The organism is Ignavibacteriales bacterium (genome assembly GCA_015709675.1).
Lineage (GTDB): Bacteria > Bacteroidota > Ignavibacteria > Ignavibacteriales > Ignavibacteriaceae > H2-BAC3.
Map to the genome: position 1 here is coordinate 4,152,341 of CP054182.1, position 57,671 is coordinate 4,210,011.

The following is a 57,671-nucleotide window of genomic DNA, read 5'->3' on the forward strand; positions in this document are numbered from 1 at the left end:
TTTTACTGCTTTAATTCCTTCTTTTATCAAAGGAACTTTCACCACAATATTGTCATGAATTTTTGAGAGCTCTCTTCCCTCTTTTACGATGCTTTCATAATCAGTGGAAATCACTTCAGCGCTTACCGGCCCGTCAACTATTGCCAGAATTTCATCGAGCAGTTTTCTGAAATCCCTTCCTTCTTTGGCAACCAGAGAGGGATTGGTTGTTACACCGTCCAGAATTCCGAGAGCAGCGGCTTCGCGGATTTCATCAATACTTGCGGTATCAATAAATATTTTCATATGGAGCTCCTTTTATTATGTTAATCTCTGCTGAACTGATCTTCAGTAATTTCTTTTTTGGTTGATTTCAGATAAAATCTGAACTGATCCATATTCATCACGGTATCTTCCTGAATTTTTATCAGGCAGAAATATTTCAGCTGAAGCCTGGTAAGGATACTGATATAACCTTCCTTCAGTTTCAGGGAAACATTCGGATGACACTTCAGAATATAGGAACGTTCCTTAAAGTTTTCTCTGATTTTTTTAAGCGTCTTCTCAATATCGTAAAGAATATGGGACTGTTTTGTGAGCAATCCGGTTCCGGAACAGTAAGGACACAAATCATTGGTCACCTGCCGGATATTCTGGCGGATTCTCTGTCTGGTTATCTGAATCAGGCCAAAATCTGACATTGGGAGGATGCTTACCTTAGCACGGTCTTTCCGGAATTCCTTCCTCAGTTCATCAAAAATTTTACGGCGGTTTTTTTCATCTTCCAGATCAATAAAATCCACCACTATCAGTCCGCCGATATCACGCAGGCGGAGCTGGCGGGCTATTTCACGGGCTGCCTCAAGGTCAGTTTTCAGGGAGTTTAGCTCCTGCTCTTTGCTGGCGGCATATTTTCCGCTGTTCACATCAATCACCACCATTGCTTCTGTATGTTCGATGATGATGTAACCGCCGTTTTTGAGCGCTACCTTTCTGCTGAAGAGTGAGTTAATCTGCTCATCAATTCTGAACGCATCAAAAACACTTTCTTTATCGCGGTAGAGTTCAACTTTTTCAGCAAGTTCCGGATGAACAGTCGAGATGTAATCCTTGATCAGTTTATACTGCTTTTTGTTGTCAATATAAACCCGGGTAATATCTTCGGTAAAAAGATCGCGGATAACGCTTGAAGTGGTATTCAAATCCTGGTGAATCAGTGAAGGCGGTTCTTCTGTTTTTGCCTTCATCTCAATAGTTTCCCAGGTTTTTTTCAGGTTCTTCAGATCTTCAAGAAGACTTTCTTCCGCCTGATTTCGGGCAACGGTTCTGATAATCAGTCCGTAGTTTTTGGGAAGTATGCTGCGGGCAATAGAGCGAAGACGGCGGCGTTCCTTAAAATCGGTAATCTTTTTCGATATGCCAATCTTGTTATCAAAAGGAAGCAGCACACAGAACCGGCCTGCAATAGAAATTGAGGATGAGACCCTCACTCCTTTATTGCTGACTGGCTCTTTGGTAATCTGAATGAGAATCGGCTCTCCTTTTTTAAGAACAGGCACGCCATTTATGGTCTGCACCTGTTTAATGAGGCGCTCCTTCTGTTCGGGGCGGTTTTGATTTTCTTCTTCTTCATCATCATCTTCGAGCATGGACTGGAATTCCTTCGTCCGCTCGCCGATGTCGGAAAAATGCAGGAAAGCATCATGCTTCATGCCTATATCAATGAAGGCGGCTTTAATACCCGGAAGTACCCGCGCAACCTTTCCGAGATATATATCCCCCACCATTCTCCTGTTTTCGGGATAATCTACGAAGAAATCAACAAGGGAGCCGTCCTCGGTGATGGCTACCCGGGTCTGTTCTCCGGAAGAGTTGATAATAATTTCTTTTAACATTTTGGGTAAAACTTCTTTTTACGTTAACGTAAATATCATCAGCAAGACACAGGTCTGATAAAACGGAACTGCATAATGCGGCTCCGGGCCGCATGGGCTCTGGAGCAAAGAACAATATATATAATGCCTGTAATAGTATCACTGATGAATGTGTTTAAATTTCAAGGAACAATGAACAAAAAAAGGGAAACGGACATCCCGGAAACGCGGCTCTCCGGTGCTGCCGGATGCTGTTCTGCTGTCCTGAAGATGTTCGCTTCCCTTCATACTAACGTGTTGCCTGATTATGTAACCGGCTTATTCCTGAACTGCGGGCCTGCTTATTCCTGTTCGGCCTTTTCTCCGATGCCTTCCGCAGGCTGTTCAGGTTTTCTGGGCTCTTTTTTAATGAGCTGTTTTCTGCTCAGACTGAATTTGCCCCCCTCCATCTTGGTAAGGATAACGCGCACTTTGTCGCCTTCCTTAAAGAAGTCTCCTACTTTTTCCACTCTCTTGTGGTCAATTTCGGATATATGGAGGAGTCCGGTTTTACCCGGCAGGAATTCAACAATAGCGCCGAAATCCATCAGTCGGGCTACAACGCCGTCATAGACTTCACCGACTTCAGCCGTCTGCATCATTCTCTTGATATGATCCTTGCACTCCTGAACCCACATGTTGTTCGGGGATGCAATGCTTACGGTTCCGTCATCTTCAACGCTGATTTCGCAGTTGAAATCTCTCTGCATTTTCTGAATGGTTTTTCCGCCAGGGCCAATAAGAGCGCCAATCTGATCAGTCGGAATTTTAATGCTAACGATTCTTGGTGCATAGTCAGAAAGATCAGCCCTCGGCTTATCAATCGCCTGATTCATAATACCAAGAATATGCATCCTTCCTTCTTTTGCCTGATGAAGCGCTTCTTCCATAATCTTGAAGGATATACCTTCAATCTTTATATCCATCTGGAAACCAGTGATACCTTTTGAAGTACCGGCAACTTTGAAATCCATATCACCAAGATGATCTTCATTGCCAAGGATATCAGAGAGAACAGCATAGCGTTCACCTTCTTTGATAAGACCCATTGCAATACCTGCAATTCCTTCGCGAACCGGAACACCGCCATCCATCATAGCCAGCGAGCCTGAGCAGACTGAAGCCATTGATGATGAGCCGTTTGATTCAAGGATATCACTGGTAAGACGCATGGTATACGTGAAAACATCTTCAGCCGGAAGCAGTGCCTTAAGTGAACGTTCTGCAAGATTACCGTGGCCGATTTCTCTTCTGCCAACACCTGTCATTCTGCCAACTTCACCAACGCTGAACGGAGGGAAGTTATAGTGAAGGATAAACTTCTTTGTATATTCTTCACCAAGACCGTCAATCAGCTGTTCGTCATTCTTGGTACCAAGGGTAAGAGTGCAAAGACTTTGTGTTTCACCCCGGGTGAAGAGTGCTGAACCGTGCGCTCTCGGAAGAACACCAAGTTCAATAGTGATGGGACGTATCTGACGTGTATTTCTGCCGTCAAGACGGAGTCCGTCTTTCAGGATTCTTTCACGCATCTCTTCTTTTTCTATATCATGAAGCAGTGCAGCGATTGTTTTTTCCTGCTCCGGATATTTTTCAGCAAGAGCTTCTTTCACACTGGTATTCAGCGCTTTATTAGCCGCTGCACGCTCCTCTTTACTGAGAACCTGGGCAACTATTTCGCGGTATTTATCTCTTGCGAGTGCATTAACATCCGCAATCAGTTCGGCTGCAATCTCTTTTGGCTTTACTTCCATTTTAGGAACGCCTGCTTCAGCCATCAGTTCTTTCTGCATCAGAACTAACTTCTGAATAGCTTCATGAGCAACACGGAGAGCGGTGAGCATCTCTTCTTCAGATACTTCTTTTGCATCACCTTCAACCATCATGATTGAATCATGTGTGCCTGCAACAACCAGCTCCATATCGCTTGCTTCAACTTCAGCGAATGTCGGGTTAACAATATACTTGCCATCAACACGTGCAACCCTTACCTCACCGATCGGCCCGATAAAAGGAATATTTGAAATTGAAAGCGCAGCAGATGCACCTAAAGCTCCGAGAACATCAGGATCATTTTCACCATCATATGAAAAAACGGTTGCTACAATCTGTGTTTCGTTTCTGTACGCATCCGAAAAGAGCGGACGAATTGGTCTGTCAATTAATCTGGCGCTTAAGATTTCTTTTTCAGTAGGTTTACCTTCACGCTTAAAGAATCCGCCCGGGAATTTTCCGGCAGCGGAATGCTTTTCGCGATATTCAACCTGCAAAGGGAAAAAATCTATATCTTCCTTTGCTTCCTGAGCAGCAACTGCGGTTACCAGCACCATGGTATCGCCTGAGCGCACCATAACAGCTCCGTTTGCCTGACGGGCATAACGGCCTGTTTCAATGCTTATTTTCTTGCCGTCAATTTCTACTTCTTTGACTACTATCATTTAAAAACCTTTTTTACTTTCTTATGTTCAACGCTTTAATAATTGCTCTGTAACGCTCGATATCGCGTGAGGCCAGATAGTCCAGAAGTCTTCTTCTTTTTCCCACCAGCATCATCAGTCCGCGTCTTGAGTGATGATCTTTCTTGTGTTCCCCGAAATGTGAGGTCAGATCGTTAATCCGCTTGGTAATAAGCGCAATCTGAACTTCAGCTCTTCCTGAGTCCTGCTCGTTAGTTCCGTATTTCTTGATTATCTCAAGTTTTTCTTCTTTGGTCATTGGTATTTCTCCTTTATGATTCGATACTACCCCAGCCGGAGCCGGGATATATTAGTTAGTTATAATTTTTTCAGCAGTTCTGCTGCAGTCTGCCGGTCTGCTTCTATCTGTTTTTTCAGTTCTTCAACTGAAGTAAATTTCTTTTCATCGCGGATCTTGACCAGCGGAAAGACGCAAAGTTCTTCACCGTATATATCAGCATCAAAATCCAGCAGATGCACTTCGGGCACCACCACCGGCTCATCGTTAAATGTCGGCCTGATGCCTATATTCATCACCCCGCCGTGATTTATGTTTCTTCCCTGTACCCGTACAGCATAAACACCGTTTCCGGGAATCATTTTGTTTTTCTCTTTTCCTGCGATATTCGCGGTCGGGAATCCAAGAGTTCTGCCCCGTCTGTTTCCCTCTACCACCTCACCGCAGAACGAGAAGCGGTAACCAAGATACTCATTTGCAAGATCTGTTCTTCCCTGCGAAAGAAATCCGCGGATAAGAGATGAACTCACCGTCACATCATCTTTCTTATACTCAGGAACAGACGCAAATGAAAAACCTTCTGCTGCCGCAAATTCTTTAAGCATTACCGCATCACCCCGCCTGCCTCTGCCAAACCGGAAGTCATAACCGACTACCAATGCTCTGAGCCCTATTCCTTTAAGAATATAGTCCTTCAGGAACTCTTCTGAGCTGACATTTGCGAATTCATGGGTGAAATTAATAACCAGAACAGCATCAATACCAGCTTCATCCAGAAGCCGGAGTTTCTCCTCAGTAGTCGTTAAAGCCGGCAGCTGGTTGTGGGGCACCAAAACTGCTCGGGGGTGAGGGTCAAACGTTATAACAAATGTCCTCAGATTGTCTTTTTTCGCCTGCTGTTTCAGAAGACTGAAAAGCTGCCTGTGGCCGAGATGCACTCCGTCAAAGGTTCCGAGTGTCAGGGCAGTATTAATGTCGTATTCCGCTTCAGTAATATCTCTGTAAACCCGCATACTGCCAAAAGTCAAATTACAAAGATAGGTATTATTACTGTAATATAAAAGAAGAGAGTTGGGTCACTCATCCCCAATTACCTATCTCCTAAGTCTTTGATTTATAAGGGTTTATGGAGAATTTGGGAATTGTCTCACTCCGGAAAGATGGGACACCTGAAACAACAATAATACCCTGGCCTTTTAGGAAAGGATGGGTGAGAATGACCCTGCCAGAAACGAATTTTTCAAGCCGCTTAGCCGGCACTTCCTATCTCCTAAACAACTTCAAATATTCTTCAAACACATACATCCGGTTCCTTTTATTACCAGAGACTTCCTTTATGATGTTTAATCTTATAAAGTCCCTGATCACAGAGTTTGCCGTTGGTATGCTGATCTGCAATTCTTCTGCAAGATAGGCCGCCGTAAAAACCGGATACCGGTAGAGATAATTAAGTGCGGCTTTTGCATTGGTGAGTTTTCTGCCAAGAGATAATAATTTTTTCTCTTCAATTTCATTGCGTAATTGCAATATCTTTTGAAAAACCTCAACTCCATGAGAAGCTGTTTCAATTACTCCAGCCAGAAAAAACTTAATCCACTGCGAGAGATCATTATGCGTTCTCACCAGAGTAAGGTTATCATAATACAACTGTCTGTTCCTCTCAAAAAAATCCGAGAGATACAAAGTCGGTTTTGAAAGCAGTCCGTTAGCCACCAGATAAAGCGTAATAAGCAGCCGTCCAACTCTGCCGTTACCATCTAAAAAAGGATGTATGGTCTCAAACTGATAATGGGCAATTGCTATCTTTATCAAATGAGGAACATGGATTTCCGTGTTATTCAGAAAGTTTTCAAGATCACTCATTAAATCTGATATTTCCTGATGATGAGGCGGAATAAAAACAGCATCATGTAACGTAGCTCCCCCAATCCAGTTTTGACTGCTTCGAAACTCTCCAGGGAGTTTACCTGTGCCTCTTGCTCCTTCAAGCAGCAGCAAGTGCGCCTGCTTAATAAGCCGGGTTGATACCGGAAGAGTCAAGAGTGAAATCATGGCATTATTCATAGCAGAGATATAATTCTGTACTTCTTTCCAGTCATCTCTCTTTTCAGGGTTGATGTCATTTTCCCTTAAAATCGCTTCGTCAATATGGGTCTGAGTCCCTTCAATGCGGGAGGAAGTAGTTGCCTCCTTAACCACATGCATTCTGATGAAAAGATCCACATCCGGGACAATTAGCGAGAAGGCATTCAGCTCCCCAAGCCGTAGGTTTGCCTCCTCCAGCATCTTATTAACCGCCGGGTCGCTTACCTGCCATTCCCGGTTCACCTTTTCCGGGAGGAAGCTCTTATACTGAAACTGAGGCACATATTTGCCAGATCTGAAATTCCGTATGTCCATATCAATTATAATTTTACCCCAAATTTAACTAAAAACTTCCACTAATTAAAGAAAACACATTTTCTTTAACTAAGAATTTCTGTTAGTTAAAGAAAAGCCGTTTTCTTTTACTAAGAATACAAGTAACTAAAGGTTTTAGGGTTGGGTTTAAAAGCAGAGGGTTACGCTTAAAGGAAAGTAAGGACTAAAAAGACAGGAACGACAGCGGGGAATTAAATGAAAGTCAATTCTCATTTTTCAACTTTCAATTTTCCACTAACAACTCAATTCTCTCCATTTTCCGCAGTTCGTGGATGGTAAACGCATCTTCCACGTGGTAGTCTCCGATGGCAGTACGGCGGAGTTCAGAGAGGTAACCCCCGCAGCCGAGCCGCGCTCCCAGGTCATGAGCAAGTACCCGGATATAGGTCCCCTTAGAACACTCCACTTCAAATTTAACTTCGGGGAGGTTAATCTCAGTGATTTCAAATCTCGTGACGGTAACCTTACGCGGTTCGCGGTGGACGGTCTTTCCCTTTCGGGCGATTTCATAAAGCTTCTTTCCGGCATAGTTTACTGCACTATACATCGGCGGCACCTGTTCAATCTCTCCGGTGAACTCAGGCAGTACTGCGCGGATTTTCTCTGCGGTTATTCCATCAAGAGAAAACTCTGCATCCGGCTGAGACTCCGCATCCATGGTGGGGGTGCTTTTGCCTAAGGTTATGGTACCGGTATATACTTTGGGAAGATTCTGAAAGGTGTCAATCTGTTTGGTCATTTTGCCGGTGCATACAATAAGCAGACCAGTGGCCAGCGGGTCAAGGGTGCCAGCGTGCCCCATTTTGCGCAAGCCTGCAACCTTGCGGAACTCATGTATTACCTTAAAGGATGACCAGCGGTAGTCCTTATCAATCAGAATTGCTTCACCGCGCGCGAATGCGTTCTGGTCAAGCTTCTGAGTTGTCTTGCGGTTTATCATCCTTGTGAATCTGGCGGATCAGTGAATCAATCTTCTCAACATAGTCAAGCGTGTCGTCTATAAAAAACTTCAGTTCCGGCACGTACCGCAGACTCACCCGGTGGGCAAGCTCGGTTCTTATGAAGCCGGTTCTGTTTTTTATTTTTTCAAGAACATGTTCACGCTTCGCTTTGTCAAAAACGGATATATATATCTTTGCCTGTTTTATATCCGGTGAAACTTTTACGTTTGTTATGGTTATAAAGCCAAGCTCAGGATCATTCATCCTGGTCAGAAAGATCAGACTGATCTCTTCTTTGATCAGGTTTTCAACCTTTTCAATTCTGTGTGATGGCATAGCTTTCCTTTCGCGGCAAAGAAGTCAGGGCAATTAAGCCCCCAACAAAAACTTCTTAGTCCAGTTTCTTCTTTGTCTCTATCAGTTTATAGGCTTCAATGATATCGCCTATTTTGATATCATTATAATTAGCGATACCCATACCGCACTCAAAGCCGGCATCAACTTCCTTAACGTCATCCTTAAACCGCTTAAGCGAGGTAAGTTCTCCGTTAAAGATTACGATGCCATCGCGAATGAGGCGTACCTTGTTGCTGCGCTGTATCTTTCCTTCAAGAACGTAACAGCCGGCAACGGTTCCCACTTTAGGCACTTTAAAGGTTTCGCGTACCTCAACAGAGGCAGTGATTTCTTCACTGACAATCGGGGCAAGCATTCCTTCAAGTGCTGAACGGATTTCGTTAATCGCATCGTAAATTACGTTATATATCTTTATTTCAACCCCTTCTGCCTCCGCGCTCTTGCGTGCATTCAGATTCGGACGCACGTTAAAGCCGATGATAATCGCGTTAGATGCTGCCGCAAGAATTACGTCACCTTCAGAGATTGCTCCCACTCCGCGGTGGATAACACGTACCACCACTTCTTCGGTTGAGATCTTCATCAGTGAGTCAGCCACTGCTTCAACTGAGCCGTCCACGTCACCTTTAACGATGATCGGAAGCTCTTTAACGCCGCCAATGCTTATCTGACGTGAAATTTCATCAAGCGTTATGTGACGAACCTGACGGTTATCCTGCTCGCGCTTGAGCTGCTGGCGTTTTATAGCCACTTCACGTGCCGCGCGTTCTGATTCAACCACGATAAACTGATCACCTGCCTGAGGGGATGACTCAAGACCAAGCACCAGAACCGGAGTTGAAGGACCTGCTTTAAGCACTTTGTTTCCCCGTTCGTCAAACATGGCACGAACACGGCCGTTATATATACCGGCAACAAACGGATCTCCGATACTGAGCGTTCCCTTCTGAACCAGCACCGTTGCAGTCACGCCGCGGCCTTTGTCCAGTTTGGATTCCACTACAACGCCGCGTGCCATACGATCAGGGTTTGCCTTCAGATCAAGCACTTCGGCTTCAAGCAGAATTTTTTCGAGCAGAAGATCAACGTTCACGCCGGTCTTTGCTGAAAGTTCAACACTCTGATACTTGCCGCCCCATTCTTCAACAAGAACATTACGTTCAGCAAGCTGCTGCTTAATTCTTTCGAGATTCACGCCCGGTTTGTCAATCTTATTTATTGCAACTACAATGGGCACATTAGCCGCTTTTGCGTGGTTGATAGCTTCAACCGTCTGAGGCATAACTGCATCATCCGCCGCGACAACCAGCACCACAATATCCGTCACCTGAGCACCTCTTGCGCGCATTGCGGTAAAAGCTTCGTGACCAGGAGTATCAAGGAAGGTGATGGTTTTGCCGCCGCCTACTTCTACTTTGTATGCACCGATATGCTGCGTAATACCTCCTGCTTCACCGGCAACCACATTGGCGCGGCGTATATAATCAAGCAACGAGGTTTTGCCATGGTCAACGTGACCCATGATGGTGACAATAGGACTGCGGAACAGAAGTGTTTCCTCTTCATCAACCGTATCTTCCAGCTCGGTAGCTGAATACTCTTTTTCGAAATCAACCTGGAATCCGAATTCATCAGCTACCAGAGTAATGGTCTCCATTTCAAGGCGCTGATTAATGGATACCATAAGACCGAGCCCCATACATTTTGCTATTACATCACCAACCTGCACTCCCATCAGATTGGCAAGTTCGCTTACTGCAATAAACTCAGTAACGGTAATTCTGTTGCCCTCGGCCAGTTTAATCTCTTCACGGCGTTCCTCTTCTTCAATGCGCTCTTTTTTCTTTTTCTTGCGCATTTGTGCACGGTTTCCGAGTGCCGAGTCATCCATGTTAAGAAGGGTTTTACGGATATTATCCTTTACTTCCTTCTCATCAATTTCGGTTTTCTTTGCCTTGTGGCGTTTCTTTGAAGGATGTTCTTCTTTTTCTTTTTCCTTGGCTGCCGATACCGGAGCTTCCTCGTAAGGCTTGCTCTTTACTTTAATCTTCTTTTTCTTCGGTTTGCCGTCTGCATCAGTACCCTGGGCAGGAGCAATGCTTACAGTTGATTTAACACCAACACCTTTATCCTGCCTTGGTGCAGGTTTTGGAGGAGTCAGATCAATCGTGCCTTTTACAACCAGACCTCGCGCGGCTCCCTGTCTGCGGGTGCGTTCAAGCGGATCTTCAATGGTCTTTGTTTTAGGTTTCCCCTCTGCTTCCGGTTTTGCCGTTTCAGCAGGTTTAGCAGCTTCGGCAGGTTTAACCGGTTGAGGTTTAACTTCTTCTGCCTTAGGATGTTTAGAAGTTTCTTTGTCTTTGGGTTTTTTATCCGATTTTGCCTTGGCTTTTTCTTCTTCCCGCTGCTCCCGGGTTTTTGGTGCAGTGGTAATTTTCTTATCCGCTGAAGCATCAGCAAAGATTTCAGTCTGAACAACAGGCGCTTCATCAGCGGGCTGTGGTTCTTGCACTGCAGAGGTTTCCGCTGCTTTAGGAGTTTCTTCCGCCATTACCTCCGGCTGAGGTTCCGGTTCTTTTGCAACCTCCTGCTCAAGCCGGGCAGCTTCTTCTGCCTCTTTTGCTTCCTGAGCCAGCCGTGCTTCTTCAGCTTCTTTGGCTAATCTTGCCTCTTCAGCTAAACGTGCCTCCTCGGCTTTTCTTGCCTCTTCAGCTTTTTTGGCTTCTTCAACGGCCGGATCAATATTACCGCGCTGCTCATCAAGCTTCCGCATCTTTTCCCGGTGCTCTTCAAGCTTTTTACGGTCTTTCATATACTGAGCGTAAGCCGTTTCTATCATCTCATCCGTAACGGGCGAGTTGATAGTTTTCACTTCAAATCCCTTATCCTTCAGGAACTTGAGCATCGCATCAGAGGGCTGATTGCACTCTTTTGAGAGGTCGGAAACTCTTTTTTTCTTTTCTTTTACTTCAGACATAGATAGTCTTGCTTATCCTTCACTTTCGGTTAGTTGTTCGGTAAGGATTCTGAAAAGCTCATCAATAGAGTCAGGATCAATACCTTCAATCTGTGCAATTTTTTCCTTGCCGGCGCGGAGAACGTCAAGCGCTGTGTCATATCTGTTTTCGATAAGCAGATTGACCAGCTCCTCGCCGAGTTCTTCACGAAGTTCCGGAAGCTCGATATCCTCATCAAGTTCCAGGATGGATTTTTTCTCTCTGATCAGTTCTATATCATAACCGGTCAGGCGGGATGCAAGATTGATGTTTACAGCACGGAGACCCACAATGGTTCCCGCCTGTTTTTCTTCAGCATATATAATTGCTTTTTTGTTGGCTGTGTCAAGTTCGATATTCTTTATCTTGCCGGGGTTAAGAGCGCGGATAATAAGAGTCTTTATATCATCAGACCAGTTGAATACGTCTATATTTTCGCCGTTCAGTTCTTTAACGATTGAAGTGATGCGCACACCCTTCATGCCGATACAGGCCCCGACTGCATCAACACGTTTATCAGTGCTTTCAACAGCCACTTTGGCGCGCATACCCGGCTGGCGGGCAATTGCTTTAATTTCAATAACGCCGTCAAAGATTTCCGGAATTTCAATTTCAAACAGCCTTCTCAGGAATTCATTATCCGCACGGCTGATAATAACCTGCGGATTCCCTTTATCGCGTCTGATTTCTTTGATTACCGCGCGGAGTATTCTTCCCTTTATATATTTTTCACCCGGAATCTGTTCATTCTTCGGGAGTACCAGTTCATTTTTGTTATGGTTGACCAGTATATCATGCTTGCGGTTCTGATAGATTTCACCGATAACAATATCGCCGATTTTCTTTTTATAGTCGGCAAATATCACTTCCTTTTCAATGTCGCGGATCTTCTGGTTCAGTGTATTTTTTGCCAGAAGAACCAGGCGTCTTCCGAATGAACTGAGAGGAAGGATTTCTATATAATCATCACCCAGGTCAAGTTCATCTTCATTACCGCGTGAGTTTACTTCATCAAGACTGATTTCCAGGTCAGGATTTCCGACCGTTTCAACAATTACGCGTGAAAGCTGGCACTCAATATCACCGCGGTCCATATTAACGATTACTTCAAAGCGGGCTTCTTCTCCGAAACGTTTCTGAAGAATGGTCTTGAATACCTCTTCAACAACGCCGATAAGATAGTCACGGTCAATGCCCTTTTCTTTGGCAATCATTGAGAAGGACTCAATTATTTCAGAATTCATGCTTATAACTCCTTTATCACTTAAAACTTATTTTAACAACTGCTTTGCGGATCCGGCTGAACTCTAATACCAGTTCGCTCTTATCCTTCAGTTCAAAAACCAGGGTGTCTTCTCCGGCGGATTTGAGCTTAGCAGTTACGGAAACGGTTTCATCACCGCTGCCGGAGTAATCAATCTGAAATGTCCGGCCGGCATGTTTTTTAAATTGTCTTATATCTGTCAGCGGGTTATCAGCCCCGGGGGAAGAAACATCAAGCCGGTAAGAAAAACCGGGATCAAGTTTTTGTTCAAATTCCTCTGAGATAGCGGTACTGATGCGGGCGCAATCTTCAATCGTAAGTGAGGTTTCTGCATCAGCATAGACCTCAATAATCCTGGAGCTTTTGCTTCCGCGGAACTTAACATCAATGAAGATGAATCCGGCGGAGAGCACTGCCTGCCGGCAGATAGTATGTATGGTAGCTTCTAAATCTGTCATAAAACAAAAAACGCCCTTTTTAGGGCGAACTGAGAGTCCAAAATTACAATTATTCCGTGAAAATAGCAAATAATTTAAATTATTGCCTGATGGCGGGGATAATGTGCAATTTACAATCTACAACCCGCGGGGAGCCAAGTATTCTGCGTTAATCTGCGTAATCTGCGGGGGACTCTTTGTGGCTTAACGCAGGTTTCAGGGAACTTGGGGACTCTGACGACAATGAGGACACTGGGGTTTAATCCTCTATGAAACTTTGCGCCTCACTTTGCTTTCCGCCACGGTGGATTACGTTAAAATCTTCTTTGTATCTTAGCGCGGGACTTTGGAACAATGGGCTGATACCAGATAAATATTCACAATTCACAATTCACAATTCACAATTCACAATTCACAATTCACAATTCACAATTTTCAATTGATTTTCACCACTCTGAACCCGACATCATGAGAATAGTAGTCCGGATTCATGTTCTGACGGTTAAAGACCCGGCAGTTTGCGGCACTGCTGCGGTATGAGCCGCCCCGGAGGATTTTATATACACCGCTGACCGGCCCGCGCGGATTGGTAACCTCTGCCGAATCCAGACATTCCTGATAATATGATGCCGAGTAGGAATCCTGCACCCATTCCCAAACATTGCCGCTCATATCAGCTATGCCAAGCCGGTTTGAAAACTTCCCCTGCACCGGATAGGTTTTTCCGCCGCTGTTATCAAGATACCATGCATAATTCATTAGCTGTGCTGTTTCATTGGTTCCGCTGTAGCGGGTTGAATCTCCTCCGCTCCGGGCGGCATACTCCCACTCCGCTTCCGTTGGCAGCCGCACCACAATACCCTGATGAAAGGAAATCCATTTGCAGAACGCGTCAGCATCAAGCCAGGTTATGTTCACCACAGGTCTTGCGCCGCGGATGCCGTTATCACGAGGCAGAGGCCTTCCTGTCTGCTGGCAGAATTCATCATATTGTATATACGTGATTTCAAATGTACTTATGGAAAACGGGCTGAGCCGCACCGGATGGACGGGAAGTTCGTCTGCATCCCCCTCCTGATATATATCCCCCATGGCAAAGACACCGCCGGGGAGTTCGGACCAGCTGAAGGTGATTCCTGAGGTCACTTTATTCATGATAATATCATTTTGCGTTACCTTGCCTCTTCGTATATAAAAGGTGCGGGATTCCACATGATATCCAGGCAGTGAAGCAGTCACCGTATAGGTGCCCTGCCCCAGGTCGTAGAATGCATAAGATCCGCTTTTATCCGTGGTGACGGGATTGCGCCACGGATCTATGGTGATAGTAACCCCCTGAAGTGTTTCACCCGAAGTGTTCATAACCACCCCCTTAATGGTTGCGTAATCCGATACGGGAAGAAACATACCGGGATCACACGCCTGAAACAGGTAAGATGAAAAAAGAAGGACGATCAGCAAACCGGCAGAATATCGCACAAAACCTCCGCACCTTCTGAAAAGTATTGTTAATGTAACTTCAAAATTACCCTTCCCGCTTTTCAGAATCAATCACCTATTTAATGGATAAGGGACAATGGATAATGGATAATTGATAAGGGAGAATTTTTGTTGGATTGTGTTTTCACAATTCACAATTCACAATTCACATTTCACATTTCATACTTCATACTTCATAATTCATAATTCATAATTCTTAATTAATGCCGATCCGGCTTGACTTGGCTAAGTTAATTACTTAGGTTGTGCCCCAGAATACAAATATTTTACTTAGGAACATTGATATGAAAATTTCAGCAAAACTTTCCTCCGCCTCCTCCATTTTTCAGCTTGCTCTGAACAATAATGCCCGCTCACCGCTTCATCCTGAGACCGCATCCTGGAAAGGAAGGCTGGCATCTGAAGGATATTATATCAGCAAAACCCGCCTCAAAGCAGCTGACCGGCTTATCAAATCCCTCTACAAGGAAGATCTCCGGGATGCCTTCCTCCACTTTTCTCTGTTTGATGACAGTTCAATAACCGGGTGCAGCGTGCCTCTCTTTTTTAATCAGAACGGCAGTCAGGAACCGTTTGAAGGGCATCTGAACCTGATTATTGGCAGCTCTCCGGAGAACGAACCCGCGGAGATTTTTACTCTGCTTCCTCTCACCTCCCCCTTTCTGCTGATTAACACGGGAAAAGGGTTCTTTCTTCACTGTTCTGATACCGGAGCCGTTCCCGGACTTTATATAGCAACAGCGCTTGATGAGGATATCCCCGGCAGAATCCGGCTTTCAGGTATCTCTTTCGGGAGGAAACTTACCATGCATGAAGAGAAAACTTTCCGCACGGCACTCAGCCGTTTCTTCAGCAGCAAGGGAGGCCGGAAATGAATCTCCCCCTCTTAACAAAAGAAATCGCCCTAAGGCAGTCGGCGGATTATTATCAGCGCTTTATGGCGGCTCTGCCCGACCCTGATCCGGTTCTGCAGAAAACCGGGAAAGGAATTGAGGCATACCGCGAACTGACTACCGATGCGCATCTCTACTCGGTTATCCAGCAGAGAAAAGCCGGGGTGCTGTCGCTGCCGCGGGAGGTAACCGGAGAGTCATATATACAGCCCGTTATCGAATCGCTCCTTGAACGGCTTGATTCCGATACTCTTATATCCCAGATACTAAACGCGCCTCTGTTCGGCTATACCGTGCTTGAGATAACCTGGGAGCCGGTATATATAAACGGCAGAAAGTGGATACTGCCGGCGCGGGCTGAGGAAAAACCGCAGGAATGGTTCCGCTTTGATCAGATGAACCGGCTCCGGTACCGCTCACTCAGCAGTCCGGAAGGCATTCCCCTGCCTGATAAAAAATTCCTGCTGGTGCAGAATGACGCCACATATATAAACCCCTACGGCGAAAAAGTGCTTTCAAGATGTTACTGGCCGGTTCTCTTTAAGAAAAACGGGCTGGAGATCTGGGTCAGCTTCACCCAGCGCTACGGACTCCCGTTTGTCATCGGCAAGCAGCCGGCATCATCAACCCCCGAAGCTTCCGCGGAACTGATGCAGACTCTTGAGGAAATGATTACCACCTCCGCGGCGGTTATTCCTGATAACACTTCGGTAGAAATTATCAGTTTCCCGAGCGGGGCATCAATAGATGCATACCGCTACTTTCTGGAATTCATGAATAGTGAAATTTCCAAAGCAGTACTCACACAGACTCTCACAACCGAACTTCAGCAGCGCGGTTCCTACGCAGCCGCGCGTACCCACAGTGATCAGCTTGCAAAGCTTCATCTTGCTGACGCGCGTCTCGCTGAAAAAACCATAAACCGGATGCTCAGATGGATAGCGGAGATAAATTCCCCCGCTGCTGATGCCGCATCAATCCCCCGCTTCCGGTTTGATATATCCTCACTCATCCCTGAAACCAACAAGGAAAACCATGACTGAAATTCTTTCCCCCGAACTGATTAAGCTGGTGGTTAACGGCGGCGTGACGGCTGTTATCTTTATCATCTGGTATATATCCTTCACCCGGATCACCCGGCAGAATCAGGAAGCGATGGATCACCTCATCCGGCTCCTGCATGAGGATATTAAGTACAAGGAAATCCTGACCGGCCTGCTCAACAGGGTTGAACTGAAGCTGGATTTTCTTAATAAGCAGTATCCTCCCCACTGACAGGAGGCCTTATAGCTGAAACTGACAATCCTTCCAGGGACTATCTTATCGGACTTGCCGCTCCTCAGCTTCTCCCCTACCAGCTCCGCTGGCTTACTGATCAGGCCCGGATTAAAATCTGGGAAAAATCAAGACGCATCGGGGCTACGTATGTACAGTCACTTGAAGATGTGATAGACTGCCTCTCCGGACTTACCCCCGCGGTATGGTTCACCTCAACGGATGAATCAGCCGCGCGGGAGTATATATACTACTGTTCTGAATGGCTGCGTTCTCTGCATGAACTTCACCCGGGCGCCCTGCCTCCTCTCCCTTCCTCCCCGAAAGGAAAAACCAGATCCCGTGAGATTAACTTCAGCAATAACACGCGCATACATGCTCTCTCAAGCAATCCCTCCGCCTTCCGCTCCAAAGGAGGAAAGGTAACCATTGACGAATTTGCCCATCATAAAAACGATGCCCTGCTCTGGAAGGCAGCCGTTCCCTGCATCACTTGGGGTGCGCCCCTCAGGATTCTTTCCACCCACAACAGTAAAAACTCCCTCTTCTATAAGTTTGTCGAAGATACCGCTAAAGGAAAACTCCCCTGGCAGCTTCACCGGACTGATATATATACCGCGGTATCGGAGGGCATTGTGGATACCATCCTGGGGCGCGCTGCTTCGGCGGATGAACGGGAGAAATGGGTTGCTGAACTCAGGAGCTACTGCACCACGGATGAGGTATGGCAGGAGGAATATTGCTGCGTTCCGTCGGATGAGAAAACCGCTTTCATCCATTTTGCACTGATGGAGCCCTGTTATGGCCCGCCGGCAGAACTGAGTCCGCTTGACTCCCTTTATGCAGGCATTGATCTGGCACGATCGGGTGATCTAACCGTTATCTGGCGCCTGGTAAGCCGGAATAATATATTATATACAGTTGACCTGACCTGCATGAGGAATGAACTCTACAGCCGTCAGCTGGAAATCATTCTTCCGCTTCTGAGAGTTCCCGCGCTGAGGAGAGTCTGCGTTGATGCTGCCGGCCTTGGGGGAATGATGTCTGAACTGATCGAAAAAGAATTCGGCAGGGCCCGCGTTGAGAAAGTCACACCTTCTTCAAAAACAAATGAAGAACTTGCTTATGCAGTCCGCAGGCGTTTTGAGGACCGTACCATCATCATACCTTCCTCACCTGAAATCGCGGAGGATATTCACTCGGTAAAGAAGATTACCACCAGTGCAAAGAATATCCGCTACGATGCAAAAAGAAATGAAAGCGGACATGCAGACCGATTCTGGGCACTTGCGCTGGCAATCCATGCGGCAGAAAATGCTCCGCAGACAGGAGGTAAAATCCTGACCTCAGGCCGTACCATCAGGGGAAAACTGCTTGAAGGATTTAAATGAAATTCGTGGAATTCGTAAGATTCATTGCAACAGTTTCCAGCAAAGCGATGCACTTGATAAAAGGATATAAACGATGCGCCGGATAAAATCGAAAAGCTATTCAAAACTCTATGCCAGTTCGCTTTTACACTTTTTCCCCGGCGTAAGGGATTTTTATACCGGCAACATTACTCATTAATCTTCTATTGCTTCTATCCCCTGTTCTTTCAGCCGTTCAAGGTGATCTTTCATGGTTTTAAGCTGTTCAGGCGAGTGTCCCTGCCACTCTTTAACTTCACTAACCACTCTGAAAGGATGCATTGAGCGGTATGACTTTGTCGGGTTACCGGGGAATTTTTTATCCGTCAGGTTAGGATCGTCTTCAATGGGGCCCGTCGGCTCAACAATATATATTCTTCCCGGCCCTTCACCCTGTGCCAGTTCCGCACCCCAGATTGCCGCGTCAAGCGTGGCTGTCAGATAAATGTATTTTGCTTTTCGTCTGCTCCCGTAATTTGAATTGAAACCCGGTTCGATCATGTCTCCGGGTTGTAAGTCTGCCTTGGTGCCGTGATAAAAAATTTGCGCATAACGCTCATCTGACGAATCAATTGTTTTACTCATTTGCCTCTTATTCGTTTAGTTTGATGTGGTTAATATTTTTTCTGCCTGACGCTTTACATATTTCAGCGCTTCATTAGTGCAGTACGTCTGATACGGAACCGAAAACACCGGAGCAAGCAGCTGTGTTATCAGAATTCCGGGTTTTGAGAGGGTGTGAATTCTGAATACTGTTTTACCCTGAATCTCCTCAAGTGTAAACGTTGAAATACCTTTTTCAACATGTCCTTCCAGTGTTTCATAACTAAAACCTTTTTTATCCGGCTGATCAATGATTTCCTTAATTCTCACGCCAAATATGATTTTCTGTGAAAAGTTTCTCAGAGGAGGAAGGTATATCTGCTGTGCGATGGTATCACCGGCTCTCATTGTCCTTTTCTCGGCTTCCCACTCTGTTTTAAAAATCATTATAGCTGGCGGAAAGATTTGATAATTAAAAAGAAATTCGCCTTGCAGCGGGCCGGGGATAGCCTTTGAATTAATCTCAATTTCAGAAATTTTTTCCGTCAGACGGCTTACCTCATAGTTCATAACCTTCTTAGTCTTGAGATACTCAAGATGCTGATTAAGAGAGTGCTTCTGATCTTTAAGAAAAATCTTCATACCCTGGGTGCAGAATACACTAATGCTTTTGTATGATTGTATATCATGAGAGGAGTTTTTTAGCTTCCCGTGGATATCTGTTCATTATTCATTCCCTTTCATCTTTAGTAACTCTTCCTCAAGCCGGTCAAAAACTTCATCATTTTTACCGACCGTGTAACGCTTTATTTTTTCACACTCCTCTGCTGTTTCAAAAATCTGCCTGAAAACAACTCGTGTCTCATGTTCTGAAACTTTTTCAAACGCGGCTGACACATGAAAAAGAGGATTCGTGTGCCTTCTCCACTCAATCAAATATGGTTTTTGAATATGGATAAACTCACACTCGTTCACATAATTCCCTTTCTCCGGACCATGCATCACGAAACGCCACCTGCCTCCAACCCGGAAATCGAACTCATGAAACGTATTTGTAAATCCTCTTGGACCCCACCATATCCGCAGGTGTTCCGGTTCCGCCCAGGCCCTGAATACCAGCGCCTGCCCTGCTTTAATCACACGGATGGTTACAATTTCCTTTTCGGAAAATGATGTGATGTTTTGATTAGTCACTATAAGCCGCTTTTTCTTTACGCAAAGTTATCGAAACGACATATCATTTCAAAGATTGCGCGATTCCTGCAACCACAGTCCGTATGGTTTATACAAGATGGCGCGGAAGGAGGCACAATAATACTGCCTCAAAATCAAAACATCACCGCATATATCTATCTCTGTTTTTTTTCGAGCTGCCGTTTTACATATTTTAACGCTCTTTTAGTACAATAGGCCTGATAGGGTCCTGAAAAAACAGGATTAAGCAATTTGATAAAAAAATTGCCCGGTTTAGAGCAGGTCTGAATTTTAAATATCAGTTTCTCATCAACCTGCTCAAGTGTAAAAGTTGAGATGCCGTTTTCAACGTGTCCTTCAAGTGTTTCATAACTGAACCCTTTTTTGTCCGGCTGGTCAATGATTTTATTGATTCTCACTCCAAATACCACTTTTTGTGAGAAACCGGCAACAGGCGGAATATAAACCTGCTGTGCAATGGTGTCCCCAATCATCATCTCACGGTTTTCCTCAGCCCATTGGGCTTTATGTTTCATAATACTTCCGGGAAATATTTTAAAATTGAAGATAAAATTAAGATCGTCCTGACTGGGTTTTACCGGCGGGTTAATATCAATTGTGGAAATTTTTACTTTGAGCGGTACGTTATAATAGTTCATAGCCTCACTTGCCTTGAAAAATTCAAGGTGCTGTTTAAGGTGTTGTTTTTGATCTGACAGATATATTTTCATAGCCGTTCACATGTTTAATCTTTCTGCTGCAATCACTGCATCAATTTGACAATTTTTATTCTTTTGAATAGTGGATTTAGATTGAATTTAGTTTTGCGGCTCCCGCGGCAATTATTTCTCCTTATTGTTTAGCTACAAATTGTGTTTAGCTTTTATTCTGTGAAAAAGATTCCCCTCAACTCTCCCCCGCAACATCCCTTACTTCAACTGATAATGTTGCTTTCATCCTGTTCAGAAGTTCAGAACGGTCAAGCCAGCCGCCTGAGTACCGGTAATCCTTTTCAACCGGATAAAACGGATTCACGGTGACCATTCTCAGCTCCGGACGGTGCATATAAGAAACTCTTACCCCGCTCTGCTCCGCTGCACTCAGAAAAATCTCTGCTCCTTCAAGTCCGCAGGCAATCAGAATCTGCAGCGGGGAATCAAAAACCAGATCATCTGTCTCTTTCATCTGCATCAGGTGATACAGCGCCTTATCGGAGAAAAACGATGAGATATACAATGAGCGTTCATTCGGGGGAATTCCACAGGCATCTTCGGAACTGTAGAGTGATTTCACTTCGTAAAGCTTATCCGGGCGTAAGCTGTTCAGCGAAAAACGAAACAGCTGTTCTGCATATTTCATTTCGGAGGCAAGCTGAACTATATCCCTGCTCCGTGCACCGCCTGTTGCAAAGATAATTTCATCCATCAGGTACATAGGTGACATCCGGTTGAGAGAGCCGTCAACCAGAAGGGTTTCCGTTCCCGTATGTTCTATATAGTTCATCACAATTTTAAGATCGGCCGCACGGTTTGGGCCGGCTATCACCACCAGACCTGGTCTTGTAATTCTCGCGACAATAATTTCTCCTAAGGCAGTTATAATACCCGTCCCCGTAATTATTTCACAACCCGCCTCAGAGGCCGCAAGACATTTTTCGGACGTGGCTACTATTGCTCCCGGCTCAAACCGCAGCCGCGGCTTTGGAAGACCGGTTATATTATCCCGCTCTTCACCGTCATACCCGATACCTGTTACTGCAACTCTTTCACTCCCCTGCCGCTTCATCAGCCAGTTAAGGGTTGTGGTTTTGCCCGTATTTTTGGCAGTACCGATTATGCCGGTGGATTTCATTATATATATGCGCTTACTCTGATGCTGTCACGGTACCGCTGCCAAATGTACCCGGATATGCTCCGTCTTCCTGACTTCCGAGGTAACCTTTACTGATGGCATCAGCCAGATGATCGGCAGAAGCGGCAAGGCGAAGAGTTTCCCTTATCTTCTCCGTCATCATTTCAGAATATATATCCGCCTGTTTTGTGGGCTGGTAAGAGGCATTACCCATAAAACGGAGCGATTCAGCAGCCGCACGGATTGAATCTATGCGGGAGGTAACACAGATCGGACCTCTTGAGTATGCTTCATCAGTTGAGGCAATGGTCACCGCATCAGCGCCGAGACCGGAGGCAAGTGCTGCGTGGGTTCCTGTGGCAGTGGCTGACTGTACCCGCTCTTCAGACTGGGTCATGAATGCAACCGGCTCTCCCGGCCAGACCGGTGCGCTGACCAGTTTCCTGAGTGTATATATCTTTGCTGCGTTATAATCAACAAAGTTCTGCTTCATCAGTCCGTTAATCACAATATGAGGGCCATAGCAGAACAGGGGTTTCAGAATTCCTTTTGCTCCGAGTTTCTTTCCCATCATCACATTTATCAGCAGACCTGCTAACGTTTTCCATGAGGGAACTCCGCTCAGTTCATCATTGCCGGGTATATCAAACGGCAGTCCGTAACCCGCGGCTGTTTTCATTGCTTCTATGCCGTCAATCAGAAGACGCACGGGATCGGTACCCGCACCGAGTGAACCATAGACCAGATTAATCTTTACCAGATCAGCGCCTGCCAGTCCGGCAAGTTCAACCGTTTCCGGGGTATTCAGCCCGCGGTGCGCTCTCACGCTCAGGAGTGTTCCCTTATCAAGGGAGTTTCTCATCAGTTCAATGTTCTTCAGCGATGTAATGGTGCCGTCATTTTCGTGCGTGAGGCATCCTTCAATCAGTCCTTCATATCGTGCTTCCCATGATGGATTGATAATCAGAAATCCGTCCACACCGTAGCGCTCACAGATTTTAGCGTGCGCTAAATCCATCACCGGACATCCGCTTCCCAGGAACTTAAAAAACAGCGGATGTTTATCATGATGCTGTATCTTAGCCGGATATACCGGTTTCCGTTCATTAGTAAATTTACCAAGCCAGTGCAGTTCCTCCCGCGAAACCGGACGTACTCCCTTTATATATCTGCCCCGGTTAGATTCCGCGATCTCTGTGTCGCATAACAAAAGATACTCTTTCCGGAACTGTTCTCCTGCCGCCCCTTCATTCCGTGCAATTTCCCTCCGGAGCCTTGCCCGCTTTATCCCCGGCGAGGTTTTCCCTTTTGCCCATGCAATGGATTTCTCCGCTATTATTTCAAGCAGCGTTTGTATCTCGCTGTCATGAAAGGTATAATCATAACCCGCAGTAATATCCTTTTTCACACGGTTCAGTCCGCCGCCGCCAGATATATATTCCCGCCCCTCAATATAAGCGATAACCTCCTCAACCGATGAGTGTTCGCCAAATCCCTTATCAAACCCGAGTTCGGCTGCCAGTTCAGGAGTAATCGGCTTTCCGCCGATGATGATTTTGGCGTAATCGCGGACTCCGGCAGAGTCCAGCATGTCAATAAATCTTGCAAGCAGTTCAGCCACGCCATAACCAAGCGTCCGGCTGACCATAATAAAATCATACTTTACCGATGCGGCTTCTTTAACAATCAGTTCGGGAGCAAGATCAGGACTGAGCAGTTTTGTGTTATGCCCCCTGCTGTCTAGTTCTGCTTTGATGATTTTTATGCCGACATCATGTACCGGATCAAACGGAACGCAGAGAATCTGCTTTTTCATGATTTTTCCTCCTCCAGCCAGCGGTAGCGGCTGCCCGGGCGGTATATATATTTGCGGAGCCGTACCCGAACACCAAAACCATCAAATTCCTCAAACATGATATCCACTTCACCCAGATTCATCTCCGTTCCCAGCTGCAGCGCGAGCTGCCTCCCCTCCTTCTGATCTGAACAGACGATATAGGTTTCGATGTCTATGGCATCCATCACTGCTTCCATGGCGCGTTTCATTGTTTTGCCTTTCATATATAAAGCAAAGGCATGCCCTGCTGTTTATGCAAGGCATGCCTTAAAGAGTTCACGGTTTATTCCCACATGCCGGAGTGATTGCAGATAATTTCAATCAGCATCACCAGTCCGCGTACTGCCATTCTTGTGCGGTCTTCAATGATCTGCCCTTTGCTGTCGGTCGTGCCGAGTCCGGGAGAAACAAAGATATTCGCGTCATAAGAGATGGTCGGGATTATGCCCATCTGCGTGCAGCCATCCTGCAGCAGATTTGAACCGGAATACATATCTTCAATTGAGAAGATGGGAATTCCCATTTTTCCGCCTTCCCAGCTCTTTTCATAATTGATTTCAACCGTGCCGCAATTTCTGCTCTTGGTAATAAGGAAATAAGGACGGATTCTTTCATCTATACGGCTGAATTCATCCGTTACGATATCATAAAGATCATCAATCGGTTTGGTAAGAACTTCAGGATTGTTTTTGATAACTCTCAGTGCTGCCAGCTGACCGGTAAGACCTTCTTTGCCCGGATCAAGTGTTACATAAGCAGCTTTGCCGTAGGAGGAAGCCGTACCGTAACGCGCGCCGTGATAGCCCATCGAGCGGCGTATCGGAACCATAACTTCTTCCTTACCGATAACCAGCGCGCTTGTGGCAGAACCGGTCGCCTTATCCATACTGAAAATCATAACATCAGCGCCGACATCCTTTATGCTTGTCCCGATAAAAGGAATGCCCCATGCGTTATCAATCACATAAGGAACGTTGAATTTTTTTGCTATATCAGCAATTCCCTTTGATAGTACCGGCGCGCCGTTTTTCTCTTTTTCACCATAACCGTAACCGATGGTGTCATATCCTATCGAAGCAAAACCGGTGAGCATGGTGGCATGAAGGTTTGCTGCCTCTTCAAGTTTCTTTAATGATTCTTTTGATTTTACATTTTTCAGCAGCGGAACCGGATGATAGTTAATGCCGTGCACAGGATATTCAGCTCCTTCAAGAGGAACAAACACGGTATCAAAATTATTCTGGCGCTTTCCGCTAAAGCCAAGCTCTCCTGCTGTTGAACCGCGTTCAGCCAATATATCCTTATACTTTGCCGGGAACGGACGTCCGTAGCCCCCCTGATGATGAATGTGGCGCTCAAGCGGAGCTATATATCTTGCGCGGTAGTTATCGCCTCTGCCGGTAAAAGGAGGGGTCATCAGTGTGTCAAAGGTAAGCCAGAGCCCGCCTTCGCAGGTGTTAACCGGCGCTGCATCGTAATCATCACCGTAAACTGATTTAACTTCCTCCCGGATCTGATCAACATAGACGTTAAGGGGCACCACTTTTTTTGATTCCTGCGCCATGAAATGTTCAATATCATCACGAAGAGGTGAGGGGCAGCCGGAGATGGCTCCGGTCAGTCCAAATGCACCTTTAAGCTCAGCTGGTATGCCTATGGTCTCTGCTGCTTTTTTAGCCTCAGCATATATCTGGGGGATTCTCTGCTGAAGCCGTTTATACATCTGAAATTTGAATTCTGGTTTTGCCATGATTGTTTGTCCGTTTCTGTGTTAGTGTTTTGTAATTTTTTCTGTTTTCCGCCTCAGTGCAGACTGCATGAAGAAATCCGGTTACAGAGCAGGCCGCGATTAAAGCCGGGGCTTGCTAAAATAAATTTTACATATTTCCGGGTAACCGGTTTTTAATGATTATATCATCGTTAATCTTTAAGCCGAGGTTTTTTCCTGAAATCCGTTTTTCCATTTTTACAATAGTGTTCTGATGATTGGGCATGTGTGTGTCATCGTAGCCTGCTATATATCCTATGGTTTGGCCGTTCCAGATGACCGCGTCGCCGGTGAGGAGAACCCCGCTGTTTTTCAGGACGAGAAATCCCAGATAACAGATACGCTGCACGCTTCCTCCGGGGACAGCGCTTTCCTCATCAGTTCCGATCAGTTCAATGATGCTGTGTTTCGGAAACGCGCGGGAAATCGGCTTAATCAGGTCAAGACCCCGGTCGTCAAGCATGCCGTCCAGCACCACGGCAACGGAGGTGTATATATCAACTTTATCGTGATAAAAGAAATGCCCCGCTTTGCCCTGTGAATACGGATCAGCCATTATTCTGCTCCTACACGATTTTCTTAATAAAATCTTCAAGTTCACCGAAGAGGAAATCAATAACGGGAACTTCTATCATGGTATAACATCCGGGACGCTGCTTTACCGCAGCGCGGGCTGCTGATACCATCACCTGTGAGGTGAGTGCGGGGTTGTCAATCCGCATTTCAAATTTCAGCATCTGATTATGAGTGCCGCCTGATACCCCTTTCCGTTCCATCAGCACGCCATGCCCCATATCAATGAGCTGATCCACATCAGGGACTTCATATACATACGTTTTATCCTTTACGAAATAAGGATCCGTTTTAATGCGTTCCTCCACGGTCTTGAAGTCATGCCCCTCTTGAAGTTCTATATATACCATGCGCCGGTGAATTCCCATGCCGGCCGGTACGGTAACCGAGAGTGCGTTTTTCACTCCCTCGATTGCTTTTACCGCGACAGTGTGTCCCATGGACATTCCGGGGCCGTAATTAGTATAAGTAACTCCGCGCGGAGCCATTGCAAGGAACCAGCCGCGTATGACGGAATCAATTCCCGGATCCCATCCGGCAGCTGTTATAGATACTTTTCCATACTGCTTTGCGACAGCATCAAGATCTTTTTTGAGCTGGGGAATTTCTGTATGTATATCAAAGCTGTCCACGGTGCAGATGCCCTGCGCAAGATATTCACTTACAATCTCTTTTACCTTGCGTGACGGAGCGCAGATGATGGCCACATCAATTTCTCCGGCATCTTTTATATTATTAAACAGGGGCACTTTTGGACTCAGGCAGTTGCAGCGTCCGGGGTTTAATTTTGAAACAATATTCTGCACCGGTGCGGTATCAATAATGCCGGCAAATTCCATATCCGGCTCACGGAGTATTGCTTCAAGAGCCATTGCACCTACGTTTCCGAATCCTGCGATAGCTGTGCGTATTTTGTTCATGACGGGTTCTCAGTTCTTTGTAACGGGTTGTTGGTTTTTCTGGATAAAATCATAAAGCGCGAGCCGTGCTGTTTCTCCGTGCACCCTGATAAGCTGTTCAAGTTTTTCGCCATTTTTTTCTTTTATATAACGGATTATGAGCCAGTGTTCGTCAACCGACTGCTGCAGATGGGAAAGAAGGGAAACATATATATAGTTATAGCGCAGAGTCTGTTTCCTGAGAGTGGTAATGATTTTAATCAGTTTCTGATTTTTGGAGAGCTCGCAGAGATTATGGTGAAAACGGGAGTTCAGATCAAGAAACCTGCGGTAATTTTTGGATTCAGACCGGGCAATCTTTTCCATCTGGCGGTTAAGCGCTTCAAGATGTTCAATTTCTTCCTCCTCTGCGTAATCCATGGCAAGGCGTCCGGCAAGAGCTTCAAGGGCCCCTTTTATCAGATAAGTCTCCTGGGCATCCTGCAAAGAGAGTTCAGTCACCACGGCACCTTTGCGCGGGTGGACAGTCAGGAATCCCTCCTGCTCAAGCTGGAGAAATGCTTCCCTGATCGGGGTCCGGCTTACGCCAAGGGAGCCGGCAATTTCATCTTCGGTAACCCTGCCGCCGGGTTTAAGTTTCCCCTCAATCACGGAATCACGCACCAGGGAGGCAATCCTGTCTCTCAGGGGTTTCAGTTCGGGGCCGATTGGTTCAAATTTCATGCACTTTTCTGTATATTGTATACAATCTACAATCCAAACATACCGGTTTCGCCATTAACGGGCAAGGGAAATCAATGTACAATGAACAATGTACAGGGGTGTGGTTTTAAGAGAAACTCAATTCGGAGTAACTTGGGCTGGTACAAGGATGGCAGGGACGGCATGGACACGATGAACGGTAAGGAAGACCGCATTTTCACCCCCTGGCTGTACGGAAAGCAAACCATATTCAGATTACAAAGCGGCGGTAATGAGCGGGAACTTAATTGCACAGGAAAATAAATTTTACTTATAAGTAAAATTTCTTATCTTTGCTGCAGATTTTTATGCGATTTACGTTACAGAAAATTGAAGCTTTATCCGGAATGAAGGCCTCCTGCTATTCGGTGGTAGTTGAAAACGAGGAAAAATCTCTGTTTGAAAAGTTTCTTGAAGAAAATTCTGTTTTACACAAAGATGAAATTCTGGATATTCTTGCAAGATTGAACACTATCGCTCAAACTACCGGTATAAGAAGGGGCTTTTTTAAAGAATTCGAAGGCAACCCAGGCGACGGAGTTTGTGCCCTTTATGATGAACCCTCCAGAAAGCTAAGACTCTATTGCATTCTTTTTGGAGAAAAGATAATTGTTCTCGGGGGTGGCGGCAGGAAATCTGTACAAAAGCTTCAGCAGGATGCTAAACTAAAAGCAGAAAACTTTCTGCTGAGAGAAGTTTCTAAAACAATTACACGTGCTATCATCACAAAGGAGACCGCTTTCACCGATGATATGCTTGAGTTCACCGGTGATCTTATTTTTTGATTGAGACATACTATTATGAAAAACAAAACTGAAAACCTGCTTCCCTCACTTCTTGAGGAAATAACTCCCGGCCGTCAGAAGCAAACTGACGCAAAAATGGTAATCGCCGCAAAGATCGAAGATGCTATGCGGGCAAAAGGATGGAAGCACAAGGATCTTCTTCGTGCCATGAAAAAAGAAAATCCGGCGTTGGTTACCAGATGGCTTTCCGGAACTCATAATTTTACTGTGGAGACTCTGGTTGAGCTCGAAACAGCGCTGGATATTAAGCTATTAGTCCGGGAAATTGAAGGACCCGTTCATCAAGTTCATGATAAAAAACGGGATCATGAAAGGATATATACCGGCAGCATTCCGCCCCAGCCAGAGAAAAAAGCATTGCTGAAAAATGATACATTGCCGCCCCTTCCAACGAGAAGGAAAAAATCAAAAATACATGGTTGATACTTTTTTCGAGAGAATCTATCGCAGACGGCAATAAACGAAAAATATTTTGCCTGCCGCCATAATTGAGCAGCAGGCAGATTAATACTTATCCCCCTGCTTAAAAGAACCCGATAATTCCTGCCGCAATCATAGGGCCGCTGGTCAGGTTCAGCCCGGATTCATCAAGAACATTCCCGCCGGTGACATATGACATTCCAAACGATAGCATCGCCCTTACATTAAATTGAAATGACCGCGCGATAGGCGTAATAAATTCAAACCCTCCGTTCAGACTGCTGTATGATCCGCCGATATCACGGTCACCGCTGAAAAACCCGATTGTGAGCTCTCCCACCGGGCGGATTTCTGTATTGAAGTTCCGGCTGTCTGACGGAGTTTCTATACCCAGGGTAAACGTATAAAGCCCAACTTCATTTTTCCTGTTTCCGAGATACTGGTCACCCATTGAGGCGGATGCATAACCAAAAGAAAAAACCAGCATATCGCCAAAACCCACCCTGTATCCCGTGAAATTACCCTTTTTATCCAGCTTTTTCCCCGCGAATCCGTCATTATTAACATGAATATATTCGGCATTCAGTTTATAATATACTTCCTGCGAAAAAGCCATGCCGGAAAGAATTGTACAACAAATCACCAATAAAAGAGATCTTACCAACAAACACCTCCTGTTAAACAAAAAAATTGTATCCCGGAAGATAGAAAGCACCGGGAAACGGGGCAAGACCTCTGCCCCGCACCAGATATAGTTCCCTGCTCCCTGAAGTACCTGCGCTCCGGAAAACTCTCGCTGTTTCAGCCGGAAGCTACTTGAGGGTCCGGTCTAATGCACAATTACTGAAACGCGCGGAGTACCCCTGATACCCAATTCCTATGCAATATGATATATTTTCTGAAACTGCCTCCGGGTTACAAATTCAGGAATGCATTTGAGTGCAAAGTTTCTCAGAGGAATAAGCAGCTTGTTATCCGCCTGAGCGATTTGGCCGAGCCGCCTTGATGTGTCTATGATGTAAGCAGCTTTTTTTATTCTTCTCTTTTCAAAAGAACTGAACGCATCGTGAAGTTCTCTTCCGGATGCAATCTCCTGATGAAGCACCATCACATCCTCAATGGCCTGACATGCTCCCTGGCCAAGGTTAGGTGTGGTTGCATGTGCAGCATCACCAATGAGCAAAACCCTGCCGAATGCAAAACGGCTGAGGGGCAGTATATCACAGATTGAATTCATCAGCATTTCACTGTCAGAGGATACATCTAACACATGACCGATAAGAGGATGATAATCAGCGAAGTGATCTCTGAGACCTCTAACCGTAACATGTTTCATCCGTACATCATACTGGCTGCTGTTTATGACAGCGAACCAGTAGAGACGGTTTCCGTTTACAGGTACGATGCCAAACCTGCCTCTGCTGCCCCAGGTTTCAGTTGCTTCCTTAATCTTCAGATCCGCATTACTGATAACACTCCGCCAGCATAAATATCCTGCGTATCTCGGCTTTGATTCAGGGAGCAGCTGCATACGGATTGGGGAGTGTATCCCGTCAGCGCTGATAAGATAATCTCCCTCTTGCTCAGTGCCGTCATCAAAGCGGAGACTCACAGAGTTCTCCGTCTGGCTGAATGAAACTGCCTTCCTGCCGGTTCGATATATATCATTAGGAAGAAAACTCTGCAGCAGGCCGTGAAGAGTCTGGCGGTGGATGGCAAATCCCGTGAATTGCTCTCTAAATCGGGCAGATGGTCTTTGTTCCTTAATCACCCTTCCTCTCTGGTTAAGAATCGCGAGCTGATCTATTGGATTTGCCGATTCAATAAACTGATCAGCAATACCAAAATATTCAAGCGCTTTCAGAGCGTTCGGCTGGATGACAAGACCCGCTCCGGCAGCAGTTATCTGCGGCGCTGATTCAAAGATTGTTACTGAAAATCCTGATTTGATAAGAGCAATAGCTGCTGTCAGTCCGGCAATTCCGCCGCCGTTAATAAGTACTTTCAATTTGTAGTATCCTTCTTTTTTTACAAAGCAAAATTACCCTGTTCAGAAGAAGAGATTATTTACAAATGTTAAATTTTACCGGCTGAATGATTAACAAATGTTAAAAACTACTGAATGCCTGCACGAATCCTGCTCACGCTTACCTGAGTCATTCCAAGATATGATGCAATATGCCTGAGCGGTGCCCGGCTGATAATACCCGGAAACTTTTTTTCAAACTCATAGTAACGCTCTCTGGCGGAAAGAAACCTGATGCTTTCAATTTCCGTTTGACATTCAATAAAGGCCATGATGGCAAGTTTTCTCCCGCAGTGCTCTATCTGATGATACTCCCCGCAAAGTTTCTCAAATTCATGATTATATATTTCAATCAGCATGGTATCTTCAAGCAGTTCAATTCCCTTATGCGAGGGCTCCCCGGTGAAGTAGCTTGGAATTCCCCCGAGGAAATTCATATCCATGGCAAAATAGTCAGTAGTATCATTGCCATCACGGATATAATATACTCTTCCCAGTCCTTTCAGGATAAAGTAGAGCTTGCGTGAAATTTCACCCGGTATAAGAAGCTGAGTACCTTTTTTGAGGGATTTTTCAGAGCAGATTCCCGCAAGCGCCTCCTGCTCCTTCTGTCCGAGGGGGGCAAGTTTAGTTAACAGCTCAATCATTGCATTCATGTAACGCTCCTTCGGTTATAACCAATATATATCTGAAACCGGTCAGCTCCCCGGTTTTCTCAGGGCTCTTTCGACTTCTGGGTCCCTGCCAAGTGTTCTTTTAAGAACATCATTTTCGCGGCGGAGCTTATCAATCTCTGTTTGCAGTCTTTGTGCCTCCGCTTTTAATCTCCCGATTTCTGCTTTCCTGCGAAGGGCTTTACGCTCATCCTCTTTATCGGTAATAGCTGCAATTACAATCTCCTGCCACTCCTGCAGCAAGGATACCGGGATATCATACTTTGCCGAGATAACATTTTCATCCACCCCCTCCTGCAGATACTCCTTAAGTATTGCTGTCTTCTCATCCGGGGTAAAATCCGAATCTTTTTTCATGCCTGTTCCTGTTATGGTTAAAATGAAAATAATGATTGTAATATTTTATGATGTGCCGAAAAATAAGAATAATCACAAAAATCATACATTCGCTGAGGAGCCACACACAATCTAAAAGACAGACCAAGAACAGAATTCATATTATATTTCCAGTTCATGAAGCATCTGTCTTCAAATCACCTCTGCAGCCCTGAACTAGATAACTTGTGAGGCAGAAGATATTTGTGTCTCACTCCAATGATGCACAAAATCAGTATACTACTGGATAGTCAGAGCAAATTCCGCTTCATTATTCAGCATATTAATTTTTTGCACGAGGCGAACAACGTACCCTGCAAATTGGACATTAGCTTCGCCGCTCGAAAGTTTAAAGGAGCTTACAACATTCTTAATGGTAGATTTTTGTTCCGCGCTCAGTTCATCTATAACTAACAGCACTCTTAGATTTGATTTAAATGCATCTATCAGAAGTTTTTCAATTTCTCTTTCGATGGCGCGTTCTTTAATTTGAGGGTTTATCTCCTTAATCCATCCTATAAATTTGGACGACTGTGACTCATATTGATTTATATACTCAATAATTTTGTCCACCCAGCTATTAATTGTTTTTACTCTTGTCTGCTCATCAGTGATTATGCTGAATGATGACGCGAATCTCATTAACTGCGGGATAACCATACTGTTAAGATAGCTGGATTTGTCAATTTCCTTTTGTTTGCGCTCTCCGAAACACTCATATTCTATCAGATTTATCCTGAAAGGATCATTAATTTTTTTATTAAACTCAATTAAAATTCCGTCCGGGATAGTTCTGATTCCCTGCACATTATTGCCATCAACTTTGAATCCCTTAGTTTTAAATAGTCTGTTTTCCGGTATTAATAACGTCTTTGCCTCGGGAAACTGCGGAAACAGAGAGTAAAAATTTTCATTAACAAGAGTTTCCAATCCTTTAATTTTATCAGTTTCATTTGAAAACTGTACCGTCTGAAATGTTCCCATGATATTTACCTTAACATCTGGTATTTCCCGTGCAAGCTGATTTAGTTCATCTTCATCTTCAATGGTAGTCTTGTCTTCTTCCGGGTTTTCCGGCTGTGACGGCTGATCAAAAATATACATCTTGTCAGATTTATTTCTTAAAAATTCCTGATCAATCAGACTAATAGCGTATTCATCATTAAACGGCTTCGCCCCCTGAACATATTTCATCGCCCAATATTTGCCACCAGCAGCTGAAAGGAATGAAATTTCAAAGGGATTGCAATATTCAATATCTTTGATCGTTAACGCATTAACATATATTTCTGAATTCTCCCACGGTTTGGTATCCGTTGGCTCATCGAGGACAAACCTTGCACCGCAGAGGCTTTTTTTCCCAATTTTAACCACAAGATAAATCAAATCACCAGTTTTAGGCCCGCGGTTATTAAAGCCAGCCACTTTTTCATGCAAACATAGATAGTAATTCGTTACTGAGTTCGAACAATGCAGTATTCTTACATTCATTATTTTACTCGCTTTCCATTTGATTATTACCCGCCTTAATTCTGGTTTGAAAAACGCCAGGTCTTGGGATTTTGAAGTTCATTATAAATCTACGAGGTGCCTTTTGATTTTTTTCATTCCTTCCAAAATTAGTCAATTGATTAATATTCACAAGCCGGAATATTATCCTCCTTGCCTGAGTTGTTGAAAACCGGGTATGGGAGTTTTTACTATTCATGACCCTCGGTAACGAAAATCTTTGGCCAGAATCTGCTTCATTCGCGTTAAAAATGCGGAATACAAACCAAAGGCATCACATAACTGCAAACTCAATTTTTCATAAAAAGCCCCTCAAGTAGTCAGATACGGATTTAGCTGATACTCCGCAATTACCGCCGCGATTCACACCTCCCAATTCATACTTCATAATTCATACTTCATAATTCATACCCTTATCTTTCGTCTTCATAATTAGCCCATAATTTAATATCTTTCCGAAAAGCTCTTTTGCAGATTTTATAGCTCGTTCCCCCTCCCCTTACCGGCGGCGGGGCGGTCTATGGTTTCTGCCTGCGCCGGCATTGTTTTAGTGGTCTTGTCCGGTGTTCAATAAGTATTTTCCCATGGGCGCAAAAGAATATAAGCTGTTTTCCGTTATAAAGCCGAACAGACTCTTTGACAACATCCCGGAGTCCCAGCTCAGCTTCAAAATTTCTCAGAAGGACTTTGTCAACTTCGAGGAGGGGGATATTATTTTCCAGAGCGGCGACCAGGCAGATATTATTTACCTGATTGTTGAAGGGCGTGTTAAGATAAAATACAACGCCAATGTGGACGGACAGCGGTATTTTGAAAAAAGCGACCAGGAGTTTTTCGGGGAACGTGAGTTTATTCAGGGAATTAACCGCTCCTCTTCTGCCGTAGCCGAAACCCCGGTACGCGCTTTTGTAATGACCAAGGATGTGGTAAACCAGCTGATCCAGAAAAATCCGGAACTGCTCCACAATCTTCAGGCAATTGACCCGATGAAGGATGTTGCCCGCTTCGGTATGACCACCCAGTTCCACTCCGATGAGTTTGATGCACTGATGCGCTCGGTTAAGCAGTCTGCCGGAGGTGACCCTTACAGCACTACGGAAAGTATGCTGATTAACCCGGACATGGTGCCGGAGTCATCCTATCAGGTGCCGGATCTTCCCTATCAGATTCCCGAAGAACCTGAAACGCAGGATTATACGGGCAATTTCCAGCCCGCTCAACCGGATGATCAGGATCAGTTTAACCCCCATTTCACGATGGAAATTCTTGATCCCTCTGAGGGTGCTCCCTATACCATAACGGACAACACATTCGCAACGAATGATGATTTCCGTCTTCCGGAGCAAACCGCTGATGCCGGCGATCAATTTCAGATCAATCCGGACCTGTTTAAGACCGGACAGGTAAGCAGTTTTGTCTACCCGGGAAGCGGCACCCCAAAACAGGAAGAGCCGGAGGATACTCCATTCCGGTTCGGAGCAGAAGATATACCAGAAGACGCGCTCCCTCTGCCTGAGAACAACATTTACGATGATATATACGGGGATGACCGCCAAAAGACAGCAGAAAGTGATGACGCTTCTTTTTCATTTGATCTTCTCTCGCTCCCTGATGATGACGAAATTAAACGTGAGGGCTCTTTGGATGAGTACCTCGCCGAACATCCTGAAGAAGCAGCCAGCATTCCCGCACCTGAGGATATTTCACCAGAACTGAAAGAACTTCAGCAGATGTTTGATCAGGAGGGCTTTGGCAAACTCCCCGATGGCTTTGCGCAATCTCTGCTTGATTCGGACCTCCTTTCAAAAACGCCTGAAGAACTTGAAGCAATTATCCGGGCGGGAGGGCAGATTCCGCCGCAGGAGTCAGAAGCTCCGGCTAATAATGCTCAGGAATTCAGCTGGGATTTTCTCCCCCCTGATGCTCTCGCAGGAGAATCAGAAGGAAATGATGAAACTCCTTCACAGGCTGCACCATTCACTATTCCGGAAGGATTCACCTTTGATGAGGAGACGCCGCTTCCCGCCGGATCAGCGGATGAGCAGGATACGGCGCCGTTCCATTTAAATATTCCCGCTTCTTCTGATGAAGAAACCGGCACGTTTCCTGATTTCGGTGAATTAACCGATACCGAAGAAGTCTCCGGCACCCCCGGAGAAGGCGCTCCCTCATTTCATCTGCATCTGCCGGGAGATTCTGAGGAAGAACCAGCCGCGTTCCCTGATTTTTCAACTGAGAAAGATTCATCCTCCGAAGCCGGAGGCGAGGAGCCTGCTCCTGCAGCGGGCGATATATATACAGAAGAGCCGCCGTTTCATCTGAGTCTCCCCCCTGAAAGCAGGGAAGAGCAGGCAGCATTTCCTGATTTTATCACCCAGGAAGAACCAGCCGCCGCACCGGCAGATCAGGAATCTGTTCCGGCTGAGAACGATATATACACTGAAGAACCCCCTTTCCATCTGAGTCTCCCCGAAGATTTTAACGCAGCACCTTCAGCCGAAGAAGCTGTTCAGCCCGGCGAAGCTGATGCTAACGAGCTTTACCCCCAGGATCTCCTGCCTCTGAATGAACATGAGGATCCGTTTGCGCCGTTTCAGGTCAGGATTACCGGCGAAACTTCTTCAGCAGAAGTGTCAGCCCCCGCAGAATCTGAAGTAATTGGCGAACCCGAAGCTGCGGATACCGGAGATATTCCTGAACCGGAGGAAACAGCCGGCGAGTGGAGCGGATGGAATTTTACCGGTGACCCGGAAACCGGAAGCCGTGACCAGGAGACTCCGTTACCGGACGGCGATATATACTCCGCTGAGTCAGAGGGAAGCCCGGAAGAATTTGAAGTGCTCGAACCTCAGCGTGATGAAGCTGAACTTCCCGATCTTAGTGATGAGACTCCGCCCAAAGAACGCGGCTCTCTTCTGAACACACTCTTTGGCAAGAGCACCGCAAGCCGCGAAAAGCAGCCGGAGCAGCAGATGCCGCCTCCTGAAGATGAACAGTCGGGAGAATATATATGGGACTTCGAAAAAAATGAGTTTGTAAAACTTGAGCCCGGCAAAATTGAAGAAGCCATTCCGGAAAAAACCGGACCAGATAAGCAGGATTTTTCCAGGACCCTTGCTGATGAAGCCCCTCCTGAGCCGAGAAGTACCGCGATGACCGGTGAATTCACCACCGCTGATTTCGTCTGGGATCCGGAAAAAGAAGAGTTTGTAAGCGTTGCCGAAAGTGCTGCTGAAAAAACTGCTATTACCGCAGACGGTGATAGTGATGCAGACCTTACTGCAGGAACAGGAAGTGACTTAGATACCTTTTCTCCGCCTGCAATAACAGGCGAGGTGGTTACCGCTGACTTTATCTGGGATCCCGATAAACAGGAATTTGTTTCAGCATCGGAATTAGAGCCGGTATCCTCTCCGAATGAAGAAGAATTTCAGCCGGAGCAGGGAGCAGACTTTTCCTCCTTCGATGAAAGCCGGGAGCAGGAACACGAAGAAGAAGAGGAATTCCGGGGATTCAGCAGCCAGGATTCTGAAGATATATTTAAACTTCCGGTAGATTTTGCCTCCGGTGATTTCAGCCGGGATGAAGATATATATCCTCCTCATGAACAGAATATACAGGAAGATTTTCCGCCGGATGAAACGCCCGCTGAAGATGAAGCCATTGAGGAAACGGCAGAAGGGGGACTCTGGGATTTTTCTGATGAAGAAGAGACACCACAGAAAATTACCCCGCCGGTTCAGGAACAAAGTGAACCGTTGCCGCAGAGGGAACTGAAACTGCCGGCGCTGAATTTTCTTGATGATTCGTCTGCCGGAGGTAATATATCATCAGAAGAACTTCCCGCTGACGCGCTTGAACAGGTTAAATCATGGATTGATACCGCAAGTGACCATGACCTGATGAATCTGCTCAGCACCATGGGTAAAGCTTTTGAAACGAATGAACAACTGCAGGCAGATCAGGATTCCGCCTCCCATACAGACTCCGGACGGGAGACTGAAGATATATATAAGGACACAGAACGCACCTTAAGGGACACAATGGAAAACACCTCAAACCAGGATAATAAAAAATCACTGCGCTCACTCTTCAAGGTAGTCTCAGAAAAGACGCCTCCGCCTGAGTTATCAGAACCGCAAAATGTTTTTGATGCCGGAGATGCATTCTGGGGAACACCAGATGACACCGCGGAGAAAGAAAGCTTCCTGCAGGAAGACAGCACTTCAGCAGATCAGAGCATGGGAGCAGAACTAGGGAACGAATTTACTTCTCCTGATACACCCGCTGCTTTTATAAAACGCAATGAACCCGATTTTAAAACCCCACTGAAGAAAACATCCGCGCTGGACTCTGTGCAGATGTCCTCAGACCGCGAGCATAGTCTTTCCGAAGAACAGCTCCGCATGATTATTGAAGCGGCAAAAACCGTAAACTCAAACGTAAAACTGGATGAAGCGCTTACCACCATCGTGGTCACGGCATCCAACCTGACCAAGGCAGACCGCGGAACGTTATATATCGTTGACCGTGAGACTGATGAACTCTGGTCAAAGGTAATGAAAGGCGAGCAGATTGAAGAAATCCGGCTGAAGATAGGACAGGGTATATCCGGCTGGGTAGCCCGCAGCGGTGAAATTCTTAATCTGAAAAATGCCTATGAAGACGCGCGTTTTGAAGCATCGTTTGACAGCATTACCGGATATAAAACCAGTTCCATGCTCTGCTATCCGATAAAAGACAAACACAATAACGTGATCGCCGTTCTGCAGCTCCTTAACTCGCATCAGGGTACGTTCAGCCGGCTTGACGAAGAGATGATCAGCGCTCTTTCTTCCTTCATTGGAATCACAATTCAGAATGCCGAACTGATTGAAGGCATGGTGCAGGGTGACCGGCTTAACAGTCTGGGCAAGGTTGCCAATTTCATTATCTCTGATATTAAGAAACCAATCCTTACCATCAAGCATCTTGCTGAACACCTCCGCACCAAGAAAGACCTTCCGCGGGATGTCCGATCGGTTCTGAAGATGATACTTGACCAGTCCATTATTGTAGGCGATCTTATCCTCACTACGCTCAATTATTCACAGGGCAAAGTAATCCTGAATAAGAAGCTGGCTAAAATTAATTCCGTGCTGGATGAAATCCTCGGTATGCTTCAGGACGCCATTGAATATAAGAAGGTGCAGATATTTAAGAAGTATGACCGGGATGTTTTTGTGATGGTTGACCGGAAGGAGCTGTATCAGGCATTCTTCCAGATTACCAAAAACGCCTGTGATGCAATGCCCGGCGGCGGCAAGCTGCAGGTTACCACCAAAGTGATTGATGAGGATGGCACCATCGAGATTTCCTTTAAGGATTCAGGAATGGGAATTCCTGATGCCATAAAGGAGAAGCTTTTTGAACCATTCTTTTCACAGGGAAAGAAAAACGGCATCGGGCTCGGGCTTCCCATTACGGAAAAAATTATCCGCGAGCATGGGGGCACCATTTCCGTTGAAAGCGAACTGGGCAGCGGCGCTAATTTCGTCATAACGCTTCCGCAGGTTACCCGGGTAGGGTAGTATTTCATTTTAGGGGACTGCTCTGCCTGAGGAACAGTCCCCCGGTTTTTCCTACCTCCCCCCTCTCAAAACCCGGCAGTTCCTGTGGGAAACTCCGTTCTGAAAGTACTTTCCTGATATAAATCACTTTTTTGTATATAACCTGAGCGAATTTTCCGTTCTGTATCACAACGGGGTGAGGGATTTTTTTTAATTTTCATAAATGATTTTCCTTCAATACTGAAAGAATATACAGCATGTATTTAAAGAATAAGCCGGTATGCACTATAGTTGGAGCCGGACCGGGAGTCGGTTTATCGGTTGCAAAACGATTCGCAAAAGAAGGTTTCCGCATCGCCCTGATCGCAAGACGTCAGGATATGCTTGATGAATACAGAACTGAGCTTACCCGTCAGGGAGCGGATGTTCATATCTTCTCCGGAGACGCGGGTGATTTTGAGTCGCTGATTCAGGCATTCAAAAAGATCAACGGGTCACTGGGTGACACTCATGTTCTGGTCTATAATGCAGCCATAGTCCGATCATCTCTCCCCTCGGAGTGCTCCCCCGCACGTCTGCTTGAGGATTTTAAGGTTAATGTCGGAGGTGCGCTGCAGGCAGCACAGTTAGTAATACCGGCCATGAAGGAAGCCAAAAAGGGAACCATCCTTTTCACCGGCGGCGGACTGGCACTGGATCCAATTCCGCAATACACATCCCTCGCCATCGGAAAAGCAGGAATCCGCAGTCTGGCCTTTACTCTGTTTGGGGAAATGCTCACGCAGGGGGTTCACGTCGCCACAGTTACCATAGCCGGTATCGTTAAGCCCGGCACAAAGTTTGACCCCGATCTGATTGCCAATGAATACTGGAGACTCCACAGCCAGCCCCAGGGCAAATGGGAAAAGGAAATCATCATAAGATAATTATGAATTATGAAGTATGAATTTTCGTAGAGACGATCTAAAAGAATTATGAATTATAAATAGGTTTATAAATTCATGTAAAGACGATGCAAACGAATTATGAATTATGAAGTATGAAGTATTAGATAACGAGTAAAATTCTTCGCAAAAGTGAAAGAAAAATTATATGAGTTTAGGCAACTTTACTGAGAATAGCCGGTAACTCTAATTCGCGTATATAAAGACCACAAGGAATAGTGCTGAGTCCCAGTTTTGTTAAATGGTAACAATGGGTATTCGGCACTTTTTCTATAAGGTTGTGTTTTCTCAGTCGAGTTAGTATACGTGATACTTTTGCAGAACTGTAGTTATCACCGAGATTCTTACGCAAGGTTTTGTTTCTGATTCCATTGAGGGTATTACTCCCACAATGAACAGCAATAAGCACATCCTGTTCCTGCTTGTCAAAGAAGTTTATCCCTTTAACTGAGCGGCCATTATCTTTGAGGGGATTGCTGAGTTGTTCTAAATTCATTCTACCGGCTGAGGTATCATCGAAGGAGGCAAGAAAATCAAGGTATCTGCTGTTTACCGCTGTACACTCTTTCCTGAGCGGATGGATACTGTAAATACTCTTTTTCATCTCTGCTTTTTTCCAGGTGATTGTTCCCTGACGGGTTTTCACCATGCGATAGATTCTAAATGCTTTGATATTATTCACCGTCGTCTCAATGCGGAGAACTCCTGGAGCTTTATCATACATTTTAACACTATTTGCACCAATAGCGTGCTTAACGCGAGTTCCATGAATCATTTTATTATAATGAGTAGTGACTTCCTGTTCATAATGAGCAGCAAGCGACCGGTTAAAAAAGGTAGCTATGTTACCTGGTTTGACCAAATGAATACATCTGAGGATTAATTCGTCGTAAAGATGTTTCATTCGATGCTTGTCCTTGAAGACAATATCGGTGGCATATTCTGCCTGAGTAAAAGTCCACTCCGGCCACTGGCGATATTCGGCAAAAACCGGGAGATATCGCCGCATAAATGCTTTCAGCCCGGAGTGTAAATTACCTGCACTGATTTTATCACTGAGTTTTTGTGCTTTCTGAAAATCACTTAGGTAGGTAAAGACATTATCCTGAAGAATATACATGATCCGGTTCTTACGGAGTTTATAAGCCAGAAGATTATGACCGTTAAAATACAACTGAACTTTGCAAGGCAGCCAGGTAGGAATACGAATAAAGCAAAGTCCAAGATATTTATCTAAGAAATACAAATAATAATGCAGGCATTTTGAGGATCGCGCACGAACATCTCCGGTATGAGTGATCTTGTTCCAGGTGGTCTGATATCCGTCGCAAGATTCCATAATTGAGAAAATCGCAACAATGCCTTGCTTGAGGTTCTTTTCAGAAATGATTTTTTTGACTGTATTTTCTTTGTTGACCAGTCTCGGACTCCTGATATAGACAATAGGAACCCGGGTTTTTGCACTAAGAGTCTCCATTTGTGCATTAATTTTATCACGGACGGATTTAGCAAATTTCGTATAGTCCACAAACTTGATCTTGTGTTTGAGCAAAAAAAATTTCATTGCTCCCGGATATCTCCAGCCTGGCATTGTTCCACTGATAATAATCCGGTCAAAACAACTTACAACACCGAGAATATTGTCTTTATATTTTTCCAGAAAAGCCGAGAACATGAGAATCCTTTTGCAATTGAGTTCTCTATATTACGAAAATTCCCATGAATTTGTTCGCTTACCATTTTGGTTCTGGCTACGCCAGCGTATGAATTACAAATTGGTTTATAAATTTATGTAGAGACGATGCAATCGCCAGGAGAAACCATTATATACAGCATTTTTTTGCGATTGCGTCGTCTCATCGAGTATCTGCGCCTTACACCTCAATAAATTCCTTTTCCTTTCAATATACGATGCAATCGCATGGACAGAACATTATACACGATATTTTTTTGCGATTGCGTCGTCTCATCAAGTATCTGCGCCTAACACCTCAATAAATTCCTTTTCCTTCCCTGAGACAATGCAATAGCAAGGAGACACCATTATACACGATATTTTTTGCGATTGCGTCGTCTCATCGAGTATCTGCGCCTTACACCTCAATAGATTTCTATTCATTCCCTTAGACGATGCAATAGCAAGGGAACACCACTATATACTGCAATTTTTTGCGATTGCATCGTCTCATCGAGTATCTGCGCCTTACACCTCAATAGATTCCTTTTCCTTTACTGAGACAATGCAATAGCAAGGGAACACCATTATATACTGCAATTTTTTGCGATTGCGTTGTTTTATTGCGTATCTGCCCGATACAAATTGGCCCCTTCCCGCATACTTTACTGATGCGATTCAATTTTTGCTAAAAATAAAAATCCCCCGGACCAGCATAGTGCCAATCCGGGGGATACTTAAGGAAAACGTTTTTTAAGCCTCTGCGGACTTCTTTTTATAATATAGTTTCAGTATGATAAATCCCGCCAGTCCGCTGATGATGGATGCGGTAAAGATGCTGATCTTTGAATAATCCAGCAGTGTTTCATTTCCGGGGAAGGCAAGCGACGCGATGAATAAACTCATCGTGAAGCCGATTCCTCCCAGCCAGCTTACTCCGTATATACTCCTGATTGACATCCCGGCAGGAAGCTCAGCCATCTTTAGCTTAACGGTTATCCAGCTGAACAGAGTAATGCCAATCTGTTTCCCGAAAATAAGACCGAATGCAATTCCGAGGGAGACCGGTGTCATAAGAATTTCACCAAGAGAACCGGCAATGGTAACACCCGCGTTTGCCAAAGCAAAGACCGGCATGATCATAAACGCAACCCAGGGATGCAGCTTGTGTTCAAGATCCTTAAGCAGCGGCTTAACAGGAATAACAGTAGCAAGAAGCACTCCGCCGATGGTTGCATGCACGCCTGATTTCAGAATTGCCACCCAGAGAATTAAGCCAAAGAAAAGATAAAATCCCGTGCTCATGATCTTTTTGCTTCCGCCCCAGAAAAGAATCGCATAGGTCACCGCGCCGACCAGCAGTGAAGTCATGGAAATTGACTCGGTATAGAAAAAAGCAATCACCAGCACCGCACCGAGATCATCCACAATGGCGAGCGCCGTAAGAAACACTTTTAGCGCTATAGGTACAGATTTGCCAAGCAGACTAAGTATGCCCAGCGCGAATGCGATATCCGTTGCCATGGGAATTCCCCATCCGGCAGCGGCTTCTCCCCCTTTATTGAAGAATACAAAAAATAGCGCGGGCACCACCATACCGCCCAGTGCAGCAGCAGCCGGGAGCATCGCTTTTTTCACCGAAGAGAGTTCTCCCTCCACCAGTTCCCGTTTAATTTCCAGCCCTACCACAAAAAAGAAGATTGCCATCAGGCCGTCATTAATCCAGAGCAGCAGCGGTTTGGAAATATTAAAGAAATCAAAACCAACGGTAAACTTCAGATTCAGAATAGTAAAATACTGGGATGCATAAGATGAATTAGCCAGCGCAAGCGCAATCGCGGCACAAAACAGCAGAATGATACCACCGGCAGACTCCACCTTCACAAATGAGACCAGCGGATTGAGCACAGCCGAGCGGATATTTTTTTGTATTTTTGCAGACATCACGTTCTCCGTTTTTTGTTCAATTTTCAAATATACTAATATCTTAATCCTCTTCTATGAAAAATCGTTCTATCACAATCCTCTTTCTCGCTTTTTTACTTTCGTCAATACAAATCAGCATGCCCCAAAACTGGCTGAAAGTGGATTCCGTCTTTAATCCTTCGGGCGTATATGCCCTGAGTTTTTCCTGTCCGGCGTTTGCCGATATGGATGGTGACGGTAAAACAGATCTCTTTGTGGGAAACTCCACCAGGGCACAATACTTTAAAAATATTTCCGATTCAGGCATCACCTCATTCAGCTATGACGAGGCAATGCTGGCTTCGATATATACAACCAGCATCGGGGTTAACAATTATTATCCCCTCACCGCTGATCTTGACAATGACGGCGATAACGATCTGATCATCGGCGGTTACAATGGCTTTATATACTACCGTAATGACGGCAACCCCGCTTCCGCAGTGTGGACAAAGATTGACACATTTTTTCAGGCGGTGAATCCCCTTATCGGCACCGATGCGCGCCCCGTGCTTGTGGATATTGACAATGACGGTGATCTGGATTTATTCGCCGGCATTGGCGAGTCACTGTTCGGCGGTCCCACGGCGGGCATTACCATCGGATTCAGAAATACCGGCAATAACACATCCGCCGTGTTCACGCAGGATAACACCCTCACAACCGGACTTCCTGATGCAGGGCTTAACTCTTTTCCCGCATTCGCGGATGTTGACGCAGACGGTGATTATGATCTCCTGATCGGGCGCGATATTGCCTCATTCCTCTTTTACCGGAATACCGGAACCGCCGCTTCACCGGTCTGGACGCGTGATTTTAATATGTTCAACACCATGGAAACCACCACATACTGGAAAGTTCCCGTTCTGTTTGATTACGACAATGACGGCGATTATGACCTTATATACGGCAGCGATAACGGCCGCCTTACGGTCTATCAGAACACGGGCACGCCCACAGCTCCTGTATATACACGCAATAATGATCTTTTCCGCGTGATAAAAAGCCAGGGAAGCGGAGCCACTGCCGCGCTTGGTGATTTTGATAACGACGGCGATTATGATCTGATAAGCGGTGACTGGAGCGGCAAGTTTCAGTACTTCCGGAATAGCGGCGGACAGGTCTTCCCCTCGTTTGCTTCCGTTTCTTCCCCCCTGACCGTACTCGATCCCGGTTCCTATTCATCCCCCACCGTGGTTGATCTGGATGGCGATGGCGATCTTGATGTGGTTGCCGGCGAATTGAACGGCAAACTCTACGGATATATAAATAACGGAGGAAGTTTTGCATCAAACAATGCTCCCTTTTCAGCAATAAATGTCACCGGTTTTTCGCATCCGGCTTTTGCTGATCTGGATGCCGATGGCGACCCTGATCTCATCCTCGGCGCAGAGACATCATCCAACTGGCGCGCTTACCGGAATCAGGGTTCAATGACATTTGTTGAAGACAATACCCTTCTGACAGGCGTTACCACTTACAGCAGAGGTAAACCGGCTCTGGCCGATATTGACCTTGATGGTGACTATGATCTGGTAATCGGCCGCTCATTTGGTGAGGTGGCTTTATTTGAAAATAAAGGTACAGCCCTGTCCCCCTCCTGGGTTTTGAATGACACCCTGTTCGCGGGCATCAAGGTCAAGCAAAGCGCCTCCCCCGCATTTGGCGATATGGATGGTGACGGTAAACCGGACATGATTCTTGCAGAATATGACGGCAACTTTACATGGTTTAAAAATCTGATGAATATTACCGTTGGCACCGAAGAAGATGCAGCGGTACTTCCTTCCGGATTCTCGCTTGAGCAGAATTACCCGAATCCGTTTAATCCGTCAACCAGGATTAACTTTACACTTCCCCGTGAGATGAAAATCCGCCTTGAGGTGTATTCCGCTGAGGGGGTGCTGGTACGTGAAGTCCTGAACGGCAGTTTTGCCTCCGGAGCTCACTCAGTGCAGCTTGATTTTGCTTCATCTGGTTTGAGCAGCGGAGTTTATTTTTACTCCCTCAGAGGAGAAGGGCTTTTCCTCAGCCGGAAAATGATCCTGCTCAAGTAAGCGGCAATCCTGCTGTAACCGGAACATCGTGCGGAGTTTGTCTGTTTAACTGGTATGAACAGAATTATGATACAATAAATGGAATATACTGCGGAAACAGCAGCGCTGATTGTAACGGCGCTGCATGTTCCTTTTTTTCTGACATCACTGTATAATCTTCTTACCGCCCCGGAGGTAAAAACTGCAGAGGGGCATCAGGGAAAAGTATCGCTGCTGATTCCTGCCCGCAATGAAGAGAAGAATATCGGCAGGACGCTTGAAAGTATCCTTGCAATGAGTGATCCGCTGCATGAAATCCTTATCCTTGATGACAACTCAACCGACGGCACCAGGAGGATTGCCGAATCCTTCTCCGCAAAAGACCGGCGCATCATGATAATAAGCGGAAAAGAACTCCCCACCGGCTGGCTCGGAAAAAACTTCGCCTGCCATCAGCTCTCTGAAAAAGCAACCGGGGAATATCTCCTGTTCATGGACAGCGATGTTGCCATGAAGAGCGGCTCCGTTTCTTTTCTGATCAGTAAGATGAAAGAGCTTAACCTGAGCGCTGCATCGGTGTTCCCGACACAGTTAATGTCCGGTGTAGGAGAAAAGTTTATCGTCCCGATGATGAACTGGATCCTGCTGAACCTGCTCCCGCTCAATTTTGTATATAGAAGTAATAATCCGGCGTTTGTGGCAGCAAACGGCCAGCTCCTCTGCTTCCGCAGAGATGATTATCAGTCACTCGGAGGGCATGCATCCGTGAAAGATAAGGTGGTGGAGGATATGGAGCTAGCCCGTATGATTAAACGGAGCGGCAGAAAAATGATGACCTTTACCGGAGGCAGTCAGATTTTCTGTACAATGTACTCCTCGCTTGGCGAAAGCATAAAAGGATTCTCAAAGAATTTTTTCCCCGGTTTTGCGATGCCCGCGCCGGTATTTCTGCTGTTTGTCTTATTTTTAACCGCCCTCTTTCTTGCGCCTCTTGCCGGAGTATGGTTCTCTTCTCTTTTTATAATTCCCTCGGCAATGATATATATACAGCGGGCAGCCGTATCACGCATATCGCGCGGTGTCTTGCTTTTTAATCTGGTCTTTCACCCGGTTCAGATGCTGGCAGTGCTGTGGACCGGAATCAACTCAGTCCGCGTAACGCTCTCACGCGCCGCCGAATGGAAAGGAAGAAAAATCTGAAAAAGTATATCTATATAATACTTGGAGTCATGTATCTGGTAGGAATCGCCGGACACAGTACTGAGGTCCTTTTTCCGCTGATGATTACGCTTACTCCTTTCACGCTGTTCTTTACCGGATCACTCACGCTCTATGCATCCGGTCTGTATAAGGAAAAAAGTTTCATCATCTGGTTTTTGGTCACATATATCTTCACATTTTTTTCTGAATACGTGGGCGTTAAAACCGGACTGATATTCGGTGCGTATGAATACAGTTCAGTTCTGGGCTTTTCACTGGGAGATGTTCCGCTGATTATCGGGTTTAACTGGGTTCTGGTAGTGGCAGGGAGCATTTATCTGGCATCCCTGATAACAAAAAACAGCGGTATCCGTGTGCCTCTTGCCGGTGTTCTCGCCGTGCTCTTTGACTATTTCCTTGAGCCGGTTGCTATTGCGCTGGACTACTGGACCTGGGCTGATGTTGCCGTCCCGATGCAGAATTATATTGCCTGGTTTCTGATTGCTTCAGCCGCAGCATACTTTTACGGCCGGCTGGTGGAGAAAAAAACCGACATGGTTTTTGGTTATTATTTCGGGCTTCAGCTTATCTTTTTCATAGCATTACAGATTTTTGCTATTTAATTACCACAGAGTAAAAACTTTATGAATGAACAACTTTCTCTGGAACAAACTCAGGCACAAAAGCGTATAACGGGTGTCATCATTGCGTCCGCCATAATTATTCTGTGGCTGGGGCATCTGGCGTACATCCTGACTTCGGTTGAGCCTGACCCGGCTAATCCGGTTTTCTGGCTTCATTTTCTGCTGCAGACGTATCTTTATACCGGCCTTTTTATAACCGGCCATGATGCGATGCACGGAACCATCTACCGCGGAAAAGGATGGAATTCGTTCTTTGGCAGCGTTTCCTGCTTTCTTTACGCGGGACTTTCCTACAAAACCCTGATCAAGAATCATTTTCTTCATCACAAACATCCGGGCGAGGAGGGAGATCCCGATTTCAGCGTAAAGACGCAGAACTTCTGGCTCTGGTGGCTCAGTTTCATGTATCACTATACCACACTCTGGCAGCTTACCATTATGGCGGTTGCTTTTAATGTGATGAAGAGATATATACCTGAATCTTCGCTTATTGCATTCTGGGTCATTCCGGCTTTTCTGAGTTCTCTGCAGCTTTTCTATTTCGGAACCTATAAGCCCCATATGAAACCGCACACCGATGAGATGAAGCCGCATAAAGCAAGAAGCCAGAAGCTGAATCATCTCTGGGCAATGCTCAGTTGTTACTTTTTCGGATATCACCATGAACATCATGAATATCCGCGTACCCCCTGGTGGCAGCTTTATAAAGTAAAAGAAGCAGCAGAAGGAAAAGCCGCTTGAGCAAAACCAATGCGGTAAGGATTCTGGAATCAAAAGGTATTCCTTACACCCTGCACGAATATGAGGTTGATGAAAGCGACCTGAGCGGCGAAACAGTTGCAAGGAAAGTCGGCGCTGAAAGTGATGAAGTATTTAAAACTTTGGTCACCATCGGGGATAAAACCGGTGTGACGGTATTTGTGATTCCCGTGACCGCAGAGCTGAATCTGAAAAAAGCAGCCACAGCCTCAGGGAATAAAAAAATTGAAATGGCTAAGCTGAAAGACGTTTTTGATCTGACCGGATATATACGCGGCGGATGCTCCCCCGTTGGCATGAAAAAGCACTACCCGGTCTATCTGGATGAACTGAGCGGCTTGTTTGATGCCATTTACGTCAGCGCGGGTGTCCGCGGAACCCAGATGCGGCTTAAACCTGAAGATCTGGCACGCGCAACGGATGCAGTGACAGCAGATCTGATCTGATAAACCAAGAAAGGAACCATCATGAAACGGTTTTTATTTGCAATATTTTTTATACTTAGTACTGTTATAAGCCTCCGGGCGCAAAACTCTGACCCACAGGTTAACGTCACCATTTATAACGATAACCTTGGTGTTATACGTGAAATACGGAAAGTAAATCTCACCAAAGGAACCGGTTTTCTTGAACTGGGGAATGTATCACAACAGATAGATGCTACCAGTGTTCGTATAAAGTTTAATGGTAACGTTCTTGAACAAAATTACCAGTTTGACCTTGTTTCCATGACTAAAATCCTTGAAAAATATATAGACAAGGAAGTAATGCTCATTGGAGAAAAGGATGAGGTTATTGAAGGCACTCTGCTTTCCATCGCGAATAACCAGGCTGTCATAAGAAAAAAGAGCGGCGGACTTACTTTGCTGCCGAACCTTTCCAAATACCGCATCTCAGTTGACGCGCTTCCTGAGGGACTGATAACTTCCCCCACCCTTAAACTTCTGCTCAATGCCAACAGCGGCGGCAGTCAGGAGCTTGAACTTGCGTATATGACCGGCGGAATGACCTGGCACGCTGAGTATGTTGCCGTACTTGATAAGGATGATAAATATCTCGGCCTTAACGCCTGGGTAAGCATTCAGAATAACAGCGGTACCTCCTTTAAGAATGCCAATCTTAAACTGGTCGCCGGTGAAGTAAACCGGATTCAGGATGATTTTAACCGTAATCAGCACGCGCCGACCATGTATTATGATACGATGGAGAAAAGCTCCGGCGGTCAGTTTGAGGAAAAAGAGTTCTTTGAATATCATATATATAACCTGCAGCGTCCGGCGGATGTGGCAAACAACGAAATAAAACAAATACAGCTCTTTGATGGAAGCGGAATTCCGGTTGTTAAAAAATACCGTTTCCTGAGTGATTATTACAGTGCCGCAGGCAAAAAAGATGTAAATGTGATTGTTGAGTTTGAAAATAAAGAAGAATTCAGCCTTGGCGTTCCGATGCCAAAAGGCAAGGTTCGAATCTATAAATCAGACGGAAGTTCACTGGAGTTTGTCGGCGAAGATGCTATTGACCACACTCCGCGCAATGAGAAAATCTCCCTTAAACTGGGGAATGCATTTGACATCGTTGCTGAAGAAGTGATGGAAGACTACAAACAGATCAGTAAAAACACCTACGAAAGTACGTTTATTGTAAAGCTGAAGAACAGAAAAAAAGAAGCTGTAACCATCAATGTGGTTAAGAATGTCGGCTATAACTGGGAGGTTAAAAACAATAATCTTGCTTTCTCAAAGATTGATGCAGATACCATCGAGTTCAATGTAGCAGTTAAAGCAGATGGTGAAACCGAGCTGAAATACACTCTTCGGTATTCATATTAATTAATCAGTCCAAAACAGGATTTGCAGGGAGTTTGTTCTTCGTAAAGACAAGCAAAGGCGTGTCTTTACGGGGATAAAAATCAAAAAATAATATCCCGCCAATATTCAATAGGACAGGTCGCGATCTGTCCCAACGATGATATTTCTTTAATTCAGCTTTTGTAGAGACACGCCGCGGCGTGTCTGTACGGATGTACCACGACTTCAAAGCAGTCACATTATATATATGCTATTAATCAGGAGTACCGTTGCTTCCCCAGGACAGGTCACGACCTGTCCCTACCATCATTTTTCCAGAACTGATGCTTTGTACAGATATGCCGCAGCGTGTCTGTACGGATGTGCTACGATTTCAAAGGATTCAGATTATATATACTGTGAAGCAGGAGCGCCCATGCTTCCCCAGGACAGGTCGCAACCTGTCCCTACCATTGTTTTTCCAGAACTGATACTTTGTACAGACACGCCGCGGCGTGTCTTTACGGATGTACCACGACTTCAAAGGATTCACATTATATATACTGTGAAGCAGGACCGCCCATACTTCCCAAGGACAGGTCGCGACCTGTCCCTACCCTTATTTAACCAGACTGATACTTTGTACAGACACGCCGCGGCGTGTCTCCGAGCCTGCCAACAGAGAGATATATCCTTTTCTAATTAGCCGGCAGTTTACCGGTTATCTGCCCAACAATGTATTAAATACCTTATCCACAATTGCTCTTCTTGCCGTCAGGAAATTTTTTACCGTTCCCTGCGGACTTTGTACATTAAGCGCGTAGAAGTAGGTATTGTCCGCGGTTTCTACAAACCCTACCAGCCATCCGAGATCAATGCCGCCGCTGTCCATCCAGCCGGTTTTACCGTAAAGTTTATATACTCCCTCATCTTTCAGAAGCATGATATTCTTTGTGATCCGGACGCTTTTTTCGCTAAAGCTGAGTTTGCCAAAATACATTCTGCGCAAAAAATCAACCTGCTGCTCGGGGGATATCCTGATTTCACCATCCAGCCAGAAGCGGTCAAGACCGCCATTCATGTTCCGGTTTCCGTAACGGTTATCCGTGAGAGCCTTCTGCATATTCTCTGCCCCGATGCGCCTTGCGATTTCCTGATAAAACCAGACACTCGAAATTCTGAATGCCTCACGCATGTCAAGGTCTTTGTTCAGTTCCTCGCGGCTCCGTTTAACCCCGTCCCATTTGATGATTTCGTTTTCGTCTTTTACCGCACCGTAGGTTATCCCTGCCATTGAGTTGAATATCTTGAATGTGGAGGCGGGTATATAAGCGTTTCTTGCCCGTTCTGGATTATAAACGATATATCGCTTTTCTCTTTCATTGTAAACAAGGATAGTGCCTTCCAGATTCTGCTCATCAAAGAACTTTCCAAAATCTTCCCTGATATCCGCCTTGTGGAAAATCTTTTCCACCCGGCGGAGTGTTGTCTGAACCGGGTCGTAATCACGTGAAATCATCATCGTTTCATTTGTAAGAAGCGTGACTGACGGATTTCCCAGCGGAAGGTCAAACTGCATGATACCGCTTTTTCCGCTAAGTACAAATGTACCATTATACACCAGGCGTTCATGGAACAGCGTATCACGGAAATGCATACTGAATTTACCGCTGACATCTATTTTGAGCAGATCAGGCATATCACCCGCCTTCCGGAAGAAATCAATACCGTCACCGGAAACAGAATCAATACTGCCGTCCCGGTTATATACGTATTGCCTCGCAAGATACCATTCCCCGGAGAGCAGATTCTGTGCCGGTACCTGCGCAGCCAGCAGCAAGAACAAAATGAGCAGACTGTTTTTCATTTACTTAAAATTCCACTTTAATGGTTAAAATTTTCTTGCCGCCTGCCTGTAGGCGCACGGTATTCTTTTCTGCCAGAACCGGCTCCAGAATATTTTCCTGCATGTCGGTCATATGGCAGGATTTAACCGGTCTGCTGAATACCAGTTCATCATGAATCTCTTCACGCATCGGATTCCAGAGACGTACCGATATTCCATTTCCGTCTTCACTCTTTTTGAAGGAAGATATAATCAGTTTTTTATTTACCAGATTCATAAATCCTGCGCCCGGGTTTTCAGTTCCGGTCATTGGCGGGAATCCGCTCATATATCTGCCGGTCTGTCTTCTTACCGGCTGGCCGCTTAGCTCCTGCATCTTTTCAAACAGAGCAGGCACTCCTGCTTTATGATTTACAGGCATTACCGCATATTTGAACGTTATATCCCCTTTCTCGAGACCTTCAGAGACGGCACTATCCGCCGGCTGCCAGCGGTAAGAACGGAGCATAACTATGGTCATTGTCCGTTCAGCATCATCACGAACGCCTCCTTCATGCAGTCCGCCGCCAGAAATGAATGCCAGTCCTTTTTTGTTATCTTTCACAAAAAAGAGATGTGAAAACGGCTTCTCCGTAATTTCCGCTTCATTCCAATTTTCGGTTTTTCTGTCGAGGTGAATAGCTCTTTCCGTCAGATCAAATGGAGTATGCGCAAAATAGGACTGCGCTCTTACTGCTCCTGCGGGGAAGAGAAGATTCAGTGCATGATCTTCAGCAGGGTTGTTTATGGTGGTTGTTATATCAACCGATCTTGATCCTTTACAGAGGGATATATCAGAGATAACCGTCAGATAATTCACCTCCGAACTTCTGGTCATCCTTCTGTGATCATAGCGGGCAGGAATGTTCATTTTGTACTGCACCCGGAAAGTCACGGCAAGAGGTCCGTCAGCAGTAACAGAAATACGTTCTACAGAGCCGGCTGACAATACTTTCTCCTCATTTGCCGAACCCATGTGAAACCATCCATGGCCGGTTTCACTCAGGTCTTCAAACACGTGAAGTCCGTTATATATCTCACCGTTTTCTTTGTCGGTAAGATTGAAGGTTCCGTCCCCGTTTATCTGCATGTATATATGTTCGTTTTCCGCACCAAGTGCGCCTCTCCTGAGAGAGCCCATATATCTCTGCGGCTGCTTTGAGGGTTTAATCAGCAGTGAGCGGAATCCCATTCCTGGCATGGTCTGCTCAACTGCTATGGTATATCTGTCTCCCTCACCGTCGCCAAAATCGGTTGTGGTTCTCGCAAAACGGGTGCGTTCAGAATAGCGGGGGGTAACCCCCATAATCTGATAAGGTACTTTATTTCCTTCCTGATCTTCAATACTGAAGCTGTTAATTTCCTCCTGCGGATAAAATCCGTCGCTTGTTTTGGTAGGATAATTTACCGGGAAATCAAGATCAAGTTTCACTACCCGCCTGCTCTCAAAAGGAAGAGGATGATAGTAGGTCAGGGTAAATTCATCATCATTTGTCCTCAGGTCTTTAAAGTTCTCTGTCAGCTTTCCGAATGTCCGTGAAACTGACTGATGCCCGATGAGTTCCGCTTGCTCATAACGGTACATCATATCACGGTGCGCCTGGTCAATGGAACTGCCGCAGATTGAATCATGCGCATGATTCAGCAGCACCTGCTCCCATGCCAGATTCAGGAAGGGATAAACTGATATATCTCCCTGCAGCGCCGCAATTCCGGCAAGAGGGTCTGCGTATCTGAGAAGCAGATTTTCCAGACGGTCATTGGTGACTTTAATCTTCATGCGTGAGGAGGTACAGTTCGGAATCAGCCAGTTATAGGGATTACGGAACTCGGTCGGCTCACGGAGTTCACCATGCCGCTGATGCAGATCCTTAATTTCCTTTTTAGCATGCTCAAAGAAAAGAGGCAGAGTTGAATTCTCTGTTTTTACGTGCTTCATGGTCTCTTCAATGAGCGCCATATATTCATCCGCATTCCGGGCCGGAGGACGGTGATCAAGTGCATCCATCAGGCAGATTGCTTCGCAATTGCCCCTGTCAATTTCATGCTGTATATATTTGCTGAAACCTTCAGCGGCTTTGGCGCGAAGCCCGGGATCAGTCATGTCTTTTCCCTCAAGAATAAACCTTGCTGTCACGAACGCACCATACCCCATGTGATCCTGCAGCTTAAAGGTAAAAATTCCTGAGTCGTCAGGAGCAACCCAGTTAAAGAATGCGGGCGTTGTGCTTTCCACGGTACCTCTGCCAACCACGCAGTTCTCAAGACCGAAACCTTTATATATCTGCGGCGCCTGAGCAGGATGGCCGAACATATCGCAGGTATATGCCACCGGCATTGGTTCGGTATTCCATTCACGGCTGATTTTTGTACCGAGCAGAAGATTGCGCACCAGCGTTTCCTCGCCAACGCAGAAAAGATCGGGCATAGTAAACCAGGGACCTATCAGTATCCTTCCTTCCTGAATCATCTTTCCCAGCCGTTCCTTATTCTGCGGCATGATTTCAAGATAATCCTTCAGCAGACAAGTCTGCCCGTCCAGATGGAAATATTTGAACTGCGGATTTTTTTCCATGATATCCAGCAGGTCGTTAATTACCTCAACCAGAAGCCAGCGGAACTCCTGAAAAGCCCGATACCACTCACGGTCCCAGTGTGTTCCTGCTATATAATGAGCTTTATATGTTTTCATAATTGTTTCCTACACGTGAAGTCTGAATTTATATTTGTAAAGAAAAGCGCCGGCCGCGGTGAATACTCCGGCAAAAAGCATTGAGCGGATAATCCCGGCTGTTCCGTGCCCGGCCCCTGACCATATACTGCTTCCTGACAAACTCAGGAGAAAATAAAAGATATCTGGTAATATATACACAAGCAGGGCATTTGACCCCGCGAAAGAGAGCAACATAGCCGGTGTCTTGCCGTATTTTTCAAACGGAATATTCCGGAGGAGGGAAAAAATGATAATGCACCATCCGGCTGAATAAAGAGACCAGGAGGGCGTTGCCCCGTTTTTATTTATGCCATAAGCCGGCTCAAGCATCCACCCCGCGGGAAAGGCAAGAATGATCATTAGAATATATACATAGAGTATATGCGCTTCCGCATTTTTCCGCCTGAGCTCCCTGCCCGAAAGCATAACAGCCATTCCTGATGCCATGATAAAGGAGTGGCTCCCGAGCTGAACACCAATCCAGATAATGCTCCCAGCGGTTCCCCCTTCGCCAAAATATCCGGCATGGTCAGCCATATAGAGCAGAAGAAAAAAGAGGACGCCGGCAAATATCAGTTTAATGTTATCTTTCGCTAGGAGATAGAGTAAAGAGCTGCAGAGATATGCCCAGCCGATCAGTCCAATGATCCCCCACCATTTGGTCTGCATCCAGCCGGGATTCTCAGTTGTCCCGCTCCTTAAAATATATACCATATACAGTATGACGAGCGCTGAGATAATCTGCACTATGGTTCTTGCCCGCCCTGAAGGTACTGTTGCAAAAAACATTATTACAGCCAGAAGAACAATGGTTCCCCAGAGATATTTATGCATACCGGTAAGTTCTGCATTCACTCCGCTGATATTTACCATAAGCACTCCTATAACAAGCAGGCTTATGCCCCTGCGGAAAATACCTGCCAGAAGAGTCCCGTAACCTTCCCCCGCGGAGATGCGTTTATCCAGGGCCAGCGGGATGCTCATTCCCGATATAAACAGAAACGCAGGAAACACGATATCCACGAAGGTCATTCCGTTTTCCTCCGGCGGATAATGCTTCAGCCAGCCGGGGATACCGGTAACCGAGGCAAGATCATTCACGAATATCATCAGGAAGATGGTGAGTCCCCTGAAAATATCCACCGTAAGATCCCGGTTCTGTCTGTTTTTCTCTTCCACTAAATTTTTTGGCTTATGAGCAGGCGCTTTGTGCTCGTTTCAGGATTGTTTAACTTTCAGTTATCAAAATTATAAACTGTCACGCTCACTAAAAACAGATTATCGTACCCATGCAGGGAAAAGTTGTACTTGTAACCGGCTCGACCGACGGAATCGGGCTGGAAACAGCCCGCCAGTTAGCCCGACTCGGTGCCACCATTATTCTTCACGGCAGAAATTACCAGACCGGTCCGGACCTCAGGGACCAGATTAAACGCGAAACCGGCAATGAGCACATTGATTATGTAAACGCAGACCTTTCAAAACGGGACAAACTTCACGCCCTTACTGATCACATCAAATCCCAGTACGGTGTCCTTGATGTCCTTATCCATAATGCCGGTGTCTTTATGACCGAAAGGAAGCTGACACCTGAGGGTCTGGAAATGACATTTGCAGTGAATCACCTGGCACCATTTATCCTGACCGGTCTGCTGCTCCCCTGCCTGAAGAATGCGGAACAGGGCAGAATCATTACCGTCAGTTCCATCGCGCATCAGAACGCCCATCTGGATTTTAACAATCTGCAGGGAGAGGTTCATTTTGATCCATATAAAGCTTATGCACTTTCAAAACTCGGCAACATACTTTTCACTTACTATCTTGCGGAGCATCTGAAAGGAAGCAAAGTAACCGCAAACACGCTGCATCCCGGAGTGATTACCACCAAACTGCTTAAAACGGGCTTCAACCGTACCGGTGCATCTCTTGAAGAAGGGGCGGATACTTCCGTCTATCTGGCTTACTCACCTGAGGTTTCTGAAATATCAGGCGGATACTTTATCAAACGTAAGAGGACTGCCTCATCCCCCGCTTCGAATGATCAGCATACAATAAACGACTTCTGGAAGATAAGCGCTGAACTCAGCGGTGTCAGTTATGTTTTTTAAACCGCTCACACACTCATGAAAAAAGAACTGCTTTCATTTATCAGATATGACACCTGGGCAACGGGGATGCTGATTGATGCATACCGTAAAGCGGAGAATCCGCCTGCAAAAACATTGGAGACGCTCGCGCATATTATTTCATCACGGTATATCTGGTACTACCGGGTCATCGGTGAACCAAGTCCGGTAAAAATCTGGGAAGACTATAAACCTGAAGACCTGCGTAAAGAACTGAAACAGATTACCTCCCTCTGGCTTGATTTCCTCAGAACCCTTAAGGATGATGATGTATATACGGAGATCACATACAAGAACAACGCAGGAGTTGAATTCACCACGCCTCTCTTTCAAATCATTTTCCACCTTCATTCGCACTCATCGTATCACCGCGGGCAGGTAATGACCCTCATCCGGCCACATATCAAAGAAGTGCCGGTTCTGGATTATATCGTGTTCAACAGAATGTGAAGATAATTGTGAATTGTAAATTGTGAACTGAGAATTACCTCAACTTCGCAGGCATTTAGTATAATCTGTATATATGGGAATTATTCAACTTTCGAATATTGTATTAACCTCTGACCTCTTATAAAATCCCTGCGATATAGACTTTGCTAAAAGGGAGAGTTTTAAAAATATTCATTGCTAATTTCATTTTAAACCCCATTACTAATTACTAATTCCTCATTACTAATTAAAAAAAATCCCTCTCCCGCATTGACTGCAAGAGAGGGAAAATCCGGTTCCCCGCAGATTCTAAACTGTTAATTCACTCCCATTTCGGCAAGCAGATGATCAGCACCACCGAATTTCTGCGTTACCCAAAGGACATACCGTATATCAACCGCAATTGAACGGCTGTAACTTTCGCTCCAGGCATAATCGTTAATGGTCGCTTCAAACGCACGGTCAAAGTTAACTCCGATCAGTTCACCCTTTGCGTTCATAACCGGACTGCCTGAGTTTCCTCCGGTTGTATCCATGTTATAAAGAATAGCAACAGGCACGTCACCCAGTTTCGGATGAACAAACCGGCCGTAATCCTTGGCATCATACAGTTCTTTCAGACGGTAAGGAATGGTGTAATCACCGCCGCCATAACTCTTTT

The 57,671-nt window shown here is 45.6% G+C and carries 51 protein-coding genes (2 of these 51 running past the window's edge); 17 read left to right on the forward strand and 34 right to left on the reverse strand.

All coding sequences use genetic code 11. The features are described from left to right. The 12 genes from fsa to HRU80_16450 form a co-directional block, all read right to left on the reverse strand. A protein-coding gene (gene fsa, locus HRU80_16395) for a fructose-6-phosphate aldolase (GenBank protein ID QOJ30365.1) crosses the window boundary here: on the reverse strand, nt 1-285 show its beginning. The gene continues 363 nt to the left of window position 1, outside the view; the window shows 285 of its 648 coding nt (coding positions 1-285); the start codon lies at nt 283-285; its stop codon lies beyond the left edge, outside the window. A 20-nt stretch (nt 286-305) separates the two neighbouring features. After that, nucleotides 306-1,874 carry an Rne/Rng family ribonuclease gene (locus HRU80_16400; GenBank protein QOJ30366.1) on the reverse strand — a complete coding sequence of 523 codons (1,569 nt, stop codon included), beginning with the start codon at nt 1,872-1,874 and terminating at the stop codon, nt 306-308. Between the two features lie 320 nt (nt 1,875-2,194). Then, nucleotides 2,195-4,330 (reverse strand): polyribonucleotide nucleotidyltransferase, encoded by a 2,136-nt coding sequence (gene pnp / locus HRU80_16405; protein ID QOJ30367.1) that lies wholly within the window; start codon nt 4,328-4,330, stop codon nt 2,195-2,197. A gap of 13 nt (nt 4,331-4,343) precedes the next feature. Continuing rightward, nucleotides 4,344-4,607 (reverse strand): 30S ribosomal protein S15, encoded by a 264-nt coding sequence (gene rpsO, locus HRU80_16410; GenBank protein ID QOJ30368.1) that lies wholly within the window; start codon nt 4,605-4,607, stop codon nt 4,344-4,346. Nucleotides 4,608-4,666: 59 nt separating this feature from the next. Further along, nucleotides 4,667-5,599 (reverse strand): bifunctional riboflavin kinase/FAD synthetase, encoded by a 933-nt coding sequence (locus tag HRU80_16415; protein ID QOJ30369.1) that lies wholly within the window; start codon nt 5,597-5,599, stop codon nt 4,667-4,669. A gap of 250 nt (nt 5,600-5,849) precedes the next feature. Continuing rightward, nucleotides 5,850-6,986, reverse strand: coding sequence for a Fic family protein (locus HRU80_16420; GenBank protein ID QOJ30370.1), 1,137 nt, complete (start codon nt 6,984-6,986; stop codon nt 5,850-5,852). A gap of 244 nt (nt 6,987-7,230) precedes the next feature. Further along, nucleotides 7,231-7,947, reverse strand: coding sequence for a tRNA pseudouridine(55) synthase TruB (gene truB / locus HRU80_16425; protein QOJ30371.1), 717 nt, complete (start codon nt 7,945-7,947; stop codon nt 7,231-7,233). Beyond that, a complete protein-coding gene (gene rbfA / locus HRU80_16430; protein ID QOJ30372.1) occupies nt 7,916-8,284 on the reverse strand; it encodes a 30S ribosome-binding factor RbfA in 369 nt (122 codons plus the stop codon). Before rbfA ends, truB begins: the two co-directional genes overlap by 32 nt. A 55-nt stretch (nt 8,285-8,339) precedes the next feature. After that, nucleotides 8,340-11,282, reverse strand: coding sequence for a translation initiation factor IF-2 (gene infB, locus HRU80_16435; protein QOJ30373.1), 2,943 nt, complete (start codon nt 11,280-11,282; stop codon nt 8,340-8,342). A 12-nt stretch (nt 11,283-11,294) separates the two neighbouring features. Next, a complete protein-coding gene (gene nusA, locus HRU80_16440; GenBank protein ID QOJ30374.1) occupies nt 11,295-12,545 on the reverse strand; it encodes a transcription termination factor NusA in 1,251 nt (416 codons plus the stop codon). Nucleotides 12,546-12,561: 16 nt separating this feature from the next. Next, nucleotides 12,562-13,023, reverse strand: a complete 462-nt coding sequence (locus HRU80_16445; GenBank protein ID QOJ30375.1) for a hypothetical protein — start codon at nt 13,021-13,023, stop codon at nt 12,562-12,564. 414 nt (nt 13,024-13,437) lie between these two features. After that, nucleotides 13,438-14,481, reverse strand: coding sequence for an SUMF1/EgtB/PvdO family nonheme iron enzyme (locus HRU80_16450; GenBank protein QOJ30376.1), 1,044 nt, complete (start codon nt 14,479-14,481; stop codon nt 13,438-13,440). Between the two features lie 305 nt (nt 14,482-14,786). Here HRU80_16450 and HRU80_16455 point away from each other — a divergent pair, with 305 nt between their 5' ends. The 4 genes from HRU80_16455 (at nt 14,787) to HRU80_16470 (ending at nt 18,061) form a co-directional block, all read left to right on the forward strand. Beyond that, a complete protein-coding gene (locus HRU80_16455) occupies nt 14,787-15,377 on the forward strand; it encodes a hypothetical protein (GenBank protein ID QOJ30377.1) in 591 nt (196 codons plus the stop codon). Continuing rightward, nucleotides 15,374-16,438 carry a DUF935 family protein gene (locus HRU80_16460; protein QOJ30378.1) on the forward strand — a complete coding sequence of 355 codons (1,065 nt, stop codon included), beginning with the start codon at nt 15,374-15,376 and terminating at the stop codon, nt 16,436-16,438. Before HRU80_16455 ends, HRU80_16460 begins: the two co-directional genes overlap by 4 nt. Further along, nucleotides 16,431-16,670 (forward strand): hypothetical protein, encoded by a 240-nt coding sequence (locus tag HRU80_16465; protein QOJ30379.1) that lies wholly within the window; start codon nt 16,431-16,433, stop codon nt 16,668-16,670. The genes HRU80_16460 and HRU80_16465 overlap by 8 nt, the downstream gene beginning before the upstream one ends. A gap of 170 nt (nt 16,671-16,840) precedes the next feature. Further along, entirely contained in the window at nt 16,841-18,061 is a 1,221-nt protein-coding gene (locus tag HRU80_16470) for a hypothetical protein (protein QOJ30380.1), read from the forward strand. A gap of 174 nt (nt 18,062-18,235) precedes the next feature. Here HRU80_16470 and arr read toward each other — a convergent pair whose 3' ends face one another. The 11 genes from arr to HRU80_16525 all read right to left on the reverse strand — a co-directional run bounded on the left by arr (nt 18,236) and on the right by HRU80_16525 (nt 27,467). Then, on the reverse strand, nt 18,236-18,664 hold the full coding sequence (gene arr / locus HRU80_16475) for an NAD(+)--rifampin ADP-ribosyltransferase (protein ID QOJ30381.1): 429 nt from the start codon (nt 18,662-18,664) through the stop codon (nt 18,236-18,238). Between the two features lie 15 nt (nt 18,665-18,679). Continuing rightward, the gene (locus HRU80_16480) at nt 18,680-19,192 is read right to left on the reverse strand and encodes a DUF1990 family protein (protein ID QOJ30592.1); all 513 of its coding nucleotides are present in this window, start codon (nt 19,190-19,192) and stop codon (nt 18,680-18,682) included. 156 nt (nt 19,193-19,348) lie between these two features. Continuing rightward, a complete protein-coding gene (locus tag HRU80_16485) occupies nt 19,349-19,816 on the reverse strand; it encodes an SRPBCC domain-containing protein (GenBank protein QOJ30382.1) in 468 nt (155 codons plus the stop codon). Between the two features lie 155 nt (nt 19,817-19,971). Next, a complete protein-coding gene (locus HRU80_16490; protein ID QOJ30593.1) occupies nt 19,972-20,475 on the reverse strand; it encodes a DUF1990 family protein in 504 nt (167 codons plus the stop codon). A gap of 247 nt (nt 20,476-20,722) precedes the next feature. Continuing rightward, entirely contained in the window at nt 20,723-21,667 is a 945-nt protein-coding gene (locus HRU80_16495; protein ID QOJ30383.1) for a hypothetical protein, read from the reverse strand. Nucleotides 21,668-21,680: 13 nt separating this feature from the next. Continuing rightward, nucleotides 21,681-23,483: a cobalamin B12-binding domain-containing protein gene (locus HRU80_16500; GenBank protein QOJ30384.1), complete on the reverse strand. Its 1,803-nt coding sequence runs from the start codon at nt 23,481-23,483 to the stop codon at nt 21,681-21,683. Continuing rightward, nucleotides 23,480-23,701 carry a hypothetical protein gene (locus HRU80_16505; GenBank protein ID QOJ30594.1) on the reverse strand — a complete coding sequence of 74 codons (222 nt, stop codon included), beginning with the start codon at nt 23,699-23,701 and terminating at the stop codon, nt 23,480-23,482. Before HRU80_16505 ends, HRU80_16500 begins: the two co-directional genes overlap by 4 nt. An 86-nt stretch (nt 23,702-23,787) precedes the next feature. Next, nucleotides 23,788-25,254 (reverse strand): hypothetical protein, encoded by a 1,467-nt coding sequence (locus tag HRU80_16510; GenBank protein QOJ30385.1) that lies wholly within the window; start codon nt 25,252-25,254, stop codon nt 23,788-23,790. A gap of 127 nt (nt 25,255-25,381) precedes the next feature. Next, the gene (locus HRU80_16515) at nt 25,382-25,828 is read right to left on the reverse strand and encodes a hypothetical protein (protein QOJ30386.1); all 447 of its coding nucleotides are present in this window, start codon (nt 25,826-25,828) and stop codon (nt 25,382-25,384) included. A gap of 10 nt (nt 25,829-25,838) precedes the next feature. After that, complete coding sequence (locus HRU80_16520; GenBank protein ID QOJ30387.1) at nt 25,839-26,765, reverse strand: diaminopimelate dehydrogenase; 927 nt, start codon at nt 26,763-26,765, stop codon at nt 25,839-25,841. A gap of 9 nt (nt 26,766-26,774) precedes the next feature. After that, nucleotides 26,775-27,467 (reverse strand): GntR family transcriptional regulator, encoded by a 693-nt coding sequence (locus tag HRU80_16525; GenBank protein QOJ30388.1) that lies wholly within the window; start codon nt 27,465-27,467, stop codon nt 26,775-26,777. A 132-nt stretch (nt 27,468-27,599) separates the two neighbouring features. Between HRU80_16525 and HRU80_16530 the strand changes: the two genes are divergently transcribed. From HRU80_16530 to HRU80_16540, 3 genes are read left to right on the forward strand one after another with little or no spacing between them, the layout of a single operon-like run. Next, nucleotides 27,600-27,749 (forward strand): hypothetical protein, encoded by a 150-nt coding sequence (locus HRU80_16530; GenBank protein QOJ30389.1) that lies wholly within the window; start codon nt 27,600-27,602, stop codon nt 27,747-27,749. 44 nt (nt 27,750-27,793) lie between these two features. Beyond that, nucleotides 27,794-28,270 carry a hypothetical protein gene (locus HRU80_16535; GenBank protein ID QOJ30390.1) on the forward strand — a complete coding sequence of 159 codons (477 nt, stop codon included), beginning with the start codon at nt 27,794-27,796 and terminating at the stop codon, nt 28,268-28,270. Nucleotides 28,271-28,285: 15 nt separating this feature from the next. Next, on the forward strand, nt 28,286-28,714 hold the full coding sequence (locus HRU80_16540) for a hypothetical protein (protein QOJ30391.1): 429 nt from the start codon (nt 28,286-28,288) through the stop codon (nt 28,712-28,714). A gap of 100 nt (nt 28,715-28,814) precedes the next feature. On the opposite strand, the gene HRU80_16545 is transcribed toward HRU80_16540, so the two are convergent. The 5 genes from HRU80_16545 to HRU80_16565 all read right to left on the reverse strand — a co-directional run bounded on the left by HRU80_16545 (nt 28,815) and on the right by HRU80_16565 (nt 33,280). Continuing rightward, nucleotides 28,815-29,375, reverse strand: a complete 561-nt coding sequence (locus HRU80_16545; protein QOJ30392.1) for a hypothetical protein — start codon at nt 29,373-29,375, stop codon at nt 28,815-28,817. 213 nt (nt 29,376-29,588) lie between these two features. Then, nucleotides 29,589-30,719, reverse strand: coding sequence for an FAD-dependent monooxygenase (locus HRU80_16550; GenBank protein QOJ30393.1), 1,131 nt, complete (start codon nt 30,717-30,719; stop codon nt 29,589-29,591). Between the two features lie 107 nt (nt 30,720-30,826). Continuing rightward, nucleotides 30,827-31,384, reverse strand: coding sequence for a Crp/Fnr family transcriptional regulator (locus HRU80_16555; GenBank protein QOJ30394.1), 558 nt, complete (start codon nt 31,382-31,384; stop codon nt 30,827-30,829). 51 nt (nt 31,385-31,435) lie between these two features. Next, the gene (locus HRU80_16560; protein ID QOJ30395.1) at nt 31,436-31,768 is read right to left on the reverse strand and encodes a transposase; all 333 of its coding nucleotides are present in this window, start codon (nt 31,766-31,768) and stop codon (nt 31,436-31,438) included. Nucleotides 31,769-32,026: 258 nt separating this feature from the next. Continuing rightward, nucleotides 32,027-33,280 (reverse strand): hypothetical protein, encoded by a 1,254-nt coding sequence (locus HRU80_16565; GenBank protein ID QOJ30595.1) that lies wholly within the window; start codon nt 33,278-33,280, stop codon nt 32,027-32,029. A gap of 599 nt (nt 33,281-33,879) precedes the next feature. On the opposite strand from HRU80_16565, the gene HRU80_16570 reads away from it, so the two are divergent. Beyond that, a complete protein-coding gene (locus HRU80_16570; GenBank protein QOJ30396.1) occupies nt 33,880-38,865 on the forward strand; it encodes a cyclic nucleotide-binding domain-containing protein in 4,986 nt (1,661 codons plus the stop codon). A gap of 236 nt (nt 38,866-39,101) precedes the next feature. Next, nucleotides 39,102-39,770 (forward strand): SDR family NAD(P)-dependent oxidoreductase, encoded by a 669-nt coding sequence (locus HRU80_16575; GenBank protein QOJ30397.1) that lies wholly within the window; start codon nt 39,102-39,104, stop codon nt 39,768-39,770. A gap of 172 nt (nt 39,771-39,942) precedes the next feature. Here the strand turns inward: HRU80_16575 and HRU80_16580 are convergent, their stop codons facing one another. Together HRU80_16580 and nhaA are read right to left on the reverse strand one after the other, a co-directional pair. Next, on the reverse strand, nt 39,943-41,463 hold the full coding sequence (locus tag HRU80_16580) for a MarR family transcriptional regulator (GenBank protein QOJ30398.1): 1,521 nt from the start codon (nt 41,461-41,463) through the stop codon (nt 39,943-39,945). 753 nt (nt 41,464-42,216) lie between these two features. Beyond that, complete coding sequence (gene nhaA / locus HRU80_16585) at nt 42,217-43,407, reverse strand: Na+/H+ antiporter NhaA (protein ID QOJ30399.1); 1,191 nt, start codon at nt 43,405-43,407, stop codon at nt 42,217-42,219. A gap of 56 nt (nt 43,408-43,463) precedes the next feature. Between nhaA and HRU80_16590 the strand changes: the two genes are divergently transcribed. From HRU80_16590 to HRU80_16615, 6 genes are all read left to right on the forward strand, one after another. Then, entirely contained in the window at nt 43,464-45,485 is a 2,022-nt protein-coding gene (locus HRU80_16590; GenBank protein ID QOJ30400.1) for a T9SS type A sorting domain-containing protein, read from the forward strand. Between the two features lie 78 nt (nt 45,486-45,563). Next, nucleotides 45,564-46,664 carry a glycosyltransferase gene (locus HRU80_16595; GenBank protein QOJ30401.1) on the forward strand — a complete coding sequence of 367 codons (1,101 nt, stop codon included), beginning with the start codon at nt 45,564-45,566 and terminating at the stop codon, nt 46,662-46,664. Continuing rightward, a complete protein-coding gene (locus tag HRU80_16600) occupies nt 46,643-47,287 on the forward strand; it encodes a carotenoid biosynthesis protein (protein QOJ30402.1) in 645 nt (214 codons plus the stop codon). The genes HRU80_16595 and HRU80_16600 overlap by 22 nt, the downstream gene beginning before the upstream one ends. Before the next feature lie 21 nt (nt 47,288-47,308). Continuing rightward, a complete protein-coding gene (locus HRU80_16605; protein QOJ30403.1) occupies nt 47,309-48,049 on the forward strand; it encodes a fatty acid desaturase in 741 nt (246 codons plus the stop codon). Beyond that, the gene (gene ybaK / locus HRU80_16610) at nt 48,046-48,513 is read left to right on the forward strand and encodes a Cys-tRNA(Pro) deacylase (GenBank protein QOJ30404.1); all 468 of its coding nucleotides are present in this window, start codon (nt 48,046-48,048) and stop codon (nt 48,511-48,513) included. The genes HRU80_16605 and ybaK overlap by 4 nt, the downstream gene beginning before the upstream one ends. Nucleotides 48,514-48,534: 21 nt before the next feature. Next, entirely contained in the window at nt 48,535-49,899 is a 1,365-nt protein-coding gene (locus HRU80_16615; GenBank protein QOJ30405.1) for a DUF4139 domain-containing protein, read from the forward strand. A gap of 679 nt (nt 49,900-50,578) precedes the next feature. Here HRU80_16615 and blaOXA read toward each other — a convergent pair. The 3 genes from blaOXA to HRU80_16630 are packed head-to-tail and all read right to left on the reverse strand — an operon-like array spanning nt 50,579 to nt 55,634. After that, nucleotides 50,579-51,724: a class D beta-lactamase gene (blaOXA, locus tag HRU80_16620; GenBank protein QOJ30406.1), complete on the reverse strand. Its 1,146-nt coding sequence runs from the start codon at nt 51,722-51,724 to the stop codon at nt 50,579-50,581. A gap of 4 nt (nt 51,725-51,728) precedes the next feature. Further along, nucleotides 51,729-54,434: a hypothetical protein gene (locus tag HRU80_16625; GenBank protein QOJ30407.1), complete on the reverse strand. Its 2,706-nt coding sequence runs from the start codon at nt 54,432-54,434 to the stop codon at nt 51,729-51,731. 9 nt (nt 54,435-54,443) lie between these two features. Continuing rightward, nucleotides 54,444-55,634 (reverse strand): DUF5009 domain-containing protein, encoded by a 1,191-nt coding sequence (locus tag HRU80_16630; protein ID QOJ30408.1) that lies wholly within the window; start codon nt 55,632-55,634, stop codon nt 54,444-54,446. A gap of 110 nt (nt 55,635-55,744) precedes the next feature. Between HRU80_16630 and HRU80_16635 the strand changes: the two genes are divergently transcribed. Beyond that, nucleotides 55,745-56,563: an SDR family oxidoreductase gene (locus HRU80_16635; GenBank protein ID QOJ30409.1), complete on the forward strand. Its 819-nt coding sequence runs from the start codon at nt 55,745-55,747 to the stop codon at nt 56,561-56,563. 15 nt (nt 56,564-56,578) lie between these two features. Beyond that, nucleotides 56,579-57,031: a DinB family protein gene (locus HRU80_16640; GenBank protein QOJ30410.1), complete on the forward strand. Its 453-nt coding sequence runs from the start codon at nt 56,579-56,581 to the stop codon at nt 57,029-57,031. 296 nt (nt 57,032-57,327) lie between these two features. On the opposite strand, the gene HRU80_16645 is transcribed toward HRU80_16640, so the two are convergent. After that, nucleotides 57,328-57,671, reverse strand: the 3' portion of a protein-coding gene (locus tag HRU80_16645) for a S46 family peptidase (protein ID QOJ30596.1). 1,798 nt of this gene lie beyond the right edge of the window; 344 of the gene's 2,142 nt are visible here — the last part of the coding sequence; the start codon falls outside the window, past its right edge — the gene reads right to left on this strand; it ends in the stop codon at nt 57,328-57,330.

Bases quoted from the DNA above. Each gene is read 5' to 3' on its own strand.
- HRU80_16400 (QOJ30366.1), bottom strand. From the start codon at position 1,874: ATGTTAAAAGAAATTATTATCAACTCTTCCGGAGAACAGACCCGGGTA.
- pnp (QOJ30367.1), bottom strand. From the start codon at position 4,330: ATGATAGTAGTCAAAGAAGTAGAAATTGACGGCAAGAAAATAAGCATT.
- rpsO (QOJ30368.1), bottom strand. From the start codon at position 4,607: ATGACCAAAGAAGAAAAACTTGAGATAATCAAGAAATACGGAACTAAC.
- HRU80_16415 (QOJ30369.1), bottom strand. From the start codon at position 5,599: ATGCGGGTTTACAGAGATATTACTGAAGCGGAATACGACATTAATACT.
- HRU80_16420 (QOJ30370.1), bottom strand. From the start codon at position 6,986: ATGGACATACGGAATTTCAGATCTGGCAAATATGTGCCTCAGTTTCAG.
- truB (QOJ30371.1), bottom strand. From the start codon at position 7,947: ATGATAAACCGCAAGACAACTCAGAAGCTTGACCAGAACGCATTCGCG.
- rbfA (QOJ30372.1), bottom strand. From the start codon at position 8,284: ATGCCATCACACAGAATTGAAAAGGTTGAAAACCTGATCAAAGAAGAG.
- infB (QOJ30373.1), bottom strand. From the start codon at position 11,282: ATGTCTGAAGTAAAAGAAAAGAAAAAAAGAGTTTCCGACCTCTCAAAA.
- nusA (QOJ30374.1), bottom strand. From the start codon at position 12,545: ATGAATTCTGAAATAATTGAGTCCTTCTCAATGATTGCCAAAGAAAAG.
- HRU80_16445 (QOJ30375.1), bottom strand. From the start codon at position 13,023: ATGACAGATTTAGAAGCTACCATACATACTATCTGCCGGCAGGCAGTG.
- HRU80_16455 (QOJ30377.1), top strand. From the start codon at position 14,787: ATGAAAATTTCAGCAAAACTTTCCTCCGCCTCCTCCATTTTTCAGCTT.
- HRU80_16460 (QOJ30378.1), top strand. From the start codon at position 15,374: ATGAATCTCCCCCTCTTAACAAAAGAAATCGCCCTAAGGCAGTCGGCG.
- HRU80_16465 (QOJ30379.1), top strand. From the start codon at position 16,431: ATGACTGAAATTCTTTCCCCCGAACTGATTAAGCTGGTGGTTAACGGC.
- arr (QOJ30381.1), bottom strand. From the start codon at position 18,664: ATGAGTAAAACAATTGATTCGTCAGATGAGCGTTATGCGCAAATTTTT.
- HRU80_16480 (QOJ30592.1), bottom strand. From the start codon at position 19,192: ATGAACTATGAGGTAAGCCGTCTGACGGAAAAAATTTCTGAAATTGAG.
- HRU80_16490 (QOJ30593.1), bottom strand. From the start codon at position 20,475: ATGAACTATTATAACGTACCGCTCAAAGTAAAAATTTCCACAATTGAT.
- HRU80_16495 (QOJ30383.1), bottom strand. From the start codon at position 21,667: ATGAAATCCACCGGCATAATCGGTACTGCCAAAAATACGGGCAAAACC.
- HRU80_16500 (QOJ30384.1), bottom strand. From the start codon at position 23,483: ATGAAAAAGCAGATTCTCTGCGTTCCGTTTGATCCGGTACATGATGTC.
- HRU80_16505 (QOJ30594.1), bottom strand. From the start codon at position 23,701: ATGGAAGCAGTGATGGATGCCATAGACATCGAAACCTATATCGTCTGT.
- HRU80_16510 (QOJ30385.1), bottom strand. From the start codon at position 25,254: ATGGCAAAACCAGAATTCAAATTTCAGATGTATAAACGGCTTCAGCAG.
- HRU80_16515 (QOJ30386.1), bottom strand. From the start codon at position 25,828: ATGGCTGATCCGTATTCACAGGGCAAAGCGGGGCATTTCTTTTATCAC.
- HRU80_16520 (QOJ30387.1), bottom strand. From the start codon at position 26,765: ATGAACAAAATACGCACAGCTATCGCAGGATTCGGAAACGTAGGTGCA.
- HRU80_16525 (QOJ30388.1), bottom strand. From the start codon at position 27,467: ATGAAATTTGAACCAATCGGCCCCGAACTGAAACCCCTGAGAGACAGG.
- HRU80_16535 (QOJ30390.1), top strand. From the start codon at position 27,794: ATGCGATTTACGTTACAGAAAATTGAAGCTTTATCCGGAATGAAGGCC.
- HRU80_16540 (QOJ30391.1), top strand. From the start codon at position 28,286: ATGAAAAACAAAACTGAAAACCTGCTTCCCTCACTTCTTGAGGAAATA.
- HRU80_16555 (QOJ30394.1), bottom strand. From the start codon at position 31,384: ATGATTGAGCTGTTAACTAAACTTGCCCCCCTCGGACAGAAGGAGCAG.
- HRU80_16560 (QOJ30395.1), bottom strand. From the start codon at position 31,768: ATGAAAAAAGATTCGGATTTTACCCCGGATGAGAAGACAGCAATACTT.
- HRU80_16570 (QOJ30396.1), top strand. From the start codon at position 33,880: ATGGGCGCAAAAGAATATAAGCTGTTTTCCGTTATAAAGCCGAACAGA.
- HRU80_16575 (QOJ30397.1), top strand. From the start codon at position 39,102: ATGTATTTAAAGAATAAGCCGGTATGCACTATAGTTGGAGCCGGACCG.
- HRU80_16580 (QOJ30398.1), bottom strand. From the start codon at position 41,463: ATGTTCTCGGCTTTTCTGGAAAAATATAAAGACAATATTCTCGGTGTT.
- nhaA (QOJ30399.1), bottom strand. From the start codon at position 43,407: ATGTCTGCAAAAATACAAAAAAATATCCGCTCGGCTGTGCTCAATCCG.
- HRU80_16590 (QOJ30400.1), top strand. From the start codon at position 43,464: ATGAAAAATCGTTCTATCACAATCCTCTTTCTCGCTTTTTTACTTTCG.
- HRU80_16595 (QOJ30401.1), top strand. From the start codon at position 45,564: ATGGAATATACTGCGGAAACAGCAGCGCTGATTGTAACGGCGCTGCAT.
- HRU80_16600 (QOJ30402.1), top strand. From the start codon at position 46,643: ATGGAAAGGAAGAAAAATCTGAAAAAGTATATCTATATAATACTTGGA.
- HRU80_16605 (QOJ30403.1), top strand. From the start codon at position 47,309: ATGAATGAACAACTTTCTCTGGAACAAACTCAGGCACAAAAGCGTATA.
- HRU80_16615 (QOJ30405.1), top strand. From the start codon at position 48,535: ATGAAACGGTTTTTATTTGCAATATTTTTTATACTTAGTACTGTTATA.
- blaOXA (QOJ30406.1), bottom strand. From the start codon at position 51,724: ATGAAAAACAGTCTGCTCATTTTGTTCTTGCTGCTGGCTGCGCAGGTA.
- HRU80_16625 (QOJ30407.1), bottom strand. From the start codon at position 54,434: ATGAAAACATATAAAGCTCATTATATAGCAGGAACACACTGGGACCGT.
- HRU80_16635 (QOJ30409.1), top strand. From the start codon at position 55,745: ATGCAGGGAAAAGTTGTACTTGTAACCGGCTCGACCGACGGAATCGGG.
- HRU80_16640 (QOJ30410.1), top strand. From the start codon at position 56,579: ATGAAAAAAGAACTGCTTTCATTTATCAGATATGACACCTGGGCAACG.